Source organism: Mycobacterium sp., assembly GCF_008709575.1.
Classification (GTDB): domain Bacteria; phylum Actinomycetota; class Actinomycetes; order Mycobacteriales; family Mycobacteriaceae; genus Mycobacterium.
In genome coordinates this window covers 1-53,418 of the sequence record NZ_VYIK01000020.1, presented here as the reverse complement: position 1 = coordinate 53,418, position 53,418 = coordinate 1, and the positions used below count along the sequence as shown (strand labels likewise).

Here is a 53,418-nt window from a genome sequence, read left to right as displayed (position 1 = left end):
CTCGTCGAGCAGGTAGGCAACCCCTTCGCCGGTTTTGCCCGATACCCGCAGCACGTCGTCGGGCCCGCAGCCGACGATGTGGGCGATCTCGGCCGCGTAGCGGGCCGGATCGGCGGCGGGCAGGTCGATCTTGTTGAGCACCGGGATGATCGCCAAGTCGCGGTCCAGCGCCAGATACAGGTTGGCCAGCGTCTGCGCCTCGATGCCCTGGGCGGCGTCCACCAGCAGCACCGCGCCCTCGCAGGCCGCCAGCGCCCGCGACACCTCGTAGGTGAAGTCGACGTGGCCGGGGGTGTCGATCAAGTGCAGCACATAGTCGCCTCCGGCGTCGGGGCCGGCCGCGACCCGCCAGGGCAGCCGCACGTTTTGCGCCTTGATGGTGATGCCGCGCTCGCGTTCGATGTCCATGCGGTCCAGGTATTGCGCACGCATCGAGCGCTCGTCGACGACGCCGGTCAGCTGCAACATGCGGTCCGCCAGGGTGGACTTGCCGTGGTCGAGGTGGGCGATGATGCAGAAGTTGCGAATCTGCGCCGGCGCCGTGAAGGTGTGATCAGCGCTGATGGGAATCTCCTGGTCGACGGGGTTCAGGCGGCCGTGGCTCCAGGGTATCCGGACAGCCTCGCGGGGGTCCAAGTCCTATGCTGCGACCATGGCGTCGGCAGGCAAGTCGCAGCGGCAGACGTGGCAGCGGTTCGCCGCAAACCTGGTATCGCTGGCCGTCGGTGAGGTTCCGGCAGTCCTGCGCCGGCTGCACGACTCGGTCGCGGCCGAGCAGAGCATCGGGCCGGTGATCAAACAGGGCATCCGGCGCGGCATTGCGCAGGGTCTGCGGCTGGGCATCGACCTCATCGCCGGCAGCGCGCCGACACCGCCGACCACGATCACCCCCGGGCGGCCGGTGACCAACCGCAGCGTCCCCACCGCGTGTCGAGCCCGCACGCTGGTCTACGCCCCCGACCTCGACGGCCCGGCCGATTCCGGCGAGATCGTCTGGACATGGCTGGTCCACGACGACCCCACCCGCGGCGAGGACCGCCCGGTGCTGGTCGTGGGCCGCGACCAGGACACCTTGCTGGGGCTGGCGCTGTCGGACCGGCAACAGCCCGCCCCGGGCCAGCAGTGGGTCGGGATCGGCAGCGCCGGCTGGGCGCGGCTGGATCGGGTGCTCGACGTGCCCGAGGAGAGCATCCGCCGCGAGGGCGCGATCCTGGGGCGCGAGGCCTTCGACGTGGTGGCCGCGCGGCTGCGGGCCGACTACTCGTGGCGCTGAGCGGTCAGCCCTGACTGATGTAGGACTGCAGCTGGGCGTGCTCGGCTTCGAGCTCTTCCATCCGGGTCTTCACCACGTCGCCGATGCTGACGATCCCGACCAGTTTGCCGTCCTCGACGACCGGGATATGGCGCACCCGATGGTGGGTCATCAGCGCGCTGAGGCTGTCCACCGTGTCGTTCCTGGTGCACGTCGACACGACCGGGGTCATGATTTTCGACACCGGCCGCGACAACACCGAAGCGCCGTGTACGTGCAGTTGGCGCACGATGTCGCGCTCGGAGACGATGCCGACGACGCCCTCGGGCGCAACGACCACCATCGCGCCGATGTTGTGTGCGGCGAGCCCGGCCAGTAATTCGGTCACCGTCGCGTCCGGATTGATCGTTACCACCGCGGCACCCTTGTTCCGCAGTACATCAGCGATGCGCATCGAGCCCTCCAGCTCTGTCAGGCCTCACCGAGGCTTCAGGGCCATAGGTTACGCCAACGCGGGGGATGATGGGATCGCTGATGTGCACATCGGTCGGTCTCGATCCGCGCATACCATCCGGATCAGATACCGCGGGTAGACGGCAGGAGGTGGCTCGTTGTCCACGGCAACGTCGGGTTCCGCGCCGCCGGCCGCCTGGTACGACCCCGACCGGCTGCTCGCCGGTTACCGCGCCGCCTGGGCCCAGGAGGCACTGTTCGACCTGCGCAGCGGATCCGCGGGTGTGGTGGGGTACGACGAGTTCATCGACGCCGCCGGCAACATCCGGCCGGACTGGTCGGCGTTCGCCGAGGTGGTCGGCGAACGCGGGCGCGCGGGCCTGGATCGGCTGCGCGCGACGGTGCGCGCCCGGCTGGACAACGAGGGCATCACCTACATACCGATCGACCACCGCGACGGCGCAACCGGCGACGGCCACGGCCTTGCCGCGCCCGCACCCTGGCAGCTGGACGCACTGCCGCTGCTGGTCTCACCACAGGACTGGGCCACGCTGGAATCCGGTCTGGTACAACGCAGCCGGCTGCTCAACGAGGTGCTGGCCGACCTCTACGGTCCGCGGCACTCGGTCACCGGCGGGATCTTGCCGCCCGAGTTGTTGTTCGCCCACCCCGGGTATGTGCGCGCGGCCAGCGGGATCGAGATACCGGGCCGGCACCAACTCTTCCTGCACGGCTGCGACGTCAGCCGGGACAGGTCCGGGAACTTCCTGGTCAACGCGGACTGGACCCAGGCGCCGTCGGGAGCCGGATACGCGCTGGCCGACCGCCGGGTGCTCGCGCACGCGGCTCCCGACCTCTACCAGCGCGTCGGGCCGTGTCCCGTCTCGCCGTTCGCGCAGACCTTGCGGTTGGCGCTGATCAACGTGGCGCCCGAGGCCGCCGCGGATCCCGTGGTGGTGGTGCTGACCCCGGGCACCTACTCCGAGACCGCCTTCGACCAGGCCTATCTGGCGTCGGTGCTGGGGTTCCCGCTGGTGGAAAGCGCTGATTTGGTGGTCCGGGCCGGCCGGTTGTGGATGCGCTCGCTGGGCACGCTGAAGCAGGTCGACGTCGTGCTGCGACGGGTCGACGCCGACTACGCCGATCCGCTCGATCTGCGCTCCGATTCCCAGTTGGGGGTGGTCGGGCTGGTGGAGGTGCTCCGGCGCGGGGCGGTGACCGTGGTCAACACCCTCGGCAGCGGGATTCTGGAAAGCCCCGGACTGCTGCGGTTCCTGCCCGAACTGGCCCGGGAGCTGCTGGGGGAAACCCCGCAGCTGGCGACGGCCCCGCTGTACTGGGGCGGCATCGACGCCGAGCGCTCGCACCTGCTCGCCCGGCTGTCGTCGCTGCTGATCAAGTCGACGACCGGTGGCCGGACGATCGTCGGGCCGGAGCTGTCCTCGGGGCAACGCGAGGCTCTGGCGGCACGCATCGAGGCCGCCCCGTGGCAGTGGGTCGGTCAGGAACCGCCGCAGTTCTCGTCCGCGCCGAGCGACCACTACCCGGTCGGACTGGCGCCCGCCGGCGTCGGGATGCGGTTGTTCACGGTGTCACAACGCGGCGGCTACGCTCCGATGATCGGCGGCCTGGGGTACGTCTTAGCACCCGGAAGCGCGGCGTATACATTGAATACCGTTGCCGCCAAGGATATCTGGGTGCAACCGCAGATCCGGGCCCAGGCCGAGGTCACGGTGCCGCCGGTCGAGCCGCCCACGGTCAAGCCCAGCGGCACCCGCGGTGTCAGCTCGCCGCGGGTGTTGTCCGACCTGTTCTGGCTGGGACGCTACGCCGAACGTGCCGAGAACATGGCCCGATTGCTGACCGTCACCCGTGAGCGCTACCACGAATTCCGCAACCGTCCCGAGATGGCGGGCAGCGACTGCGTGCCCGTGCTGCTCGCCGCGCTGCGGCAGGTGACCGGCACCGCCGCCGAGGTTTCCGACGCCGAGCGGGTCGCTGCCGCGCCACGGATCCTGTGGTCGTTGACCGCCGACCCGCAATGCCCGGGGTCGCTGGCGCAGTCGGTGGAACGCCTCGGTGTGGCGGCCCGGGCGGTGCGCGACCAGATGTCGAGGGACACCTGGATGGTGCTCGGCGGTGTCGAGCGGGCCCTGGCGGAGTTGGCGAACGCACGCCCGGTCCCGCCCGGCGAACCGGCGGCCGACGACACCGCGCTCGGCGCCGCGCACGCCCTGACGCTGGCGGGCATGCTGGCGCTGTCCGGGGTGGCCGCCGAATCGATGGTGCGCGACGTCGACTGGACCATCGCCGACATCGGCAAACGGATCGAGCGGGCGATGTGGCTGACCGGATTGCTGCGCGCCACCCTGGGACAGGCCCGCAGCCCCGCCGCCGAGCAGGCGATCATCGAGTCCACCCTGGTGGCCTGCGAGTCGGCGGTGATCTACCTGCGGCGCAACGTGGGTACGGACAGCGTGGGCGCGGTGGCTGAGCTGGTGCTTTTCGAGCCCGAAAACCCGCGCTCGCTGGTGTACCAGTTCGAGCGGCTGCGCGCCGATGTGCAGACACTGCCCGAGGCTTCCGGCTCCGCGAAAGCCGAACGGTTGGTCGACGAGGTCGCCACCCGGCTGCGCCGTCTCGACCCGGCCGACCTCGACGTGGTGACCGCGGCGGGTGAGCGCGCCGAACTGACCGCGTTGCTCGACGGTTTGCACGAGGGACTGCGTGACTTGTCCGGCATCATCACCGCGACCCAGCTTGCGATGCCCGGCGCGATGCAGCCACTGTGGGGGCCTGACCGGCACCGGATGACGCCGTGACCGAATTGTCCCGCCGGCCGCGCGCTCGCTGCTATCACATCACCCACCGCACGGAATACCGCTACTCCGATGTCGTGACCAGTTCCTATGGCCGCGGGTTTCTCACGCCGCGCGACGGCGAGCGGCAGCGTTGCCTTTCCCACGAGTTGCGGATCGAGCCCGCACCCGCCGACTGCTCGATCAGCCGCGACATCTACGGCAACGTGAGTTCGTATTTCCACGTCACCGAACCGCATCGGCGGCTGACGATCGTCAGCGACGCCGTCGTCGAAGTGGACCCGCCGGCTGCGCAGTGCTACGAGTCCGGATCGGCGCAAGCCCCCTGGGAGGCGGCCCGCCCGTCCGGACCGGACGGCGCACTGGCCACCGAGTTCACCCTCGACCTGAATCCCCCCGAGATCACCGACGACGTGCGCGCGTACGCCGCACCCAGTTTCGCCCCGGCGCGCCCGCTGATCGAGGTGCTGCGCGACCTGGCCGGAAAAATCTACGCCGACTTCACCTACCGCTCCGGCTCGACGACCGTGTCCACGAAAGTCACCGAGGTGCTGGCGGCCCGCGAGGGAGTCTGCCAGGATTTCGCCCGCCTCGCGATCGCCTGCCTGCGCGCCAACGGCCTGGCGGCGCGCTACGTGTCGGGCTATCTGGCCACCGACCCGCCGCCGGGTAAGGACCGGCTGGCCGGTATCGACGCCACCCATGCCTGGGTGGAGGTGTGGACGCCGCAAAACCGTTGGCTCGGGCTGGATCCCACCAACAACCAGCTGGTCGACGAGCGCTACGTCGTCGTGGGCCGCGGTCGCGATTACGCCGATGTGCCGCCGCTGCGCGGCATCATCTACACCAACTCCGAGACCAGCGTCATCGACGTCGCCGTCGACGTGGCGCCCTGTGAAAGTGATGTGCTGCATGCGTGACTTCAGCTGTCCCAACTGCGGCCAGCGCCTGCGATTCGAGAACTCGGTATGTCTGTCCTGCGGTGCTGCACTGGGATTCTCCCTCGACGAGATGGCCCTGCTGGTGATCGCGGACGAGCCCGACCACGCCGGCGCGGTGGACGCCGACAAACACCAACTGTGTGCCAATCTTCATCTCGCCGAATGCAATTGGCTGGTCGATGCGGGCCAATCCGGCAGGTTGTGCGCATCCTGCTCGTTGACCCGACAGCGGCCCAACGACTCCGACGCCAAGGCATTGGCGGCCTTCGCCCGGGCCGAGCAAGCCAAGCGCAGGCTGATCGCGGAGTTGCACGAGCTGAGGTTACCGATCGTCGGCCGCGCCGAGGACCCCGAGCACGGGCTGGCGTTCGACCTGTTGTCGAGTGAGTTCGAGAAGGTCGTCACCGGGCACGATAGGGGCGTCATCACACTGGATCTGGCCGAAGGCGACGACGTGCACCGCGAGCAGCTGCGCGTCGCGATGCGCGAGCCCTACCGCACGCTGCTCGGGCACCTGCGGCACGAGATCGGACACTACTACTTCTACCGGCTGATCGGCCCGTCACCAGATCACCTGGCGCGCTTCGGCGAGCTGTTCGGCGACCCCGATGCCGACTACCAGCAGGCGCTGGACCGGCATTACCGCCACGGGGCGCCGGACGGGTGGGAGCAGCGCTTCGTGTCGTCGTATGCGTCCATGCACCCGGCCGAAGACTGGGCGGAGACATTCGCGCACTACTTGCACATCCGCGACGTGCTGGACACCGCGGCTGCGTGCGGTTTCGCGCCGGCCGCGGCGACGATCGAACGGCGGGTGCTGGGCCCCAGCGCTTTCTCCACGATCGTCGACATGTGGCTGCCGTTGTCCTGGTCGCTGAACATGGTGAACCGTTCGATGGGCCACGAGGACCTGTACCCGTTTGTGTTGCCGGTCGCCGTGCTGGAGAAGATGGGATTCGTCCACGCCGTCATCGACGAGGTGGCGTCGTCCTAGTCCTTAGCTGTCCTTAGCTCCGAGTCCGCCGTCACCGCAGCACGGTCCGCACCCGCCGCAGGTCGAGGATGCCCGGCGCGCCGACGTCGGTGGCCAGCCGGGCCTGTTTCTCCCGGATGTCGGCGACGTCGAGGGCGCCGGGGCTGAAGCCGATGGCCTCGAAACGGCGGCTGCGCCGCGCCTCGGCCTCGACGGCGTTGACGGGCGGCTCGTCATAGGCGCGCCCGCCGGGATGGGCGACATGGTAGGTGCAGCCGCCGCGGGAGACGGCGGTGGCGACGTCGGCCAGCTCGAACCGCAGCGGGCTGTCGACTCCGAGGGTGGGGTGCAGCGCGCTGGGGGGCTGCCAGGCCCGGAACCGCACCCCGCCGACCCGGATGTCGGGGTTGTCGGTGGCCAGCAGCGGCAGCGGGTAGCCGTTGCACAGCACCACGTGACGGTCAGGGTCGGCGCCGATGGTGCGGACCTGGATACGCTCCACCGACGAGTCGACATAGCGGGCGGTGCCGCCGGCGGTGGCCTGCTCGCCGAGGGTGTTCCACGGCTCGATCGCGCCGCGCAACTCGATCTCCACGCCGTCGAACACGGCGGTGCCGATACGGGGGAAGCGGAATTCGGTGAACGGGTCCAGCCAGCTGGTCGCAAAGTCGATGCCGTGTGCGCGCAGGTCGGCGGCCACCTCGGCGATGTCGTGGATCAAGAAGTGCGGCAACAGATAGCGGCCGTGCAGGTTAGCGCCGTGACGGATCAGCGGAGCGCGCAGCGGTTCGTCCCAAAACCAGGCCACCAGCGAGCGCACCAGCAGCGACTGCACCATCGCCATGTGCGGGTGCGGCGGCATCTCGAACCCGCGCAGTTCCAGCAGGCCCAGCCGGCCGCGGGTGCTGTCGGGGTTGTAGAGCTTGTCGATGCAGAACTCGGCGCGATGGGTGTTGCCGGTGATGTCGGTGAGCAGATGCCGCAGCGCGCGGTCGACCAGCCACGGCTCGGCCCGGTTGTCCCCGGGACGCACCCCCGCAGCGAGCCGGGCGATCTCGGCGAACGCGATCTCGAGTTCGTAGAGGGCCTCGGCACGGCCCTCGTCGACGCGCGGCGCCTGCGAGGTGGTCCCCACGAACCGCCCCGCGAACACGTAGGACAGCGCCGGGTGCCGCTGCCAGTAGGTCAGCAGCGAGACCAGCAGGTCCGGGCGGCGCAACAGCGGCGAGTCGGCGGGCGTGATACCACCCAGCGTGATGTGGTTGCCGCCGCCGGTGCCGCCGTGGGTGCCGTCGATGTCGAACGACTCGGTGGACAACCGGGCCAGCCTCGCCTGCTCGTAGAGCGTTTCCAGCTGCCGGCGCTGGTCGGCGAAGGTGGCGGTGGGCGCGATGTTGACCTCGATCACACCGGGGTCGGGGGTGATCGTCACCGACGTGCACCGCGGGTCCGGCGGCGGGCCGTAACCCTCGACCACCACCGGGCAGCCGAGGTGCCCGGCCGCCGTCTCGACCCGGGAGACCAGGTCGGCGAAGTGCTCGAGCGCCCCGGTGGGCGGGATGAAGATGTGCAGCAGCCCGCCGCGGACCTCGGCGACCATCGCGGTGGGCGGCGCGGTGTCGGGGTCCTCGATCACCGCCGCGTCCGACGTCGGGCCGGGCGATGGGCGGGGTCCCGTCGGGTCGACGTCGAGCACCGGGCGCGGCGGCCGCCAGCTGATCGCATCCAGCGGGAGCCGCAGACCCGCCGGCGAATCGCCGTCCACCAGCACGATGCGGCCTCGGCGCAACCGCCAGTTCGCGCTGGCCCAGCCGAGGTCGTCGTCGCGCCGGTGCAGCGGCAGCACGAACGCCGCCGGGCCGGTGACGGATTCGTCGAGCCGCCGCAGCAGCGCAGCGCGGCCGGCGGCGCTGTCGGGGCCTGCTTCGGGGCCTGCGTCGGGGCTCAAGTCGTCGGCAGCATCAACCGGATCACCGCTGGGCAGGCGCACTTTGGCCGCCAGCCGCGCCAGCGGGTCTTCGTAGGCCGGCCGCACCTGGCTCAGCGGCAGCCCGAGACCCTCGGCGATCCCGGCCAGCACCTGATAGGCCGCCTGGTCGTCGGCCGGCGTGGCCGGCTCGCTGCCCCAGGGGTCGGCCAGCAGCGTGTCGTCGCTCCACAGCGGCTGCCCGTCGGTGCGCCAGTAGATCGCAATCTGCCAGCGCGGCAGGGGCTCTCCGGGATACCACTTGCCCTGCTCGCGCTGAATGAGCCCGTGCGGCGCCCACACCGCCTTGAGCCGGGCGGCCAGATCCGATGCCCGCCGGCGCTTGTGCGGGCCGTCGGCGGCGGTCCGCCATTCCTCGTCGACGTGGTTGTCCACCGACACGAACGTCGGCTCGCCGCCGACGGTGAGCCGGACGTCGGCAGCGGCCAGCCGGTCGTCGACGTGCCGGCCGACCGCACAGATCGCTTTCCACGCCGCGTCGGTATAGGGCAGCGTGACGCGGGGGTCTTCGTGGATGCGGGTGACGGTGTTGGAGAAGTCCAGCACCGTGTGGCAGACCCCGGTGGCGCCGCTGATCGGTGCCGCGCTCGCGGGGTGCGGCGTGGCCGCCAGCGGGATGTGGCCCTCGCCGGCGAGCAGCCCCGACGTCGGGTCCAGCCCGATCCAGCCCGCACCCGGGATGTATGCCTCGGCCCAGGCGTGCAGGTCGGTGAAGTCCGCGTCGGGCCCGGACGGCCCGTCGAGGGCCTCGACGTCGGAGGCCAGCTGGACCAGGTAGCCGGAGACGAACCGGGCGGCCAGCCCCATCTCGCGCAGCACCGACACCAGCAGCCAGGCCGAGTCCCGGCACGAGGCGACACCGGTGCGCAGGGTGCAATCCGGGGTCTGCACTCCGGGCTCCAGGCGCACGGTGTAGCCGACCTCGGCGTTGATCGCGCGGTTGAGCGCAACCAGGAAGTCGATGGTGCGGGTGCCGTCGGGCACCGAGAAGTTGCGCACCCACGCCGCGACGAGCTCGCCGGGCCCGGAACCCTCGCCATTCTCGTCGACGGGCCGCAAGTACGGTTCGAGGTCGTCGGCCAGCGCTTTGGGGTAGCGGAACACGGGCGCAGCGCCGACGGTGCCACGAGGAACGCCGGGCCATGTCTCGGCCCAGTCCTCGATGAAGAAGTCGAACGGGTTGATCACCTTCAAGTCGGCGATGAGCCCGACGGTGATGCTCAGGTGACGCATGCGGTGCGCGAAGACCAGCCGGGCGACGAAGTTACCGAAGGCGTCCTGCTGCCAGTTGATGAAATGGTCGGCCGGCTCGACGCGCAGCGAGTAGGCCTCTATCGGCGTTCGCGTGTGCGGCGCCGGGCGCAGCCGCACGACGTGCGGATACACCTCGACCAGCCGGTCGAAGGTGTAGCTGGTGCGGTGCTCCAGCGCGACTTTGATGCCCATAAAACCTGATCACATCACACGAATCCGGCCGTCGCAGCGCGCGTGCTGCCCGGCATTAAGCCAGCCGGGTGATCTCGACGACCACGTCGAGTTCGGTCGACCCCTCCCCGGCGTAGATCCCCTTCAGCGGCGGCACATCGGCGTAGTCGCGACCGGTGCCGATGCTGACGTAGCGCTCGTTGATCGTGCTGTCGTTGGTGGGGTCGTAGTCCCACCAGGTGCCCGTCCAGGCCTGGATCCACGCGTGGCTCTGGCCGGCGACGGTTTTGCCGACCGCCGGATTGCGCTTGGGATGCAGGTATCCCGACACGTAGCGGGCTGGAATTCCCATGCTGCGCAACAGCATCAGTGACAGATGGGCGAAGTCTTGGCAGACTCCTTTGTTTTCACTCAACGCGTCCAGACCCGACGAATGCACACCGGTTGCGCCCCGAACGTACTCCAGTTCGCCGCGCACCCATTGCGCGGCCTCGACCACCGCCTCGGCGGGCTCATGCCGTCTGGCGATCCGCCTGCCCACCCCGGCGATGCGTCTGCTCAACGGGGTGTACGGTGTGGGGCTCAGCAGTTCGTAGAAGCGGTCGACCACCGCCTCTTCCTGCAGGTCGGCCCAGGTAACCTTGGCCGCCGGCGGTTCCGGCAGCTCCGTTTCGACCACCGACGAGGACGTCACCTCCAATTGGGTGTGCGGAGCGTGCAAGTCGAACGCCGTCACCGCGGTGCCCCAGTAGTCGACGTAGCGATAGGACCGGGTAGCCGGCACCGTTTCGACACGGCTGAGGATGACGTTGGACCGGGAATCCGATCTCGGCGTCAGCCGAGCTTCGTTGTAGGACGCCGTCACCGGTGATGTGTAGGCGTATCCGGTGGAATGCACGACACGCATGCGCCACATCAGGTCTTCCCCGGTTTGACCGCCGATGTGCCGTTGTGGCCCGCGCCCGACCATGCTACCCACGGTGCAACGTGGAAATACTGCATAGCCAGAGCTTCTCCGACATCGTGACAGGTTCTTTGCAAGCCGGCCAGGCGGATTTCCAAGGACTCCAGCAGTACGCCCGGCTGCAGGAATTCCAATTCGCTGCGGGCCTGACCCAACAGCCGCTGCGCTTCCGCGATAGCCCCCACCCGGCTGTGCGGGTGATGCTGCAGTTCATCGAGGTTGTGCTCGGCCAGCTTCAGGGAGTAGAAGATCGACCGCGGGAAAAGCCGGTCGAGCATGATGAACTCGACAACCCGATTGGCGTCCAGCACACCACGATACGTGCGCAAGTAGGTGTCGTGCGCCCCGACGGAGCGCAGCACGGTCACCCACGCCGGCGAGGAGGCGCTGTCGCCGACCCTCGACAACAGCAGCCGCACCGTCATATCGACCCGCTCGATCGCCCGGCCCAGCACCATGAAGCGGTAGCCGTCGTCCCGCGAGAGCGTCGAGTCCGCGAGACCGGCGAACATCGCCGCCCGGCCCTCGATGAAGGCCAGAAATTCATGCGGCCCGAAGCGTTTGGCCGCGCGTTCGCGTTCGGCCAGTGCGTTGTAGGTGGTGTTGAGGCACTCCCAGAGCTCGCTGGAGGTCACTTCCCGGGCCGATCTGGCGTTTTCCCGCGCGGCAGAAATCGCGTCGACGATGGAGCAGCCGCCCTGGGTCTCGCGGCTGAAGGCCACCAGCTCGGTCAACGACCAGACGTCCAGCTCGTGCTCGGGCGGCTCGATGCCCAGCACGTGCAGCAGCACCCGCGACGCATGGTCGGGGTCCACACTGGAGTCTTCGAGCAACTGGTGTACGCCGACGTCGAGGATGCGCGCGGTGTCGTCGGCGCGCTCGACGTAACGACCGATCCAGTACAGCGCCTCGGCGTTGCGGGCCAACATCAGCGCAGCCCCGCCTGTTGCTGTTCCTGCGGCTGCTGCCGTTGCGGCAACGAACAGGTGATCACCGGGTCGACGACGGGAATGGGTTGGGGCAGCGACCGCACGATCTTGGCCGCGCCCAGCTCCCGGCTGGCCACCGACGCGCGGGGCGCCAGCACCCAGGTGTCCTTGGAGCCGCCGCCCTGGCTGGAATTGACCACCCGCGATCCCTCGGCCAGCGCCACCCGGGTCAGACCGCCCGGCAACACCCAGATCTGCTCCCCGTCGTTGACCGCGAACGGCCGCAGGTCGACGTAGCGGGGCGCCAGCGTGTTGCCGACCCGGGTCGGCACGGTCGACAGTTCCATCATCGGTTGGGCTATCCAGCGTCGCGGATCCTCACGGATCTTGGTGCGCAGCGCGGCAAGCTCCTTGTCGGAGGCTTGCGGACCGAACACGATGCCGTACCCGCCGGAGCCTTCGACCGGCTTGATGACGAGCTCGCCGATCCGGTCGAGCACCTCGTCGCGTTCGTCGTCGAGCCAGCACCGCAACGTGTCCACGTTGGCCAGCAGCGGTTTCTCGCCGAGGTAGTACTCGATGATGGTCGGCACGTAGGTGTAGATGAGCTTGTCGTCGGCGACCCCGTTGCCGACCGCGCTGGAGATCACGACGTTGCCCGCGCGGGCCGCGTTGAGCAGGCCCGCCACCCCGAGCACCGAGTCCGCGCGAAACTGCAGCGGGTCGAGGAAGGCGTCGTCGATGCGCCGGTAGATCACGTCGACCTGACGCTCCCCCTCGGTGGTGCGCATGTAGACCTGGTTGTCCCGGCAGAACAGGTCGCGGCCCTCGACGAGCTCGACACCCATCTGGCGGGCCAACAGGGAATGCTCGAAATACGCCGAATTGGCCACCCCCGGGGTCAGGACCACCACCGTCGGGTCGGCCTCGTTGGCGGCCGCCGCGTTGCGCAGCGCCCGCAACAGGTGCGCCGCGTAGTCGTCGACGGCACGAACCCGGTGACTGGCGAACAGGTTCGGAAAGACCCGCGCCATGGTGCGCCGGTTCTCCATCACATACGAGACTCCCGAGGGAGAGCGCAGATTATCCTCCAGGACCCGGAAGTTGCCCCGCTCGTCGCGGATCACGTCGATGCCGGCGACGTGGATGCGCACGCCGTTGGGCGGGACGATGCCGACTGCCTGGCGGTGGAAATGTTCACAGGAGGTCACCAGCCGGCGCGGGATGACCGCGTCGCGCAGAATCTCCTGATCGCCGTAGATGTCGTCGAGGTAGCGCTCGAGGGCCCTGACCCGCTGCGTGATGCCCCGCTCCAACCGGCTCCACTCGGCGGCCGAGATCACCCGCGGCACCAGGTCGAGCGGAAACGGCCGTTCCTGGCCCGACAGTGAAAACGTGATCCCCTGGTCGACGAACGCACGGCCCAAGGCTTCCGCCCGGGCCGCGAGCTCGGAGGCATCCGACGGAGCGAGTTCGTCGTAGATGCCCTTGTACGGGCCGCGGACGTTGCCCTGCTCGTCGAACATCTCGTCGAAAGCCGCCGCGTAGGGACCCGACCTGTTGTAGCCGTCGAAGATGCGCTCAGGACGCACCGGCGAGCGTGCCTGCCGGCCGGTGTCGACAGAGGTTCGAGCGCCCACTGTCACATGTTGCCTCAGACGTCATTTCCGCAGGCCAGTCCCGTCCGCTTTGGGACAAAACGTAACCGACTGCTAACCTGAGAGGCCCCGGTGTCGGATGCCGAGATGCCTCGCGCCGACCGCGTGCGAAGACGCCCCCCACCGACCCCATCGACGAAGGAACTACCGCGTGGCCAACATCAAGTCCCAGCAGAAGCGCAACCGCACCAACGAACGACGGCGGCTGCGCAACAAGTCGGTGAAATCCTCGCTGCGCACGGCCATCCGCGCGTTTCGGCAGGCCACCGACGCCGGCGAGAAGGACCGGGCGGCCCAGCTGCTGGTGGCGACCACCCGCAAGTTGGACAAGGCGGCCAGCAAGGGCGTCATCCACAAGAATCAGGCCGCGAACAAAAAGTCGGCGCTGGCCCGCGCCTTCAACAAGCTCTGAATCAGCGACCGGCGTCGGCGACCAGCTCCGCGACCTTTCGTACCGCGGCTTCCAGCGCGTAATCGGCGTCGGCGGCGACCCCTTTGACGTCGGCGTTCAGCGCCGCCACCACCCTCATCGCCGTCGCCAGGCGGTCCGGTGACCACCGGCGGGCCTGTTTCTGCGCCTTCTGCACCCGCCAGGGCGGCATGCCCAGCTCGCCGGCGAGCCGGTACGGATCACCCGAGGACGGACCCACCCGGCCGATGGTGTGCACCGCCTCGGCCAGCGCATCGGCCAGCACCACGTGCGGCTCACCGCGCATCATCGCCCACCGCAGCGCCTCCACCGCGCCCTCGACATCACCGACCACCGCCTTGTCCGCGATCTCGAAACCCCGCACCTCCGCTTTGCCGCTGTGGTAGCGGCGCACCGCCGCGGCGTCGACGCGGCCACCGGTGTCGGCAACCAATTGCGAACACGCCGAGGCGAGTTCGCGCACATCGGAGCCGACCGCCTCGAGCAGCGCGGTGACTGTGTCGGCGTCGACCTCGACGTGCAACGACCGGAACTCGGCGCGGACGAACGCGGCACGCTCGGCGGTCTTGGTGATCCGCGCGCACGGATGCACCTGCGCCCCCAATTTCTGCAGCTGACCGGCCAGCGCCTTGGCCCGGCCGCCGCCGGAATGCACGACGACGAGCACGATGCCCGGCGGGATGTCCGCGGCGGTGGACGCGATCAGCTCGGCCGCTTCCCGGCCCGCCTCCCCGGCGGCGTCGAGGATGACGACCCGATCGTCGGCGAACAGCGACGGGCTCAGCAGTTCGGCCAGTTCGTGGGCGCTGATCTCGCCGGCCCGCAGCCGGTTGACGGGGACGTCATCGGCGTTGGCTGCCGTGTTGGGGGCCCCGGGGTCATGGCCGGCCCGCCGCCGCACCGAGGCCAGCACTGCGGCCACCGCCCGCTCGACCAGCAGTTCCTCGTCGCCGAGCACCAGGTGCAACGCATGGTCCACGGGTCGATCCTGTCACGGGGTGTGACCATCGTGGGTGGCCGGCGCGCCCGGCCCAGCGGCCGTGACGCTGGCGTCACGCTCGCCGCCCGTCGTGACACTGGCGTCACGCTCGCCGCGTGGGCCGCCACGCTCGGCTCAGACCAGCCGCAACAACGCCCAGGCCAGCAGGCCGAACCCGGCAACCGCTGTCGTCGTGCGAAACCACCGCCAGCGCCACAGGCTCACCACCAGCACCGCGACGGCGCCGACCAGCACCACACCGCCCAACCCGGACGGAACGGGAACGCTGGCCGCCGGCAGCGCGGCCGACCAGTGCGCGATGTGCAACACCCACCACAGTTCCGGGCCGGTGAAGCGGATCAACACGGAACCACCGGCCGGCCAGCACACGCACAGCGCTGCCGCCGCGCTGCCCAGCACGGTGATCGGCGCGATCAACGCCGCCACCGCCAGGTTGGCGACCGCGGCCACCAGGCTGACCCGGGCCGAGATGCCGGCGATGAGCGGGGCGGTCACCAGCTGCGCAGCGCCGGCCACAGACACCGCGTCGGCCAGCGATTTAGGCCACCCGGCCGACACCAGACGCCGCGACCACACCGGGGCGATGAGCACCAGCGCGGCGGTCGCCACCACCGACAGCGCGAAGCCGACGTCAACGGCCAGCTGCGGCGCGGCAACCATCAACGCCAGCACAGCGGCCGAAAGCGCCGGAAGAGCCTGACGCCGACGCGACGACAACACACCGGCCAGCGCGATAGCTCCCATCACCGCCGCTCTCAGCACGCTCGCCGTGGGTTGCACCACGATGACGAACACCCCCAGCGCGAGCGCCGCCAGCACCACCGCCGCCCGCGGCCCGATCAGCCGTGCCGAGAACAGCACCGCCCCGCACACAATGGTCACGTTCGCCCCGGAGACCGCCGTCAGGTGCGTCATCCCGGCAACCCGGAATTCCCGGCTGGTCATGGTCGTGACCGCGGAGGTGTCGCCGAGCACCAGTGCGGGCAACATCGCCGCCTGCTCGGCCGGCAACTCGCGGCGGGCCGCGGCGGCGAACCGGTCGCGGACGGCCTGCGCAGCCCGATACACCGGCGCCGCGCGGCCCACTGTCGGCTCCCCGATCGCATTGAGGGTCGCCACCGTCAGGTCGTGACGGGTAGGGCGGGTGATCCGGGCCCGGAACCGCACCGGCTGACCCACCATCACGTCCCCGAAATCCGATGCCCTGGCGAAGACAACCACCCGGCCGGATGCTTCGCGGCCATTGACCTGGTGCAGAGTCGCGCGGATCATGACTCGGCCCCGGCTCAGCGACAGTGCGCTTTCACTGGGCGTCACCGTCACCTGTGCGGCCGTGCCGTACGCCGCGGTGATCGGGTGGTGAGCGACCGCATTGCCGCGCACGGCGATCGCGAACCCGAAACCGGCAGCCACGACACCGACAGCGGCCAGTGCGGCGCTGACCGCCCGCACCCGCGGCCGGTGCCGCATGACCGTCGCCAACCCCGCGGTGGCAAGGCCGATCGCGGCGCCCGTCGCGGCGAGGACGTCGCCCACCGGCCAGACGATCCCGGCCGCCGTGACGAGCCAGCCGGTCAGCGCGGCGGGCACCAGCCGCAGATCGAGCCCCAGCGACACCGGCCGGCCGCCCGATGGATTGGGCACCGGGTTCAGACACGGACCAGCGCACGCAGCTTCTCCAAGCGCGCCGGTCCGATACCGTCCACCTCGGCAAGCTGGTCGACGCTGCTGAACTTGCCGTTGGCGTCGCGCCACGCCACGATCGCGGCCGCGGTCACCGGCCCAACACCGGGCAATGCGTCCAATTGCTGCACCGTCGCGGTGTTGAGGTCAATCGCCTCGCCGTGCTTTGCCGGGCTCGGCGGCGTGGTTTTGCCCGGCGCTGCCGCGGCCGCCGCGCCCGGGTTCACCGAGCTGCCCAAGACCGACGGCTGGCCTTTGGTGGGCGCGATCCCGACCACGATCTGTTCACCATCACTGACCTGACGGGCCATGTTCAAGCCGATCGTGTCCGCGCCGGCCAGTGCGCCGCCGGCCGCCTTCAGCGCGTCATCGATGCGGGCGCCCGGTGCCAGCGTCACCAGCCCGGGGGTGTGCACCAGGCCGACCACGCTGACCACCACCGGTTGCGCGGGACCCGCCGACGGGTCGGCGGTGGGCTTGTGGCTCGACGCCATCTCCACCGGGGGCAGCTTGGCCGACGCGACCGGTGCCGGATGGTCGCGGATCACGGTGAACACGGTGATCAGCACCGCGACAGCCGCGATCGCCGCCAGCGCGGTGGCGCCGGCGCGACCCGGGTCGGCGCGTACCGTGGTCCACCAGCCCGCTGCGCGCTGCGCCGATCCGTCGGGAAGCCAGCGTGGCAGCAGCGAGTTCTGGTCATTGGCGCCATCAGGATCGTGCTCTGAGCCGTCGGATGCGCCGTGGGATGCGCCGTCGGCCAAGTCGTCGGCCGGGTCGGTATCGGGTCGGGCGCCGAGTCGTCGGCGGAGCCGCTCGGCGGGCAGTTCTGTTCGCATGCGCCGACCGTAGGCGCACCGACCGCCGCAACACTGCCCACGCACCGCGTCCCGACCCCGCGCTGTGCATCAACTCCGGACTGTGCACAACGGCCGCGGGTCCCCTCACGCCGGGTCACCGAATCACCGATCGGTCGATACCGCTAACGTGGCAAGCCGGGACCCCCGGTTCATCCAACAGAGGAGACTGCTGTGCAACTGGCCCTCACCGCCGAGGAAGCCGCCTTTCGCGACGAACTGCGCAGCTTTTTCTCGACGAAGATTCCCGCAGATATCCGGGAGCGGACACGGCTGGGCCTGCCCCTGAGCCGCGACGACATGGTCACCAGCCACAAGATCCTGCACGAGCACGGCCTGGCAGTGCCCAACTGGCCGGTGGAGTGGGGAGGCAAGGACTGGACACCCGCGCAACACCAGATCTGGCTCGACGAGATGCAGTTGGCTTCGGTGCCGGAGCCGCTGAATTTCAACGCCAAGATGGTCGGCCCCGTGATCGCCGAATTCGGTTCTCAGGAAACCAAACAGCGCTTCCTGCCGCCCACGGCCAGCCTCGACATCTGGTGGTGCCAGGGATTCTCCGAACCCGAAGCCGGCTCGGACCTGGCGTCGCTGCGCACCACGGCGGTACGCGACGGCGACAGTTATGTCGTCAACGGCCAGAAGACCTGGACGACGCTGGGCCAGTACGCCGATTGGATCTTCTGTCTGGTGCGCACCGACCCGCAGGCACCGAAGAAACAAGCCGGGATCTCGTTTCTGCTGATCGACCTGGACACCCCAGGGATCACGATGCGCCCGATCAAGCTGATCGACGGCGGTCACGAGGTCAACGAGGTTTTCTTCTCCGATGTCCGGGTGCCCGCCGATCAGCTTGTCGGAGAAGAAAATCAGGGCTGGACTTATGCGAAGTTCCTGCTGGGCAACGAGCGCACCGGCATCGCCGGGGTGGGCCGAACCAAAGTCCGCCTTGCCGAGGTCAAGCAGCGGGCCGCCGACACCGGCTTGCTCGATGACCCACTCTTCGCGGCCCGCCTAGCCGAAGCCGAAAATGATCTACTGGCACTAGAACTCACGCAGATGCGGGTGGCGTCGGACTCGTCGGACGGCAAACCCAACCCGGCGTCATCGGTGCTCAAACTGCGCGGCAGCCAGCTTCAGCAGATCGCCACCGAACTGCTCGTCGAGGTGGCCGGCCCGGACGCCTTGCCGTTCGAAGCAGGCGAGGACATCGCCTCGCCGATCTGGGCGCAACGCAGCGCGCCGCGTTATCTGAACTTCCGCAAGACCTCGATCTACGGCGGCACCAACGAGGTGCAGCGCACCATCATCGCGTCGACGATATTGGGCTTGTAATGCGGAGAGGAGCGTAGACGCGGCCATGGACTTCCAGCTCAGCGACGAACAAACGCTGCTTCGCGACACCACCCGCAACCTGCTCTCGCGTAGTTACGACCTGGAGAGCCGCAACAAGACCGTCGGCACCGATCTGGGCTGGAGCCGCGACGTGTGGGGTCAACTCGCCGACGTCGGGATCCTGTCCCTCGGATTCGATCCGACCGAGGCGGGTCAAATCGAAATCATGCTGGTGCTCGAAGAGGTTGGACGCCGGCTGGCACCGGAACCGGTGGTGCAGGCAGCGCTCGGGCCGGGCGCGATCATCGCCGAATTGGGAACCGCCGCGCAAAAACAGCTGCTCGAGGAGGTCGCTGCGGGTCAGCGGCTGCTGGCGTTCGCGCACACCGAGCCCGGCATCCGTTCGGCCACTGATCTACCGAGCACGCGCGCTGAGCGGCACGGGAATTCGTGGTTGCTCAGCGGGCGCAAGAACCCGGTGCTCGCCGGCCACTGTGCCGACACCCTGGTGGTCAGCGCCGCGTTGCCCGCCGGCGGTGCCGGGCTGTTCTTAGTCCAGGCAGATGCCGTCACGCGACGTCCCTACCAAATGTTCGACGGTCACCGCGGTGCCCAAGTCGACCTGCACGACACGCCCGCCGAACCGCTCGGGGACGCGGTCGACGCCTCCAAAGCCATCCGCGACGCGGTCATCCGCCTCCAGTCGGCGTTGTGCGCGGAGGCCGTCGGCGCCATGGCCGAAGCGCTCCGGCTGACCGCCGATTACCTCAAGACCCGCAAGCAGTTCGGGGTGACGCTGAACAAATTTCAGACGCTGACCCAGCGCGCCGCTGACATGTACGTCTCGCTGGAGCTGGCCCGCAGCATGAACCTCTACGCGGCGATGTCGATCGCCGACGGCTCCTGCGACCCGGTGATCGCGGCGCGGGCCAAGCTCCAGGTCGGCCGGTCAGGTCGGCACATCGCCCAGGAGGCGATCCAGCTGCACGGCGGTATCGGGATGACCGCCGAGTACCCGGTCGGCCACTACGCGGCCCGGCTTACCGCCATCGAGCACACGCTCGGGTCATCGCAGGACCAGCTGCGCGTTCTGGTCGAGCACCTCGCCGACCACGAGGTCGTCACGCTGTAGGGGTAATCAGGCGCACGGCCGGCGCGGCGGCCGCTGGTCACCACCGGCTGGGGAGCAGACGCAGAAGAGGGAGCCGCATGAGCACCACCACTGACCGACCGCTGCGCGTGATTCAGTGGACCACCGGCAACGTCGGACGACGGTCGCTGCACGCTATCATCGGGCGACCCGACATGGAGCTGGTCGGTGTGTATGCCCATGGCGCGGACAAGGTCGGCGTCGACGCTGCCGAACTGTGCGGGTGGCAGGAGCCGACCGGGGTGAGGGCCACCAACGACATCGAGGCGCTGCTCGCCCTGAAACCCGACGCCTGCTGCTACAACCCGTTGTGGCCCAACATCGATGAGCTGGTCCGGCTTCTGGAAGCCGGCGTCAACGTGTGCTCCAGCGCAGCATGGATCACCGGCGGCAAGCAGACACCGCAGGATCGCCAACGGATCGCAGACGCCTGCCGGCGGGGCGGGTCGACGATGTTCGGAAGCGGCGCGCACCCGGGCATGACGAATCTGGTCGGCATGGTCCTGTCCGCCGCCTGCGAGCGTGTCGACGAGATTCGGATCACCGAGTCGGTCGACTGTTCGACCTACGCATCGGCGGATACCCAGACCGCGATGGGGTTCGCGCAAGACCCCCACACACCGGGACTGGCCGACAGTGTGCGCCGCGAAAGCGCAGTCTTCGCCGAGGCGGCGGCGATGATGGCCGACGCGATCGGGGCACCGCTGGACACGATGACCTTCGACGTCGAGTTCACCGCGGCCACCGCCGACACCGACCTGGGCTTCATGACGATCCCGGCCGGAACCGTTGGCGGCGTCTACGGCTATCACCGTGGGTGGACGGGTGCGAAGAACGTCGTCAGCGTCGGTTTCAACTGGATCATGGGTGACCACGTCACACCGCCCAAACCGCTGGAACACGGCCATGTCATCCAGGTGTTCGGCCTGCCCAACATGCGTACGGTGATCCATTGTCTGCCGCCGCGGGATTGGGCCGAACCGGGTTTCATGGGCCTGGGCATGATTTACACCGCGATGCCGGTCACCAACGCGCTGCCCGCGGTTGTGGCGGCCAACCCCGGGATCGTGACCCTGGCGGATCTGCCGCCGATCACCGGCCGGGTGGCTATCTAGCGGCGATCGCAAGCCCGGTGAAGCCGGGCGCAGCGGGTCGCCGCCATCTGGCCCCGCGGCGATCGCAAGCCGACCCGTGTGACCCCACGGAACGCTGCCGTGCCCTACGGCTAGGATTATTAGCCGAGCGAAGGTTCCGCCGGCTTGCGGACGATCGATCGACGCACGACAGGAGGGGCGGCCATGCTAAGCACACTTGTCCGAGCGGCCAAGCGTGCCTGGATACCCCTGGTCCTGGTCATAGTGCTGGCAGTGTCGGGTCTGATCGTGTCGCGGCTGCACCGGATATTCGGTTCGCAGGACCTCAACGCCAACGCCAACGCGGGAATCCAGATCGTGCAGTTCAACCCGAAGGTCGTGGTCTACGAGGTACTCGGACCGCCGGGAACCAGCGCCGACATCAACTACTGGGATGCCGACGCCAACACCCATCAGGTCAACGCCGCCGCGCTGCCGTGGTCCTACACGTTCAGCACGACCCTGCCCGCGGTCAGCGCCAACATCATGGTGCAGGGCGATGCTGACCAAATCCGTTGCCGCATCACCGTGGACGGCGTCGTGCGCGACGAAAAGAATGCCGACGGTCACAACGCTCAGACGTTCTGCCTGGTGAAATCCGCGTGACCCACATGAGGAGCGAACTCATGCACCAACCAGTCATCCCGCGGATCATCCGCCGGTTCGCAGTGCCGGTCATCCTCGGATGGGTTGCCTTGACCGTCGTGGTGACCACCACGGTGCCGCGGTTGGAAGTCGTCGGTGAACAACATTCCGCGCCGATGGCTCCCGAAGAGGCCCCATCGGTAAAAGCCATGCGGCTGTTGGGCAAAAACTTCCGCCAGTTCGATTCCAACAGCACAGTCATGGTTGTCCTGGAAAGCCAGCAGCCCCTGGGCGATGAAGCGCACCGCTACTACGACAACCTGATGCGTCAACTGTCGCAGGACCCCGACCATGTCGAGCACATTCAGAACTTCTGGGGAGATCCGCTCACCGCAGCCGGGGTGCAAAGCGCCGACGCCAAAAGCGCTTACGTGATGATCAACCTTGCCGGCGAGCTCGGCACGACCAAGGCGGACGAATCCGTCCACGCAGTCCGTGAGGTGATAGAGCGCACACCCCCGCCGCCGGGAGTGCAGGCCCACGTCACGGGCCAAGCGGCTCTCGCCGCCGACATCCACGTGATCGCCGATAACAGCCTGGCCAAGATCACGACGTTCACCCTCGTTGCGATCGCCGTCATGCTGTTTTTGGTGTACCGCTCCATCGCCACCACGTTGGTGCAGCTGTTCATGACCGGGATTTCTTTACAGGCCTCCAAAGGTGTGGTCGCGGTCTTGGGCTACCACGACGTGTTCGGGCTGACCACGTTCGCCGCCAACATCTTGACCATGCTGGCGATCGCGGCGGGCACCGATTACGGGATCTTCCTCATCGGCCGCTACCAGGAAGCACGCCGGGCAGGCGAGGATCGCGAAACGGCCTACTACACAACGTTTCGTGGAGTCGCCCCAGTAGTCGTCGGTTCCGGCCTGACCATAGCCGGGGCCACCGCCTGCCTGGTCTTCGCCCGGTTGCCCTGGTTTTACACCATGGGCGCCCCGGTCGGGATCGGAATGCTGGTGGTAGTCGCCGCCGGGGTCACGCTGGGGCCCGCACTGTTGGTGGTCGGCTCGCGATTCGGTTTGTTCGAACCCAAAGGCAAAGGCGCGGGCCGACTGTGGCGGCGGGTCGGTATCGCGGTCGTGCGCTGGCCCGTGCCGATCCTGGCCGCCAGCACCGCGGTCGTGCTGGTGGGCATGCTGGCCCTGCCGGGCTACACCACCAGCTACAACGACAGCAACTACCTACCCGGCAGCGCCCCCGCCAATCTCGGTTATGCGGCGGCCTTCCGGCATTTCGCCCAGGCCAGGCTGAATCCTGATCTGTTGTTGATCGTCGCCCAGCACGATATGCGCAATCCGGCCGACATGCTGGTTTTGGACAAGGTGGCCAGAAACGTCATTCGCACGGTCGGCATTGCGATGGTCCAAGACATCACCAGACCATTGGGCATCCCGCTGCAACACAGCTCGCTGGCGTTCGCCAACAGCTTGCAGCCGCAGATGCTGATGCAGAACATGCAATTCCTCAAGGACCGAACCGCCGACATGCTGAAATTGGCCGACGAAATGCAGGTCCAGATCGACCTCTTGGAGCGCATGTACAAAGTCCAACAAGACCTGGCCGACTCCATCACCGACAGCGCCAAGGTGGCCGAACAAACCGCGGTGATTACCGACGAAATACGCGACCATGTGGCGGATTTCGACGACTTCTGGCGACCGCTCCGCAGCTATTTCTATTGGGAGAAACACTGTTTCGATATTCCTATCTGCTGGTCGCTGCGGTCGATCTGGGACACGCTGGATGGCTTCGACAAGCTCGCCGAGAACTTCCACTACCTGGCTACCGATCTGACCAGAAGCGCTGATGCGACGCGAGAGATGCTCACGTTGATCCCGCCGATGATCAGTGCCATGAAAACCAGCAAAGGGCTGACGCTGACCATGCACAGCACCTTCCAGGCTTTGATCAACCAGATGGAAGCCATGAGCGACACCGCAATCGTGCAGGGCCAGAGCTTCGACACCGCGCACAACGACGACTTGTTCTACCTTCCGCCGGAAGCCTTCGGTAACCCCGAGTTCATACGCGGTCTGAAGTTGTTCTTGTCACCGGACGGCAAGTCGGCGCAATTCATCATCACCAGCCAATCCGATCCGATGACTCCGGAAGGCATCTCGCGGGTCGCCCCGGTGCGCACAGCCGCGCAGGAAGCTCTCAAACAGTCCTCCCTGTCGGATGCCAAGGTGTACCTCGGCGGTACCGCCGCAACCTTCAAAGACATGCACGACGGCGCAAAAGACGACCTCTTGATCGCCGTGGTGTCCGCGCTGACCCTGATCTTCATGATCATGCTGCTGCTGACCCGCAGCCTGGTCGCCGCGATAGTAATCGTCGCCACCGCCGCCAGCTCGATCGCCGCCTCGTTCGGACTCTCGGTGCTGATCTGGCAAGATTTGTTCGGCATCAAAATCCAGTGGCTGGTGATGCTGCTGTCGGTCATCATCCTGTTGGCCGTCGGATCCGACTACAACCTGCTGCTCGTCTCGCGTTTCAAAGAGGAACTGCATGCCGGGCTCAAGACGGGCACGATCCGGTCGATGGCGGGCACCGGCGGGGTAGTCACCGCCGCCGGTTTAGTCTTCGCCTTCACCATGGCCGCCATGCTCGGCAGTGACCTGCAGGTCATCGGACAAATGGGCTCCACGATCTGTATCGGTCTTTTGATGGATACCCTGGTCGTGCGCACGTTGCTCATGCCCTCGATCGCCACGCTGCTGGGACGCTGGTTCTGGTGGCCCCAGGTAGTGCATCCGCGCGGCTCCGACAACGTGCGTCCGCGCCGTAAGCCCGTCGGCGACGACACCGCCCCCATGGCGGTGCTGGCCGGGAAGCCGAGCGATTAGGCCGCACCCAATTCGACACCCAGCTCGATGCAGACCGCGAGCGCTCCGGCGCCGACGTGCAACGCCAAGACCGGGCCCAGCTCGGTCACCAACGCTGGGGCACACGCCGGCAGCCGCTCGGCCAGCACCCCGGCGACTCTGGCGGCGCCGTCGGGATCAGCCACATGGTGCACCGCAAGCGCTGCGGATCGGTCCGCGGGTTGGGCATTGACGATCTCGCAGACCCCATCGATCATCGCCGCCACTGCCTTGCCGGCGGTTCGAACCCGTTGCGCCAGAACAAGCTTGCCTTCCTCGGTGCGCAACAGCGGCTTGAGCGCCAGCGCGGTGCCCAGCCAGGCCGCGGCCCCGCTGATCCGGCCGCTGCGGCGCAGGTTGTCCAGCCGGTGCGCCACGACGAACCCGTGATTGCGGCGCACCGACGCCGCCGCGGCCCGCGCCACGGTGTCCAGGTCGGCGCCGCCGGCCGCGCTCCGGGCCGCGGCCAACGCGACGAAGCCGGTATTCATCGCGACCGACTGCGAGTCGATCACCCGCACCGTCGGACCGATGTCGGCGGCGGCGGCCCGAGCGGCGCCCACGGTCCCCGACAGCGCCGCCGAAAGGTGAACGGCCACTACCCCATCGCCGCCGCTGTCGGCCAGGGCCCGCCGATAGGCCTCGGACAGTTCGGCCGGGGTGGCCCCGGCGGTGGTCGCGTCGTCGCGCGCATGCAGATCGTCGGGTACCGCGTCGACGCCGTCGCGCAGGTCGAGGTCGCCGAGCAGGATGTGCAGGGGAACCTGGCGGATCGCCCACCTGTCGCGCAGCTCTTCCGGCAAGCGCGACGACGAGTCGGTGACCACCACGACAGCCACGATTTCAGCGCCGTTTCTCGCTGTGGGACACGCCGGCGCGCGCCAGCGCCTCGAGCATCGCCTCGGCAACGGCCCGGTGCGCCGCGAAGTCCCAGTGGATACCGTCGGGATTGCCGCTTCCGCTCAGGATGTGCTCGCTGACCGCAGCTTTCAGGTCGACCACCGGGATGTCGTGGCGCTGCGCCCACCGCGCGATCGCCGCGGCGGTTCGGGCCCGGCCGCGGTGAGCTTTGCCGTAACTCTCAGCACTGTGCACCGGCGGCAGCGACGCCACGATCGGGATGCCGGGACGATTGAAATCGATTGCAAAGCGCGATTTTTCGAGATAGTCGACGGTGAGGTGCGGCGGCAATGCGGCCCTGGCCACCGGCGAGAGCCTCGGCTGCAACCACCCGTAGCCGGCACGGACCCGCCGCCGCAGCCGCGGCGGCCGCACATAGCGGATGAGCTCGCGCAGCGCGGTCGGCAACGGCGAGGGCAGCGAATCCATGCCGCCGGTCGCGAAGATCACCGCCCCCGCGCGGGCCAGCGCCGCCCAGGCCCGCGGATCCTCGGTGACCGCCCACCACACGTCGCGGCAGGTCCAGCCGATACGGCCGATCAGTTCGACATCCCAACCCAGATGTGCGCCGACGATATTGGGCCAAATACGAGGATCGTCGGCGGGCAGGCCGCCCCGCGGGCCGTAGTAGGCCAGCGAGTCGGCGAAAATCAGCAGGACGGGACGGGACTCACCCGACATCGCCGGCGACCTGTGCCGAGGCATTCCACACATCGAGACGCCACCTGATGCGGTCCACGTCGGCGTCGCCACCGTCGTCACACTGCCCGGACAGCTGTGTCCAACTGGCGTTGCCCATCCCGCCCAGCGCGGACCAATGCTCCACCGGCAGCCGCAGCAACGCGGCGGTCAACGCGGCGATCAACCCGCCGTGGGCGACCAGCACCACCGGACGCCCATCGGATGCGTCCCACTCCGGCTCGCCCGCCACCAATTCGGCGACCACCGGCAGGGCGCGGGCAGCCACGTCGACCCGGCTCTCCCCGCCGTGCGGCGCCCAGGTGGCGTCCGCGCGCCACGCCAGCCGGGCGCCCGGGGCGCTGCTGTCGACCTGTTCATGGGTCATGCCCTGCCAGTCACCGAGATGGGTCTCGCGCAGCCGCTTGTCCACGCGCGGCTGCAATCCGCTGCGCTCGCCCAGCACGACGGCGGTGTCATAGGCCCGCCGCAGATCCGACGACACGATCAGCAGCGGCTGGCGTTTGGCCAGCACCTCGGCCGCGGCCACCGCTTGGGCGCGGCCCAGCTCGCTCAGCTCGGTGTCCAGTTGACCCTGCATCCGGCTGCCCAGATTGAAATCGGTCTGGCCGTGGCGCAGCATGACCAGCCGGCGCGTCGTCACGAGATGCCTTCCAGATCCACCGCCACCACCGGGCAGTCCCGCCACAGTCGGTCCAAGGCATAGAAGTCGCGTTCGGCCTGGTGCTGGATGTGCACGACGATGTCGACGTAGTCCAGCAGCGTCCAGCGGCCTTCCCGGGCACCCTCGCGGCGGGCCGGACGGTATCCCGCCCGGCGCATTTTCTCCTCGACGGCGTCGACGATGGCGTTGACCTGGCGCTCGTTGGAGGCAGAGGCGATCACGAAACAGTCGGTGATGACCAGCTGCCCGGACACGTCGATGACGACGACATCGGCAGCGAGTTTGGCCGCGGCGGCGCCGGCGGCGACCGTCGCCATGTCGATGGCCTCCGGGCTGGCCGTCATGCCCCGTCCCGTGGCGTGCGGTAGAGCCGCCGCTTGGACACGTACTGCAGCACACCGTCGGGCATCAGGTACCACAGCGGCCGGCCCTCGGCGGCGCGGCGGCGGCAGTCGGTCGACGAGATCGCCAGCGCGGGGACCTCGACGAGAGCCAACGCATCCGCGGGCAATCCATCGAGGGCCCCGGCGAGGTGTTCGCGGCCCAGGTCGTAGCCCGGCCGGCTCACCCCGACGAAGCGGGCCTGCGCGAACAGCTCCTCCCAGTCCTGCCAGGACAAGATGGCGGCCAACGCGTCGGCCCCGGTGATGAAGTAGAGCTCAGCGTCGGGATTGAGCGCGCGCAGGTCACGCAACGTATCCTTGGTGTAGGTGGGTCCGCCGCGATCGATGTCGACCCGGCTCACCGAGAAGCAGGGATTGGCTGCGGTCGCGATCACTGTCATCAAATACCGGTCTTCGCTGGCGCTGACCTGTCGCTCCTTCTGCCAGGGCTGGCCGGTCGGCACGAACACCACCTCGTCGAGGCCGAAGCGGTAGGCCACCTCGCTGGCAGCGACCAGATGGCCGTTGTGGATGGGGTCGAACGTCCCACCCATCACTCCCAGCCTGCGGCGCTTTTGCACGATCTGCCAGCTTACTGGAGCAGCCGCCACGCCCACGTGACGCTGGGCGCGCTCAGACCGGCAGCAGGCGGTCGATCACCGCGGCCAGCTGCTTGGCCGACCGGCATTCGTGCATGGTGATCACCTCCTGATACCGCACCGCTGCCGAATCGCCGCTGCCCCACAGATGCCGGGGCTCGGGGTTGAGCCAATGCGCGTGCCGGCTGGCGGCCACCAGATGGGCCAGCACTGTGCTGGCCGGGTCGCGGTAGTTGGTGCGGCCGTCGCCGAGCACCAGCAACGAGCTGCGCGGCGAGAGCGCGTTGTGGAACCGCTCGGTGAACGAGACGAACGCGTTGCCGTAATCGGAATGGCCGTCGCGGGTGTAGACGCCGGCTTCGCGGGTGATCCGCTGGATCGCCACGGCCAGGTCGGCCTCGGGTCCGAACAGATGCGTCACCTCGTCGGTGGTGTCGATGAACGCGAAGACCCGGACGCGGGAAAACTGCTGACGCAGAGCGTGTACCAGCAGCAGGGTGAAGTGGCTGAACCCGGCGACGGATCCGGACACGTCGCAGAGGACCACCAGCTCGGGTCGGGCCGGCCGGGGTTTGCGCAGCACCAGGTCGGTCGGTACCCCGCCGGTCGACATCGATGTGCGCAGAGTCTTGCGCAGATCGATCGCGCCGGCGCGGGCCCGGCGACGGCGAGCGGCCAGCCGGGTGGCCAATGTGCGGGCCAGCGGCGCCACCACGCGGCGCATCTGGCGCAGCTGGTCGGACGAGGCGCGCAGGAACTCGACGTTCTCGGCCAGCTGGGGGATACCGTACATCTGGACGTGGTCACGGCCGAGCTGCTCAGCGGTGCGTCGCTTGGTCTCGGCGTCGACCAGTCTGCGCAGCTGGGTGATCCGCTGCGCGGCAAGTGCTTTGGCGATCTGCTGCTGGGTAGGTGTGGGTTCGTCGCCGTACGGGGCGAGCAGGCCCGCCAACAGCCGGCCCTCCAAGTCGTCCAGCGCCATCGCCTTGAGCGCCTGATAAGACGAGTACGACGGGCCACGGCTGGATTGATATTTGCCGTAAGCCTCAACGATTTTGGCGATCATGGCCACCAGCTGCTCGTCCAGGTCGGCGAGGCCGGGGTTTTCGGTCAGCAGATCGACCAGCATCTGCCGCATCGCTTCGATATCCTCGGGATCCAGCGTCCGGTCGGCTTCTGCCGCTTCTCCGGCGGCGACCGCCGCCCGGGTACCCAACGCCGCCGGCCACCACAGGTCGAACAATGCGTTGTAGGTCTCCCGGTGATCCGAGCGGCGCAGCACGGCGCAGGCGAGGCCCTCACGCAACACCTCCCGGTCGGCGAGGCTCAGCGTCGCCATCACCCGTCCGGCGTCCACCGTCTCCGACGGTCCCACCGAAATGCCCTGGCCGCGAAGGGCTTCGACGAAGCCCACCAAATGCCCCGGCAGGCCGTGGGGGGCCAGCGGCTGAGCGGGGCGTACTCGGCGAGGGGTCATTCGAATGCGCGTCAGTTCAGCCGGAGCTCTGCCCCGGCACGTTGCTGGTCGGATTGGTGTTTGAGCACGACACCCAGCGTGGCGGCGATGGTCGCGTCGTCGATGGTGTCCAGGCCGAGCGCCAACAGGGTCCGTCCCCAGTCGATGGTCTCGGCCACCGACGGCACCTTCTTGAGCTGCATCCCGCGCAGCACACCGATTATGCGCACCAGCTCGTCGGCGAGGTGCGCCGGAAGTTCGGGGACCCGCGACAACAAGATCCGGCGTTCCAACTCGGGCCCGGGAAAATCGATGTGTAAGAACAAGCACCGTCGTTTGAGCGCCTCGGACAGCTCACGGGTGGCGTTGGAGGTCAGCACGACGAACGGCGCCCGGGTGGCGGTGATGGTGCCCAGCTCCGGCACGGTCACCGCGAAGTCGGACAGCACCTCCAGCAGAAGGCCCTCGATCTCGATATCGGCCTTGTCGGTTTCGTCGACCAGAAGCACCGTCGGACCGGTGCGCCGGATCGCGGTCAACAGCGGCCGGGACAGCAGAAATTCCTCACTGAACACATCGTCTTTGGTGCTGTCCCAGTCGCTTCCGTCCCCGGAACCGGCCTGGATGCGCAGGATCTGCTTGGCGTGGTTCCACTCGTAGAGCGCGCGGGCCTCGTCGACGCCCTCATAACACTGCAGGCGGACCAGCTCCGATCCGGTGGCCTGCGCGACCGCCCGGGCCAGTTCGGTCTTGCCGACCCCGGCCGGCCCTTCGACCAGCAACGGCTTACCCAGCCGGTCAGCCAAAAACACCGCGGTCATGGTCGCGGTGTCGGGCAGGTAGCCGGTCTCGGCCAACCGACGACCGACGTCGTCGATGTCGGTGAACAGCGGGATGGGCCGGGCGGGCACACTCACCATGGGAATCTCCTCATCGTCAGGCCGGACGGGTGTGGCCGTCGCCCCAGACGATCCACTTGGTCGAGGTCAGCTCCGCCAGCCCCATCGGGCCCCGGGCGTGCAGCTTCTGGGTGGAGATGCCGATCTCGGCGCCGAAACCGAACTGTTCGCCGTCGGTAAACGCCGTCGACGCGTTCACCATCACCGCGGCCGCGTCGACGCCCTCGGTGAAACGCTGCGCGGCAGCAAGATTGGTCGTCACGATGGCTTCGGTGTGGCCGGTGCCGTACTCGTTGATGTGGGCGATCGCAGCGTCGACGCCGTCGACCACCGCCACCGCGATGTCCATCGAGAGGAACTCGCGGCGCAGCTCGTCGTCGGAGGCGTCGGTGTGTACGCTCACCCCGGCGTCGCGCAGGGCCGCCAGCAGCCGCGGCATCGCCGCACCGGCGATCGCCGCGTCGACCAGCAGCGTTTCGGCGGCGTTGCACACGCTGGGCCGACGGGTTTTGGAGTTCAGCAGCACGCGTTCGGCGACGTCGAGATCGGCGTCCCGGTCGACGTAGACGTGGCAGTTGCCGACCCCGGTTTCGATCGTGGGCACCTGCGCGTCGCGAACCACCGCGTCGATCAGGCCGGCTCCCCCGCGCGGGATCACCACGTCGACCAGCCCCCGGGCCTGGATCAGATGGGTCACGGTGGCGCGATCGGAACTGTCGAGCAGCTGGACCGCGTCGGCCGGCAGCCCGGCGGTGCCGAGCGCGCCGCGCAGCACCGCCACCAGCGCCTGGTTGGATTTGGCCGCCGAGGAGCTGCCGCGCAGCAGGGCCGCGTTGCCGGATTTCAGCGCCAGGCCGAACGCGTCGACGGTGACGTTGGGCCGGCCTTCATAGACCATGCCGACCACGCCCAGCGGGACCCGCTGCTGGCGCAGTTGCAGCCCGTTGGGCCGCGCGTAGCCGCGCAGCACCTCCCCGACGGGGTCGGGCAGGTCGGCGACCTGGCGCAGACCGGCGGCGATGGCATCGATGCGCTGCGGGTTGAGCGCGAGCCGGTCCAGCATGGCTGGTGGGGTGTCGACGGCGCGGGCCGCGGCGAGATCGTCGGTGTTGGCCGCCAAAATCACCTCGGCGCCGGCGATGACCGCGTCCGCCGCGGCGTGCAGCGCGTGATTCTTGACCGCCGTCGGCGTCGACGCCAGGATGCGCGCGGCGACCCGGGCGCGCCGCGCGGCGTCGTGAACCTCGTGACGCAGGTCAGCGCGCAGCGGTGCTTGCAGACTCATCAACCCAGGGTATCGGGCCGCGGATCGCCGGCTGCGCTGGCCCGGTCGCCCGAGATTGCGCACCGGCGCCCGCGCCTACCGGTGGTGGCGCTCGGCGGATCCCTGGGTTTCGGCCCGCGATATTCCGCTGCGCCGCTCGTCGATAATGCGGCCGAGGTCGTGGAGCAGCAGCGGTTTGCGCATGACGAGACGTTCGAGTTGGTCACGGTCGATGAGCACGGCCGTCACTTCGGCGAGCGCGAAGGCGCCGGCGAGATTGGGTTGCCTGGTCAGTGCGGTCAAACCCAAAAACGACCCCGCACCCAGCGTGGCTACCGAGATCGGCGAGCCGTCCTGGGCTGTCGCGGTCAACTGAACGCTGCCCTCGACCAGAAAGGTCATCGTCGTCGGCACGTCGTCGGCGTGTTCGAGGACTTCACCGGCGCCGTAGCGGACGAGTCTGGCATGCGGAACCAGGGACTGCTGTTCGGGGAGACTGAGCCGCAGGGCCGGCGCGACCACCGTTCGAATGGCCTTCTCCACTCGCGCGGGCGTGGAGAAGTCATCGGCGACGCCGTCGAGGTGAAACCCCTCCCGCCGCGAGGCATACCAAATCCAGCGCAGGAACGTCGCCTGGGCGGCGCCGTCGTCGGCGGGCGACGACAGTCCGATGGTCGTGCGGTACTGGGCGCCGCCGAGCGCAATCGAGGTGGCTGTGCCCTCGGGGCCCAGTTGCGGAAGCGCCCGGGCGGTCCGCGACAGCATCGCACACACCTGGTCGGGGGGGTCGGCGGCCGAAAACGTGGTCGTGATCGCCAGCTTGTGCGCACCGGGCGGGCGGCTCAGATTGGTGAACGAGGTAGTGGCCAGCACCGAGTTCGGGGTGATCTGCAGTCCGTGGCCGGTGTCGATATGCACAGCGCGCCAATTCGCTTCGACGACAAGGCCCTGCGCTGCAGGGGTCTTCAGCCAGTCGCCGATGCGGAACGGCTGCTCGAACAACATGAACAGGCCCGAGACGATCTGGCCGACGGAGTTCTGCAGCATCAGGCCGATGACCACCGACGTCACCCCGAGCGCGGTGAACACGCTGCCGATGCGCGCGCCCCAGATGTAGGACAAGATCATCGCCAGGCCCACGCCGATCAGCAGGAGACGGGCGACGTCTAAGAAGATGGCGGGGACGCGTTTGCGCCAGGAGCTCTCCGGCGCGCCCTGGAAGATGGTGGCGTTGAGCCCGGACAGCAACAGCACCAACATCACGAAGCTGCACGCCGTCGCCAGCAACCGGACCGCGTTGTCCTGCAGCGGGACCTGGGCCACCTTGACGATGAGCAGCAACAGCGCGCCCAGTGGCAACAGATAGTTGCGGATCAGCCCCACCGGCCTGGCCAGGAGGCTTCGCCGGCGCATCAGTGCGTGCTGGCTCTCGGTGAGAATGATCAGCACGACCGGCAATCCGACCGCAATGCCGACGGCCCAGTAAAACCACGACTCGAACAACGTCATTGCCGCTCCGCCAACCGCCAGACGGGCTGCTCGGTTGCGCCGACCGTGATCGTACCGGCCGGTGTGAACTGCCGGATGTCGCGCATCACATCGTAAACCTCGGCGGTGACGTAAATTCCGGGCTGCGGAGCGCCGCCGTGCATCTGGTAGGCCAGGTTGACCGCTGCGCCCCACATGTCGTAGGTGACGCTGGTGCGGCCGACCAGTCCGCTGACGACCTTGCCGGTGGTGATGCCGGCTCGCAGGCCGAGGCTGTGGCCGGTCTGGCTGTTGAACCGATCGACGATGTGCTGCATTTCCAGCGCGAAATCGACGGTTCGTTGCACGCTGTCCAGCCGCGGAGTCGTCACCCCGCAGCTGGCGAGGTAACTGTTGTGCAAGGTGCGAACCCGCTCGACGCCGTGCGTGTCGGCCGCCGAGTCGAATTGCCCGATCAAGTCGTCGACGATACCGACCAACTCGTCACCGGACAGATCCTCTGACATGGCGTCGAACCCGACGATGTCGGCGAAGATGACGCTGGCGTCTTGATGCTCCTCGGCGATGACCTGCTCGCCGTCCCGATAGCGCTGCACGACCGGCTCCGGCATCAGCGACAGCAACAGGCGGTCGTTTTCTCTGCGCTGCTCGTTGAGCAGCTCGTCTTTGATCTGCAGAGTCCGGCTCATCTCATTGAAAGCCGCTGTCAGATCACCGATTTCGTCGCGCGACGTCACCGGGATGTTCACGTTGTACTCGCCGCCGCTGATCCGTCGGGTGCCGGCCTCCAGCCGGCGGATCGGCCCCACGAAGAGCCGCGCCAGCACCATCGACGCCACGCAGATAGCGAAAATTATCCCGGTCGCTGCGAGGACGATTGTTTTGGTGAATGACGTCGCCCGCGCCAACGCCTCGGAGTTGTCTCTGGTGGCCAGGATCGACCAGTGCAGATCTGAATTCGGCACGTTCAGCGGAGCATAGGCCTCCAGTTGACGATTACCCAGATAGCCGGTGGCGCTGGTCACTCCGGTCTGACCGCGTTGAGCGGCGGCCAGGCCTGCGCTCGCGACGGGCTGCACGAGAATAGTGGTGTCCAGTCGGAGCGCTTTGGCCACCACATCGGGTGGTGTTCCGGCGGCCACCGCTGCGCGCTGGTATGCCCCGGCGTCTTGTAAAAACAACCGCGAGTCCGACCGCATCAGATTATCGGGACCGGCGAGGTAGGTCTCGGTGGTGCGACCCATCCCGGCGGCTTTCCACTGCTTGTCGGCGGTCATGATCCGATTGATCTGCCAGGTGGGCAGCGGCAGGGCCAAAACACCCTCGATTTTTGCGTCGGTGCCCACCGGGGAGACCAACCAGGCGGTGGGCTCATCGAGATGCGGCTGGTAAGGCTGGAAGTCGGTGATCCAGACGAAGTCGACAGAGTTGGCTGCCAGCGCCTTTTGGTAGGCGTCTCGAAGATTGGACCCGCGATAGGGGCCGGTCAGGATATTGGCGCCCAGGTCGGGTCCTTTGCCCTCGCTGTAGACGACGTTGCCGTTCTTGTCCAGCAACAACGCGTCGGCATACTCGAAGCGGGTGACGATCTCGCGGAAGTGGCCGTCGAAACGCGCGTTGGCGGCCGCCCAGGCGTTGCCCGCGCCCGCGTCATCAGCCGGCGCAGGGTCATGGCCTTCCGGGAGCGGTGCGGTGTAGTGAGCCTGGAGGTACCTCTGTGCGTTCGACGCCGGCAGCAACAGGTCCACGGCCGGTTTGTCGCCGGTGATGCGCTCGATCGGCGCGGCGACTTTCTCGTTGTAGTAACTGACCACGGCCCGCTGCTGGGCAGGGCTGATCGGCGCGTTGGCCAGCTGGTCGAAGCCGGCGCTGAACGCGGCCACCGCTTGCACCGCGGTGTCGCCACGGCTGTAGATGACCAGCGCATTCGTCAAGTCCGTGAACAGCGACTCCATCGCCCGCTTCTGAGACGCGCGCAGCTCGACCAGGCGGTCGATCGCCGAGGTGCGCAGTGCGCCATGTCCGGCCCGGTATCCGACGACGCCGATCACCGCCACCGACACGACGCTGCACCCCAGCAGCATCAGCAGCAGTTTGGACTGGATGCTCACCCGCGAAAACCGCCGAATCCGACCCCGTTGGGGAGGAGAGGTTGTGCCGCCCGCCCGCTGGTCGGTGAGCTTGCCCGGGTCCAATCGGCTTCCTTTCGCCGCCGCGCCGCACACGGCGCAGGCCACGCAGCACACCAGCCCGCGGCAGTGGATAAATTGAGACACATCGTACTGTGCCGCCTGCGCCGCATTGTGCGGCATTGTGGCGGCATTGTGGCGGCATTGTGGCGGCATTGTGGCGGCATTGTGCGACTACCCGCGACTCCCTAACGTCGGCGCCATGACGACACGGGTCTGCGTGGTGGGCAGCGTGAACCTGGACACGGTGTTGGCCGTCGAGGCGTTGCCGCGCCCGGGTGAGACCGTGCTGGCGATGTCGGTCGCCTCGACGCCCGGCGGAAAAGGCGCCAATCAGGCGGTGGCTGCCGCGCGGTCGGGCGCCCGGGTGCAGTTCGTCGGGGCGGTAGGTGACGACGCGCCGGCCGAGCAGCTGCGCGCCTATCTGACTTCGAACGCCGTGGGCACCGACGGTCTGGTGACCCTCACCGGTCCCAGCGGATCCGCCGTCGTGACAGTGGATTCCGACGGCGAAAACATGATTGTCGTCGCGCCGGGCGTGGGCGCGCAGCTGACCTTGGACTCGGCGCGCCTGCGCGGGATCGTCGCCGATTGCGAGGTGTTGTTGCTGCAGTTGGAGATTCCGGTGGCCACGGCGGTGTCGGCCGCCCGGGAGGCCCGCTCGGCCGGGGCGGTCGTCATGGTCAACGCCTCGCCGGCCGGCCGCGCCGTGCCGGAGCTGGCCGAGCTGACCGAGGTGCTGGTCGTCAACGAAACCGAATCCGAACAGTGGACCTGGCCGGTCCCGCACCGGGTGATCACCCGGGGCGCTGCGGGTGCGACCTACATCGGCGCCGGCCGGCAGTGCACGATTGCGGCACCGGCGGTGGAGGTGGTCGACACCGCCGGGGCCGGTGACGTGTTCGCCGGTGTGCTGGCCGCCGGTTGGATCTCCGGCCGCCGGGACGCCCTGCGGCGGGCGTGCGCGGCCGGGGCGCTGGCGACGCTGGTGCCCGGAGCCGGCGACTGCGCGCCGGTGAGCGCGGCCATCGACAAGATGCTGGCCAACCTCGAAGGAGGCTCGTGATGCCGACAGCCCCGCGTCCGCCCGAGGGCGATTGGTTGGGGACTCAATTCCTCACGTTCACCCGGAAGGGCCCGTTCGCGATCCTCACGCTGGACCGTCCGCAGGCACGCAACGCAATGACCCCGGCGATGTACTTCGGGATCCGCTACGCGATCGCGCGGGTCGACGCGGACCCCGACCTGGCCGGGCTGCTGATCACCGGAACCGGCGACGTGTTCACACCGGGCGGCGACCTCGGCGGCGGGCGCAGCGGGTCGCCAGGCGATCCCGGTGACAACTGGATGCCGTGGGGCTCGGCCCTGTCGATGGACATCACCCCGTTCGACGCGCTGCGCACATCGGCCAAGCCGGTGGTGTCGGCGGTCAACGGGCTGTGCCAGGGCGGCGGACTGCAGATCGTGCTGTGCAGCGACGTCGCAGTGGTCAGCGACCGCGCGACGTTTCGGGTTCCGGAGTTGTACCGCGGCATCGCCGACACGTACTACAGCCAGATGCTGGCCCGCATCATCGGGCCCGTCCGCACCCGCGACCTGATGTTCACCGGCCGGACCTTGACCGCCGCCGAGGCCGTCGAGTGGGGCATGGTCGCGCGGATGGTGGCCCACGACGACCTGATGGACATGGCGCGCGACGTGCTGGCGCAGTGTTGCCGCACCGCACCCGGAGCCCGGCGCGTCGTGAAGGCCAGCCTGGACAACTACCTGGGTCTTTACGACCGGATCGGCATGGCGGCCAGCATCGAGGGACCCGAGGCCGTCGAGGGCTTTGTCGCGTTCCGGGAAAGACGTTGTCCTGGCTGGGTACATCCCCAGTTACGGGTGGACGGTCGGCTGTGATGTGCGCCGGCGTCGCCGGTAGGCTGTGCACCGCAAGCGGTTCTGCGTACTCGAAGGAATGCCGATGACCGAGTCGACCGGCGCGCTGCCGGCCGCGCTGCAGCGGGCGCTGGAGTTGCTCACCGATCCGCCGGCCCACCCGGACGCCGGCAAGGGCTACCTGGACCTGCTGGGCAGCGCCGGGGACGCCGCAGTACCGAAGAACACCGGACCGCTGCAGGCGATCTTCCTCTCGCGGGCCGGCGCGACGCTCTACGACTACAACCAGGCCGTGTTGCGCCGGGTGTTCACCACGTGGCTCAATCCCACCGACTGGCTGGCCATCCCGCCCGGCGGAGTCGCACTGGACGTCGGCTGCGGCCCCGGCAGCGTCACCGCCGCCCTGGGCCGGGCCGTCGGCCCCGACGGGCTGGCGCTGGGCGTCGACATCTCCGAGACGATGCTGGCCCGCGCGGTGCGCGCCGCCCCGGGACCGCAGGTCGGTTTCCTGCGGGCCGACGCGCAGCGGCTCCCGCTGCGGGACGCGACGGTGGACGCGGTGGCCTGTGTCGCCGTGCTGCAACTGGTCCCCGACCCGGCTGCGGCGCTGGCGGAGATGGCGCGCGTGTTGCGGCCCGGCGGGCGGCTGGCTGTCATGGTGCCCGTCGCCGCGCGTCGCGCGTGGTGGTCGCGGGCGTTACCGCAAAGCTGGGGCCACGTGTTCGGCGAGGACGAAATCCCCGATGTTCTCAGACATCACGGCCTCAGTGTGCACACCAGGAGTTTCGGCACGTTCCAGTCGGTGCGCGCCGAGCGCGGGTGACGCTGTCAGTCCTCGGGGACCTCGCGGTCGATCTCCTCGAGCCAGGCCCGCGCCGACATGTCCGAGGGTGCGCGCCAGTCCCCGCGCGGCGACAACGAACCCCCGTAGGATACCTTGGGCCCGTTGGGCAATGCCGAACGCTTGAACTGGCTGAACGCATAGAACCGCTGCACGAATACCCCCAACCAGTGCCGGATCTCGCTCAGCGAATACGACGGCCGCTTGTCCTGGGGAAATCCGGGCGGCCAGACACCGCGGTCGGGGTCGCTCCAGGCATGCCAGGCCAAAAACGCGATCTTGGACGGCCGAAACCCGAAGCGCAGCACGTGGAACAGTGAAAAATCTTGCAGCGCATATGGTCCGACCATGGCTTCGCTGCGCTGCAACTCCTCTTCTGCACCGGTGGGCACCAGTTCCGGGGTGATCTCGGTGTCGAGCACCGACTGCAGCGTCGCACACACCTCGTCGTCGAACTGCCCGGACGCAATGACCCAGCGAATCAAATGCTGTATCAGCGTCTTGGGCACGCCGCTGTTGATGTTGTAATGCGACATCTGATCGCCCACACCGTAGGTCGACCAGCCCAGTGCCAGCTCGGACAGATCGCCGGTACCCAGCACGATGCCACCGCGCTGGTTGGCCAGCCGGAACAGGTAGTCGGTGCGCAGACCCGCCTGAACGTTCTCGAAAGTAACGTCGTAGAGGTTTTCCCCGCGGGCGAACGGGTGGCCGAGATTGGCGAGCATCATCTCGGCGCTCTCGCGGATATCGATTTCGGAAAGGGTGACTCCCAGTGCCCGCGACAACCTGACCGCGTTGTTCTTAGTGCGTTCGCTGGTCGCGAATCCGGGCAGCGTGAACGCCAGAATGTCACTGCGCGGCCGATTTTCCCGATCCATCGCCCGTGCGGCGACGATCAGCGCATGCGTCGAGTCCAGTCCGCCGGATACCCCGATGACCACCTTGGGATAGTTCAGCGCGCGCAGCCGCTGTTCAAGGCCGGCAACTTGGATGTTGTAAGCCTCGTAGCAATCCTGTTGCAGCCGAGCCGGATCGGCGGGTACGAACGGGAACCGCTCGACATCGCGCAGCAACCCGATGTCGCCGCTGGGCGGATCCAACAGGAATTCCACCCGCCGGAAGGGCTGCGTGAGCTCGCGGTGGTGACGGCGGTTGTCGTCGAAGGTGCCCATTCGCAGTCGTTCTGAACGCAACAGGTCGAGGTCGACGTCGGCGACGCAGCGACGCTCACCGCGGGGAAACCGCTCGGACTCCGCCAGCAGCCGCCCGTTTTCCCAGATCATCGTCTGGCCGTCCCAGGCCAGGTCGGTGGTCGACTCCCCTTGCCCGGCCGCGGCGTAGACGTAGGCGGCCAGACACCGCGACGACGCCGAGCGGGCCAGCAGGCGGCGATCGTCGGCGCGCCCGATCGTGATCGGGCTACCGGACAGGTTGGCCAGCACCGTCGCGCCCGCCAGGGCCGCCTGCGCGCTGGGCGGTATCGGTACAAACATGTCCTCGCAGATCTCGACGTGCAGCACGAAACCCGGCACGTCGGATGCGGCGAACAGCAGATCGGGGCCGAACGGTGCCGCGATGTCGCCGATGCGGATCGTGCCGTGCTCGTCGTCGCCCGCCGCCAGCTGACGGTGCTCGTAAAACTCCCGGTAGGTCGGAAGATAGGACTTGGGAACCACTCCCAGCACCGCCCCGCGGTGCATGACCACGGCGGTGTTGTAGATGCGGTGCCGGTGACGCAGCGGAGCCCCGACCACCAACACCGGCAGCAGGTCGGCGGACGCCACCACGACGGCGAGCAGCGCCTCCGCGACGGCGTCCAGCAGCACGTCCTGCAGCAGGATGTCCTCGATCGAGTAGCCCGACAATGTCAGTTCGGGGAACACCGCCAGCGCCACGCCGTCGTCGTGACACTCCCGGGCCAGCCGCAGCACCGCATCGGCATTGCCGGCCGGGTCGGCGAGCGCCGTGTGATGCGTGCATGCGGCGACGCGGACGAAGCCCTGGCTGTAGGCGTTGTAGAAGTCCATCCTCTGCTCATTGTCGCCTGGCCCGTGTCCACGAGCGACACCGACCGCCTGATCTCACCTGCGAGCGTGCGCAGACTACGCTGCCGTATCGGCGTGTCGGTCGGCGACACGCACGCTCGCGGGCCGGCGGGGCCCCGCGCGTGGCGGATGCCCTCGGATACGCTCGGGAGGTGACGCCACCCGGATTTCGTAGGCTGGCCGCTACGCTGGCCGGGCGGCGCATCGCCGTGTTGACCGGCGCCGGGATCTCCACCGACTCGGGCATTCCCGACTATCGCGGGCCCGACTCGCCGCCGAGCAATCCGATGACGATTCGCCAATTCACCGGCGATCCGGCGTTTCGGCAGCGCTATTGGGCCCGCAACCACCTCGGTTGGCGACGCATGGCCGACACCCGGCCCAATGCCGGGCATCGGGCGCTGGCCAGGCTGGAACGGGCCGGGCTGGTGATCGGTGTTATCACCCAGAACGTCGACCTGCTGCACACCAAGGCCGGCAGCGCCACCGTGATCGACCTGCACGGCACCTACGCTCAGGTGATCTGCCTGGACTGCGGGCTGACCATGTCGCGGGCCGCGCTGGCCGACCGGCTGGAGGCACTCAACCCGGGATTCATCGAGCGGGCCGAGGCCGCCGGCGAACTCGCGGTGGCTCCCGACGCCGACGCCGTCGTCGCCGACACCGCCGCGTTCCGCTACCTGGACTGCCCCTGCTGCGCAGGCATGCTCAAGCCCGACATCGTCTATTTCGGCGAGAGTGTGCCCAAAGACCGTCTCGACCAGGCATACTCACTGGTCGACGAGGCGGAGGCGTTGCTGGTCGCGGGTTCGTCGCTGGCGGTGTTCTCCGGGTACCGGTTCGTGCGCCACGCCGCCGCACGCGGCATTCCGGTCGCTATCGTCAACCGCGGGCCGACGCGCGGCGACGACCTGGCCACGGTCAAGGTCGACGGCGGTTGCTCGCAGCTGCTGACCCTGCTGGCCGACGAACTCTGCGACACCGCACAGCCGGTCAGAGGGTGACCAAGTCGTCGGCGTGCACCGCGGGCCGGCGCAGTTCGGCAGGCAACTCCGCGCTCGACCGGCCCAGCATCGTGGCCAGTTCAGCCGCATCGTAGGCGACCACGCCGCGGGCCACGACCGACGCATCCGGACCGCACAGGTCAACGACGTCGCCGCCGTGAAACCCGCCCGACACCGCAGTGATGCCCGCAGCCAGTAGAGAGCGGCGCTGGCCCACCACGGCCCGCACCGCGCCCTCGTCCAGGGTCAGCGAGCCCGCGGATTCCGCGGCGTACCGCACCCAGAACCGGCGCGCCGACATCCTTTCGGGCCGGGCAGCGAACACCGTACCCACCGAGGCATCGGCCAACGCGGTCGCGGCGTCGCCGGCCGCGGCCAGCAACACCGGCACCCCGGCATCAGCGGCCAGCAGGGCCGCGGACACCTTGGACGCCATGCCGCCGGTGCCCAGGTGGCTGCCCGGCCCGGCCACCACCCCGTCGAGGTCGGCACGCCCACCCACTTCGGGGATGAACCTGGCCCGCCCCTTGCGCGGGTCGGAATCATAGAGCCCGTCGATGTCGGAGAGCAGCACCAGCGCCTCGGCGCCGACCAGGTGTGCCACCAACGCCGAGAGCCGGTCGTTGTCGCCGAAGCGGATCTCGTTGGTGGCCACCGTGTCGTTCTCGTTGACGATCGCCACCGCGTGCAGTGCCCGCAGCCGGTCGAGGGTGCGCTGGGCGTTGGTGTGCTGCACGCGCATCGAAATGTCGTGGGCGGAGAGCAACACCTGCCCGACTGTGCGTCGATAGCGGCCGAACGCCGCACTCCAGGAGTTCACCAGGGCAACCTGCCCGACACTGGCCGCTGCCTGTTTGGTCGCGAGATCAGTTGGCCGCCGCGATAATCCCAGCGGCTCGAGCCCGGCGGCGATGGCTCCAGACGATACGATCACCACGTCGGAGCCCGCCTTCATCCTGGCCTCGATCGCCTCGGCGAGGTCGGCCAGCCGCGCGGCGTCGAACATCCCGGTCGGGGTGGTCAACGCCGTGCTGCCGACTTTGACCACGAGACTGCGTGCAGTGCGGATCGCTTTCCGGTGAGCGCTGGTCATCAGCCCTCACCGTGCTCGCGGCGTCGCCGGCGGGCAGCCTTGCGTTCGGCGGCACTGATACGCTCCGGGCGATCCAGCCGGGCGTCGGTACCGCGACGTGACAGTGGATGGTCGACTCCGGACGGCGTTTGGGGCTCCCAGTCGAACGTGACGTCGCCGATCGCGACCGCGCACCCCGGTTGCGCGCCCAGCCGAAGCAACTCGTCTTCGACACCCAGCCGCGCCAGCCGATCGCCGAGGTAGCCGACCGCCTCGTCGTTGTCGAAGTTGGTCTGCGCGATCCAGCGTTCCGGGCGCTCGCCGCGCACCACGAACCCACCCTCGCCGTCCGGCTCCACCGTGAAACCGGACTCGTCGACCGGAATCGGCCGGATCACCGGACGTCGCGGCACCGGCGCGGGTCGGGCGGCATGGTAGTCGGCGATCATGTCGGCCAACGCGAACACCAACGGCTGCAAGCCGATATGCGCGACTGTCGACACGCAGAACACGGGCCAGCCGCGCCCGGCGACGTCCGCGCGAACGAACTCGGCCAGCTCGCGGGCCTCGGGAACGTCGATCTTGTTGAGAACCACCGCCCGCGGCCGCTCGGCGAGATCGCCCAGCATCGCATCCCCTTGCAAGGTGGGCGTGTAGGCGGCCAATTCGGCTTCCAGCGCCTCGATGTCGGAGACGGGGTCGCGCCCCGGCTCGGCGGTAGCGCAGTCGACGACGTGGACCAACACCGCGCACCGCTCGATGTGGCGCAGAAAGTCCAGGCCCAGTCCGCGGCCCCGCGACGCGCCCGGAATCAGACCCGGCACGTCGGCGACGGTGAAGGTGCGCTCGCCGGCCGCCACCACTCCCAGATGGGGCACCAGCGTGGTGAACGGGTAGTCGGCAATCTTGGGCTTGGCCGCTGAAATCGCCGACACCAGCGAGGACTTGCCGGCCGAGGGAAAGCCGACCAGACCGACGTCGGCGACCGTCTTGAGTTCCAGGGTGAGCTCACGGACCTGTCCCTGCTCGCCGAGCAGCGCGAAACCGGGGGCTTTGCGGGCCCGCGACGCCAGCGCCGCGTTCCCCAGTCCCCCGCGGCCGCCGACGGCGGCCTCGAATCGGGTGCCCGCGCCCACCAGGTCAGCCAGTATCCGGCCCCGCTCGTCGAGGACGACGGTACCGTCGGGAACCTTGACCTCCAGGTCGGCGCCGGCGGCGCCGTTGCGGTTGCCGCCCATGCCCGGCCTGCCCGACGCCGCGACGATGTGCGGGCGGAAGTGGAAGTCGAGCAGCGTGTGGACCTGCGGGTCGACGACCAGCACGACACTGCCGCCGCGGCCGCCGTTGCCGCCGTCGGGACCGCCGAGCGGCTTGAATTTCTCGCGATGAACCGACGCGCAGCCGTTACCGCCGGAGCCGGCCCGCACGTGGATCACGACGCGATCGACAAACCGAGGCATCGGAGGTCCTCTTACTCCAGTGTGTCGCTGTTGCGAGATGTGCCCCGAATTCTCGCAGCAGTTTCACTCTTGCTGCGCTCAGTCGGCAGTCTGCCCGGCCGGGACGACGTTGACGGTCTTGCGCCCCCGCTTGGCGGCGAACTGCACGGACCCGGCCGCCTTGGCGAACAACGTGTCGTCGCCGCCGCGGCCGACGTTGAGGCCGGGGTGGAAGTGCGTGCCGCGCTGGCGGACCAGGATCTCTCCGGCCTTGACGATCTGTCCGCCGAACCGCTTCACGCCCAGCCGCTGGGCATTGGAGTCGCGGCCGTTACGGGAGCTGGAAGCGCCCTTCTTGTGAGCCATTGTCGTGTCGCCTTTGCTACTTGATGCCCGTCACCTTCAGGACCGTCAGCCGCTGACGGTGTCCCTGGCGCTTGTGGTAACCGGTCTTGTTCTTGAACTTGTGGATTCGGATCTTGGGTCCCTTGGTGTGCTCGAGAACCTCGCCGGTCACCGCAACCTTGCCCAGCGACTGGGCGTCGGTGGTGACGTTGGCGCCGTCGACGACCAGCGCGACGGGCAGCGACACCTCGGCGCCCGGCTCGACGTCGAGCTTCTCGACCTTGACGACGTCCCCGACCGCGACCTTGTACTGCTTGCCTCCGGTCTTGACGATTGCGTAGGTCGCCATCGTTACGTCTACCTCGTTTTCTTCGGTTCCTTCGGGCGTGCGGCATCGCGGCGGAGCGCACGGTGGTTCGGGAGGGCCGAGCACGGGCCCGGATCAGCGCGGGCGTGCCGGGCGACAACTGGTCCAGGGTACGTGACCAGCGGCTACGCGGTCAAACCGGGCCATCAGTCCGCACGGATCGGCGGACCCGCCGGTCGCGCCGCGGTACGACGCGGCCGCGGCCGCTCCGGGATCACCGACGCCGCGGGGACACCCTCGGGTGCGGGGGAGTCTTTGGGTGCGTGGGATTCGTCGGCATCATCGGGCTCGTCGGGCTCGTCGGGCTCGACGTCAAGATCGTCGTCGAGGTCCAGGTCCCCGTCGTCGAGGTCCGCTTCGTCGCCGAGGTCCTCCTCATCGTCGAGGTCGTCGTCGTTGTCGACGTCGTTGTCGACCTCATCGGCGTCCTCGAAGTCGTCGTCCAGGTCCTCCGCGGTGGCATCGGAGCCAACGTGCACTTCGAAGCGCTCGCCGGTAGCGCCGAAATCCTGCGTTGCGACCGCCGCTTGCGGGTCTGCCGTGCTCTCATCGTCGCCGGGGCGGCCGTTGGCGGCGGCCATCGCCTTGAACATCGGATGCTCGCCCGGCGCGTGCGCGGGCAACTTCATGACCAGCGACTCGTCGTCGCGGCTCTTCTTCGAGCGCCGGTTTCGCCGGCTTTCGGACTTACGCCCGTTGGACGATGCCGAGTCGACGGGGTCGGCGTGCAGCATGACACCACGACCGCTGCAGTGCGGGCAGGTCGTCGAGAACGCCTCGAGCAGCCCCGTGCCCAACCGCTTGCGGGTGAGCTGGACCAGCCCCAACGAGGTTACTTCGGACACCTGGTGACGCGTGCGGTCGCGGGCCAGCGCTTCGGTGAGCCGGCGCAGCACCAGATCACGATTGGACTCCAGCACCATGTCGATGAAGTCGATGACGACGATCCCGCCGATGTCGCGCAACCGCAGCTGGCGCACGATCTCCTCGGCCGCTTCCAGGTTGTTCTTGGTGACGGTCTGCTCGAGGTTGCCGCCCGATCCAGTGAACTTCCCGGTATTGACGTCGATCACCGTCATCGCCTCGGTGCGGTCGATGACCAGGGTGCCGCCGGAGGGCAGCCAGACCTTGCGGTCCATCGCTTTGGCCAGCTGCTCGTCGATGCGGTGCACCGCGAAAACGTCCGGTCCGCCGTTGGCGTCGGCCTCGTATTTGGTGAGCTTGGAAACAAGCTCGGGAGCAACCGAATTCACGTAAGCGGTGATCGTTTCCCACGCTTGGTCGCCGGAGACGATCAGCTGGGAGAAGTCCTCGTTGAACAGGTCCCGGATGACCTTGACCAGCACGTCGGGTTCTTCGTAGAGAGCGACCGCGGCACCGGCGGCTTTCTCTTTGATCTCGGCGGCTTGCGCCTCGATCTGCGCCCACCGGTTCTGCAGCCGGTTCACATCGGCGCGGATGTCCTCCTCTTTGACGCCCTCGGACGCGGTGCGGACGATCACCCCGGCATCGGGCGGCACGACCTCGCGCAGGATCTCCTTGAGCCGCTGGCGTTCGGTGTCGGGCAGCTTGCGGCTGATCCCGGTCGACGACGCGCCCGGCACGTACACCAGGTAGCGACCGGCCAGCGACACCTGGGTGGTCAGCCGGGCACCCTTGTGCCCGACCGGGTCCTTGCTGACCTGCACGACCACGTAGTCGCCGGGTTGAAGTGCCTGCTCGATCTTGCGGTTGGCGCCACCCAGCCCGGCGGCCTCCCAGTTCACTTCACCGGCGTAGAGCACGCCATTGCGGCCGCGACCGATGTCGACGAACGCCGCCTCCATCGACGGCAGGACGTTTTGCACGATGCCCAGGTAAATGTTGCCCACCAGCGATGCGGAGGTCGCCGACGTGACGAAATGCTCCACCACGATGCCGTCTTCGAGCACGGCGATCTGGGTGTAACGGTCGCCTTGGTGTGGGGGCTCGGTGCGGATCTTGTCGCGCACGACCATGACCCGCTCGACTGACTCGCGGCGGGCCAGGAACTCGGCCTCGGTCAGCACCGGCGGGCGCCGTCGGCCGGCGTCGCGTCCGTCGCGGCGCCGCTGCCGCTTGGCTTCCAACCGTGTCGAGCCGTCGATCCCCTGGATCTCGGCGTTGCCCGGGTCGCCTTCGGCGGTGTCGGACTTCTCGACGGTGCGCGGTGTCCGCTCGTGCACCACGGTGTTGGGCGGATCGTCGGGTGAGGGGACGTCGTCCGCGTCGTCGCCGGAGCCGGCCTTACGGCGACGGCGGCGACGACGGCGCCGGCTGACGGTCTCCGGCGATCCGCCGTCGCCGGTGTCGCTGTCGTCGGAATCACCCGAGGCGACGTCCTCGGCGTCGACCGGATCGAGCTGATCGGCCTCGTCGCCGCCGTCGCCGGGTTGACTCGACCCGCTCTGGTCACCACGCCCGCGGCCGCGGCCGCGCCGGCCCCGGCGCCGACGCCGTCCGGCCGGGCGGTCGAACTGCTCGCCGAGCTCGGCCTCGTCGTCGATGTCGTCGTCAATGCCGTCGTCAATACCGTCGTCAATGTCGCCGTCGTCAATGTCGTCGTCGGTGTCGACCGGCTTCGGCGCGACGAACAGCGGCATGTATTGGGGCCGGTCGACAGAGGTCTCCAGCATCAGCCGGGACTCGGGTTCGGCTGCGTCGGCGGCGGCAGGGACCTCGGCGAGCACCGGGGCGTCATCACCCGGCGCATCGGCCAGCAGGTCGCGCACCCGCGCCGCGTCGGAGCGATCCACACTGGAGTGCGCGCTGCGGATCCTGCCGTCGAGTTCGGCCAGCGCATCGAGGACCCGCCTGCTGGTCGTGCCCAGCGCGCGAGCCAGCGAATGGACCCTCAGCCGGTCGGGCAGGTCCTCGTGCTGGGACTGGTTATCTGGACGATCTGAAGATTTCCCACCGTCTATCACTATTCTCCTCAAGCCCCCGGGCGCGTCGTGTTGATGCGGCCACGCGAGGGCTTCGCTATGTGCCCGGGTCGCTTCTCCCGGGCTTGTCATGGTCTCGCCCCGAGGGACCCGGATCGAACCCACTCGGTGCAGGGTCTGAATGATGGCCGGACAATCTGCGCCGCATCGCGGTAGTCGCGCTTGTCTTAAGTCTTCATTCGGGCGTCGGACGCCGGTCCGGCGACGTTCACCTACTAGCCAGTATCCCATAACGGCGCCACAGCGGTACCCTCCCGCTGCCGGCGAGGACCGGACCCGTCGTGCCGGCGCGTCTCAGCCGCGGGAGAACCACAGCGCGATCTCCCGCTCGGCCGATTCGGCCGAGTCGGACCCATGGACCAGGTTGAACTGGGTCTCCAGTCCGAAGTCGCCGCGGATGCTGCCCGGCGCGGCTGCCCCGACCGGGTCGGTACCACCGGCGAGCTGCCGCACGGCTGCCACCGCTCGCGGTCCCTCCACGACCGCGGCCACCACCGGCCCCGAGGTGATGAATCGCAGCAAGGAAGCGAAAAACGGCTTATCGGCATGCTCGGCGTAGTGGCTGCGGGCCAGCTCGTCGCCGACGTTGCGCAGCTCCAGCGCCGCGAAGCTGAGTCCTTTGCGTTCGACGCGGCGCAGGATCTCACCGACCAGACGGCGCTGCACGCCGTCGGGCTTGATCAACAGCAAGGTCCGCTCGGTCTGCACGCGCCGCTCCTCCTCATCGCTTCGCTCTGCATCGTCGCCGGCGGTCAGCGTACCGGCCCGTCAGTCCGGCGGCTGCTGCTGGCCCGGCAACAGGCCACGGCGTTGCCGGCGCGTGACTTCGGCGCGCAGATAGGCGATCAGCGCCCAGACCCCGGCGAACAACACCCCGATGAAGCCGATCCCCGGATACAGCAGGAACCCCGCGATCGGCGCCAGCTGTACCGCCAGGTCCACCCAGATGGCCCACGACCGACCCTGCAGCCCGGCAAGCAACACCAGCACCGCGGCCAACCCGATCAGATATCCCAGCGCGGTCGCCGTCAGCCCACCGCCGACCGCGCCGACCACCGGCAGCGCCAGCAGCACCACGATCGCCTCCAGGATCAAGGTGCCGGCCATCACGCCACGCAAACTGCGCCACGGGTCAGGCGCCGGAGGCCGCTCCGTCATGCCGGATCGCGCCCGAACACGGTGCGAGCGGCCCCGGCGGTGACGACCGAACCGGTGACGACGATCCCGGCGCCGGCCAACGCCGTGACGCTCCCCTCGGCCTGCCCTTCCGCGCCGGCGTCGCCGACCAGCGCGGTTGCGGTGTCGATAGCCTCGCGGAGGTTGTCGGCGGTGAGCACCCGATCGGGCCCGAACCGCTGCTCGGCCGCCGCCGCCAGCGACGCGACGTCGAGGGCTCGCGGCGAGCCGTTATGGGTGACCACGATCCGATCGAGCACCGGCTCCAGCGCGTCGAGGATGCCACCGACGTCCTTGTCGGACAGCACACTGACCACCCCGACCAGCCGGTGGAACGCGAACTCCTCGGCCAGCGTCCGCGCCAGTGCGCGGGCCCCGGCCGGATTGTGGGCAGCGTCGATGAAAACGGCCGGGGCACTGCGCATGCGCTCCAACCGGCCGGGGCTGCTGACCGCGGCGAAGCCGGCGCGCACCGCGTCGACGTCGAGCTGACGCCGGGCGCCGGCACCGAAGAACGCCTCGACCGCCGCCAGCGCCAGCACCGCGTTATGGGCCTGGTGCTCACCGTGCAGCGGCAGGTAAATGTCGTGGTAAATCCCGCCCAGGCCGCGCAGCTGCAGCATCTGCCCGCCGACGGCGACCTGACGATCCAACACTGCGAACTCCGAATCTTCCCGGGCCACCGCCGCATCGGCGCGCACGGCTTGCGCCAGCAGCACCTCCATGGCCTCAGGCTCCTGGCGGGCGATGACGGCCACGGTATCCACCGGGCCCGCGGCCTTGGTGATGATGCCGGCCTTCTCGCCGGCGATCCCGACGATGTCGGCGCCGAGGTACTCGACGTGGTCGATGCCGATCGGGGTGATGACGGCGACCGGCGCGTTGACCACGTTGGTGGCGTCCCACCGGCCACCTAGACCCACCTCGATCACGCCGACATCGATCGGCGCGTCGGCGAACGCCGCGAACGCCATCCCGGTGAGGACTTCGAACTTGCTCATTGCCGGGCCGCCCACCGACTGCGACTGCGCGTCGACCAGCTGCACGAACGGCTCGATTTCCCGGTAGGTCGCCACGTAGGCCGCCGGGCTGATCGGCTTGCCGTCGATGGCGATCCGCTCGACCGCCGACTGCAGGTGCGGGCTGGTGGTGCGGCCGGTGCGCCGGTGGAACGCGGTGAGCAGCGCGTCGACCATCCGTGCCACCGAGGTTTTGCCGTTGGTGCCGGCGATGTGAATCGACGGGTAGGCACGCTGCGGTGAGCCCAGCATATCCAGCAGCGCGGTGATGCGGTCCAGGCTCGGCTCGATGCGGGTTTCGGGCCAGCGCTGATCGAGGAGATGCTCCACTTGTAACAGCGCCGCGATCTCGTCGGGCGTGGGAGCCGGGTCCGCTGCGTTCACATCGCGGCCAGGCGACTGGTGATGCGGTCCACTTCCTCGCGAGCGACCCGCTGGCGGCGGCGGATTTTCTCGACCTCCTCCGCGGGTGCCTTGGCCAGGAAGCCGGCATTGTCGAGTTTGGCCGTGGTACGCGCCAATTCCTTGTGCGCACCCGCCAAGTCCTTCTCCAGGCGGCGCCGTTCCGCGACGACGTCGACGCTGCCCGAGGTGTCCAGTTCGACGGCGACGATCCCGCTGTCGAGCCGCACCTCCACTGCCGCCGACGGGCTGAAATCGGCCCCCGGCGCGGTCAGCCAGGCCAGCGACGTCACCGCAGCGACCTGGCTGTTCAAATCGGCCTCGGCGATGCCGATCAGTCGGGCGGGAACCTTCTGCCGATCGGCCAGACCCTGGTCGCTGCGGAACCGCCTGATCTCGGTCACCAGCTTTTGCATATCGGTGACCCGTCGCCGGACAGCCTGGTCGAGGACGATTCCGGACGACGTCGGCCAATCGGCGATCACCAGCGACTCGCGCCGGGTCAAGGCCCGCCACAACACCTCGGTGATGAACGGGATCACCGGATGCAGCAAGCGCAGCAAGGTGTCGAGCACCGCGGCCAACACCGCCGTGGTGTGCGAAAGCCCTTCGCCCAGCTGGGTCTTGGACACTTCGACATACCAGTCGCAGAATTCGTCCCAGGTGAAGTGATAGAGGGCCTCGCAGGCCCGGCTGAACTCGTAGCCATCGAACGACGAATCGACCTCGGCGCGAACCTCTTCCAGTCGTCCCAGAATCCACCGGTCGGCATCGGTGAGCTCGTGTAGCGGCGGCAGCGGCGCCGGCGCCGCACCGTTGAGCAACGCGTACCGGGTGGCGTTGAACAGTTTAGTGGTGAAGTTGCGCGACGCCCGGACATGATCCTCCCCGATGGACAGGTCACCGCCGGGGCTGGCGCCACGGGCCAGGGTGAACCTCAGCGCGTCGGCCCCGAACTTCTCCACCCAGTCCAGCGGGTCGACTCCATTGCCACGCGACTTGCTCATCTTGCGGCCGAATTCGTCGCGGATCAGCCCGTGCAAGAACACGTCTTTGAACGGAACCTGCGGCCCGCGCCGACCATCCAGGGTGATGGCGTCGTCGTCTCCGACGAAGGTACCGAACATCATCATCCGGGCCACCCAGAAGAACAAAATGTCGTATCCGGTAACCAAAACGCTGGTGGGATAGAACTTCTCCAGCTCTGGTGTGTGATCAGGCCAGCCGAGGGTGGAAAAAGGCCACAGCGCCGAGGAAAACCAGGTGTCCAACACGTCGGGATCCTGTTCCCAGCCTTCAGGCGGGATCTCGTCCGGCCCGACACAGACGGTCTCGCCATTGGGGCCGTGCCAGATCGGTATGCGGTGTCCCCACCACAGTTGCCGGGATATGCACCAATCGTGCATGTCGTCGACCCAGCCGTACCAGCGGGCCGCAAGACTGGCCGGGTGAATCACCGTGTGCCCGTTTCGAACCGCGTCTCCCGCGGCTTTGGCCAGTGATTCCACCCTGACCCACCATTGCAACGACAGCCGGGGTTCGATCGGCTCCCCGGTACGCTCGGAATGACCGACGCTGTGCAGGTAGGGTCGCTTCTCCTCGACAATGCGGCCCTGGGCGGCCAGCGCCTCGCGCACTGCAACGCGGGCCTCGAAACGATCCAGGCCGTCGAATTGTGTTCCGGTTCCGGTGATCCTGCCCTTGGTGTCCATGATCGTCAGCATCGGCAATTGATGACGCAAGCCGATCTCGAAGTCGTTGGGATCGTGTGCAGGGGTGACTTTGACTGCGCCGGTTCCGAATTCAGGGTCGACATGCTCGTCCGCGACGACGATAAGGTCGCGGTCGACAAACGGGTGCGGCAATGTTGTGCCGACCAGGTCGCGGTAACGCTCGTCGTCGGGATGCACCGCGATCGCGGTATCGCCGAGCATCGTCTCGACCCGGGTGGTGGCAACCACGATGTGCGGCCCCGAATCGTCGAGCGCGCCGTAGCGGAAGGACACCAATTCGCCTTCGACGTCTTCGTATCTGACCTCCAGGTCCGAGATCGCCGTCTGCAACTCGGGCGACCAGTTGACCAGCCGCTCGGCCCGGTAGATCAATCCGGCGTCGTAGAGCCTTTTGAACATGGTGCGCACCGCCCGTGACAGGCCCTCGTCCATGGTGAACCGGTCGCGGGTCCAGTCGACTCCGTCGCCGAGTCGGCGCATCTGGGTGCCGATAGCGCCACCGGATGCGCGCTTCCACTCCCAGACCTTCTCGACGAAGCGTTCGCGGCCGCTTTCTTCTTTGGTCTGGCCATCGGCGGCGAGCTGCTTTTCCACCACGATCTGGGTGGCGATCCCGGCATGGTCGGTCCCCGGCAGCCACAACACTTCGTAACCCTGCATCCGCTTGCGTCGCGTCAGCGCGTCCATCAGCGTGTGATCCAGCGCATGGCCCATGTGCAGGCTGCCGGTGACATTGGGCGGCGGCAGCACGATCGAGTACCCGGGTTTGGGGCTGGCCGGATCGGCGGTGAAGTAACCGGCATCCACCCAACACTGGTAGACCGCGCTCTCGACCGCGCCCGGCTCCCAGGTTTTGGGCAACGACTCAACAGCAGGCCTGGCGGTCACCGGACAATTCTAGGAAGTCCCGGAGCTCGCGACGCACAGCGCCCTGATCGCGGCCCGCTTACCTCTTTCCGCCGAACAGTCCACCGAGAATATCCCCGGCCTTGCTGCCCAGCGCATTGCCCAATACGCTGCCCAGCGATTTGTTGCCACTGCCCGACATCTGGTTCACGATGCTGCCGAGTACGTCGTTGAGTGCTCCTGCGGGGGCCTGTTTTTGCTGGCCCAGCTGCTTACCGAGATAAGCCAGCACGATCGGTGCGACGAGCGGCAGCAGCTTCTCGAGCAGTTCGCCGTTGCCGCCCGCCCCGCCGGACAATGCGTTGGCGACCTGGCCGGCGTCGTTGCCGCCGAAGATCTTCGCGATCGCCTCCCGGCCGGCATCGGTGTCGAGCTGGTCCACGTCGACACCGGTGTCCAGCAACCCTGCGGCCGCGTGATCACCGGCGACGGACTCGATCGCCGAGGCCTGCTCGGGATGTCGGGCATTGTGCTGCAGACCGGTCAGCAAGACCGGCACCAGCAGCCCCAGTGCGCTGTTCACCTGGCCTTCGTCGACGCCGAGCTTGGCTGCGATGTCGCCGGCGGGAATTTGAGCGAGAAGATCATCAAGGCTCGGCATGGAGCTGTCCACCTTAGGTTGTCGGGACGGTGTGGATCGATCGGTAACGACACTATGGCTGCCAGCCTAGTCCTCAAATAAGCGTGTCGGCGTCAGCGGGTCGCAGGATTGATTTCGATGTTGTTTTTCAGGTCCGCGGTAGGGCGGTTTTTGGCGGTCGACCGGTGCCATCGGGTGCGTGAGCGGTCCTGGATTGGCCGGATTACCGCTTCTGCGTGAGTTTGTCGGTTGTAGGGGCACGCGAGGGGGCGTGCAGAGGGGGAATTGTCGTGTGCGGGCGTGGGTGGGGCCCGGAGGTCAGTAGCGGGTGCGGGTTTCAGCCGAAGCGAGTGCGTTCAATGGTGTTGTAGGCGCTGAAGAATCGGCCCAGGCTGGGGTGGTAGCCGATGATCCGGACGGTGATAGTGCGGGCACGGCGGATGATCATGGCGGGGATGAGGATGACCTGGGTATAAAAGCGGCGAAACTCCATGGCGATCCAGTCGCGGCGGTCTTCCTTGCGGTGCAGCATCATCGCGAACCAAGACTTGATGTTCCAGGCCAGGGCGGCGATGACCATGTAGGCCCAGTTGGACACCA

Annotated in this window: 44 protein-coding genes and 1 pseudogene; 14 read left to right on the top strand and 31 right to left on the bottom strand. The window is 68.3% G+C overall.

Going from position 1 to position 53,418, the window contains the following annotated elements; genetic code table 11:
• Window positions 1-636: GTP-binding protein (locus tag F6Q13_RS06600; protein WP_293054160.1), on the bottom strand; the 636-nt coding region annotated here is incomplete at its 3' end.
• Window positions 637-652: 16 nt separating this feature from the next.
• Here F6Q13_RS06600 and F6Q13_RS06595 point away from each other — a divergent pair.
• The gene (locus tag F6Q13_RS06595; RefSeq protein WP_293054157.1) at window positions 653-1,273 is read left to right on the top strand and encodes a type II toxin-antitoxin system PemK/MazF family toxin; all 621 of its coding nucleotides are present in this window, start codon (window positions 653-655) and stop codon (window positions 1,271-1,273) included.
• 4 nt (window positions 1,274-1,277) lie between these two features.
• Here the strand turns inward: F6Q13_RS06595 and F6Q13_RS06590 are convergent, their stop codons facing one another.
• Window positions 1,278-1,706, bottom strand: a complete 429-nt coding sequence (locus tag F6Q13_RS06590; protein ID WP_293054154.1) for a CBS domain-containing protein — start codon at window positions 1,704-1,706, stop codon at window positions 1,278-1,280.
• Window positions 1,707-1,863: 157 nt separating this feature from the next.
• Here F6Q13_RS06590 and F6Q13_RS06585 point away from each other — a divergent pair, with 157 nt between their 5' ends.
• From F6Q13_RS06585 to F6Q13_RS06575, 3 genes are read left to right on the top strand one after another with little or no spacing between them, the layout of a single operon-like run.
• The gene (locus F6Q13_RS06585) at window positions 1,864-4,527 is read left to right on the top strand and encodes a circularly permuted type 2 ATP-grasp protein (protein ID WP_293054151.1); all 2,664 of its coding nucleotides are present in this window, start codon (window positions 1,864-1,866) and stop codon (window positions 4,525-4,527) included.
• On the top strand, window positions 4,524-5,444 hold the full coding sequence (locus tag F6Q13_RS06580; RefSeq protein ID WP_293054148.1) for a transglutaminase family protein: 921 nt from the start codon (window positions 4,524-4,526) through the stop codon (window positions 5,442-5,444). The genes F6Q13_RS06585 and F6Q13_RS06580 overlap by 4 nt, the downstream gene beginning before the upstream one ends.
• The gene (locus tag F6Q13_RS06575) at window positions 5,437-6,459 is read left to right on the top strand and encodes a putative zinc-binding metallopeptidase (protein ID WP_293054145.1); all 1,023 of its coding nucleotides are present in this window, start codon (window positions 5,437-5,439) and stop codon (window positions 6,457-6,459) included. The genes F6Q13_RS06580 and F6Q13_RS06575 overlap by 8 nt, the downstream gene beginning before the upstream one ends.
• Window positions 6,460-6,490: 31 nt before the next feature.
• On the opposite strand, the gene F6Q13_RS06570 is transcribed toward F6Q13_RS06575, so the two are convergent.
• The 4 genes from F6Q13_RS06570 to F6Q13_RS06555 are packed head-to-tail and all read right to left on the bottom strand — an operon-like array spanning window position 6,491 to window position 13,389.
• Entirely contained in the window at window positions 6,491-9,871 is a 3,381-nt protein-coding gene (locus tag F6Q13_RS06570) for a transglutaminase family protein (RefSeq protein WP_293054142.1), read from the bottom strand.
• A 55-nt stretch (window positions 9,872-9,926) separates the two neighbouring features.
• Window positions 9,927-10,766 carry a transglutaminase family protein gene (locus F6Q13_RS06565; RefSeq protein ID WP_293054139.1) on the bottom strand — a complete coding sequence of 280 codons (840 nt, stop codon included), beginning with the start codon at window positions 10,764-10,766 and terminating at the stop codon, window positions 9,927-9,929.
• Window positions 10,766-11,743: an alpha-E domain-containing protein gene (locus tag F6Q13_RS06560; protein ID WP_293054136.1), complete on the bottom strand. Its 978-nt coding sequence runs from the start codon at window positions 11,741-11,743 to the stop codon at window positions 10,766-10,768. Before F6Q13_RS06560 ends, F6Q13_RS06565 begins: the two co-directional genes overlap by 1 nt.
• Window positions 11,743-13,389, bottom strand: a complete 1,647-nt coding sequence (locus F6Q13_RS06555; RefSeq protein ID WP_293054133.1) for a circularly permuted type 2 ATP-grasp protein — start codon at window positions 13,387-13,389, stop codon at window positions 11,743-11,745. Before F6Q13_RS06555 ends, F6Q13_RS06560 begins: the two co-directional genes overlap by 1 nt.
• A 163-nt stretch (window positions 13,390-13,552) precedes the next feature.
• On the opposite strand from F6Q13_RS06555, the gene rpsT reads away from it, so the two are divergent.
• Window positions 13,553-13,813, top strand: a complete 261-nt coding sequence (gene rpsT / locus F6Q13_RS06550; RefSeq protein ID WP_293054130.1) for a 30S ribosomal protein S20 — start codon at window positions 13,553-13,555, stop codon at window positions 13,811-13,813.
• A 1-nt stretch (window position 13,814) separates the two neighbouring features.
• On the opposite strand, the gene holA is transcribed toward rpsT, so the two are convergent.
• From holA to F6Q13_RS06535, 3 genes are all read right to left on the bottom strand, one after another.
• Entirely contained in the window at window positions 13,815-14,798 is a 984-nt protein-coding gene (holA, locus tag F6Q13_RS06545; protein WP_293054174.1) for a DNA polymerase III subunit delta, read from the bottom strand.
• 147 nt (window positions 14,799-14,945) lie between these two features.
• The gene (locus F6Q13_RS06540) at window positions 14,946-16,430 is read right to left on the bottom strand and encodes a ComEC/Rec2 family competence protein (protein ID WP_293054171.1); all 1,485 of its coding nucleotides are present in this window, start codon (window positions 16,428-16,430) and stop codon (window positions 14,946-14,948) included.
• 50 nt (window positions 16,431-16,480) lie between these two features.
• The gene (locus F6Q13_RS06535; protein WP_293054128.1) at window positions 16,481-17,353 is read right to left on the bottom strand and encodes a ComEA family DNA-binding protein; all 873 of its coding nucleotides are present in this window, start codon (window positions 17,351-17,353) and stop codon (window positions 16,481-16,483) included.
• Between the two features lie 192 nt (window positions 17,354-17,545).
• Between F6Q13_RS06535 and F6Q13_RS06530 the strand changes: the two genes are divergently transcribed.
• From F6Q13_RS06530 to F6Q13_RS06510, 5 genes are all read left to right on the top strand, one after another.
• A complete protein-coding gene (locus F6Q13_RS06530) occupies window positions 17,546-18,706 on the top strand; it encodes an acyl-CoA dehydrogenase family protein (protein WP_293054125.1) in 1,161 nt (386 codons plus the stop codon).
• 25 nt (window positions 18,707-18,731) lie between these two features.
• The gene (locus tag F6Q13_RS06525) at window positions 18,732-19,838 is read left to right on the top strand and encodes an acyl-CoA dehydrogenase family protein (protein ID WP_293054123.1); all 1,107 of its coding nucleotides are present in this window, start codon (window positions 18,732-18,734) and stop codon (window positions 19,836-19,838) included.
• A gap of 77 nt (window positions 19,839-19,915) precedes the next feature.
• Window positions 19,916-20,971: a dihydrodipicolinate reductase gene (locus tag F6Q13_RS06520; protein WP_293054121.1), complete on the top strand. Its 1,056-nt coding sequence runs from the start codon at window positions 19,916-19,918 to the stop codon at window positions 20,969-20,971.
• Between the two features lie 183 nt (window positions 20,972-21,154).
• A complete protein-coding gene (locus tag F6Q13_RS06515; protein ID WP_293054118.1) occupies window positions 21,155-21,595 on the top strand; it encodes an MmpS family transport accessory protein in 441 nt (146 codons plus the stop codon).
• Between the two features lie 5 nt (window positions 21,596-21,600).
• Window positions 21,601-24,483, top strand: coding sequence for an RND family transporter (locus tag F6Q13_RS06510; protein WP_293054168.1), 2,883 nt, complete (start codon window positions 21,601-21,603; stop codon window positions 24,481-24,483).
• Here the strand turns inward: F6Q13_RS06510 and F6Q13_RS06505 are convergent.
• From F6Q13_RS06505 to F6Q13_RS06460, 10 genes are all read right to left on the bottom strand, one after another.
• Entirely contained in the window at window positions 24,480-25,340 is an 861-nt protein-coding gene (locus F6Q13_RS06505) for a DegV family protein (RefSeq protein WP_293054114.1), read from the bottom strand. The two genes, F6Q13_RS06510 and F6Q13_RS06505, sit on opposite strands and share 4 nt — an antisense overlap.
• 4 nt (window positions 25,341-25,344) lie before the next feature.
• Complete coding sequence (gene octT / locus F6Q13_RS06500; protein ID WP_293054112.1) at window positions 25,345-26,082, bottom strand: diglucosylglycerate octanoyltransferase; 738 nt, start codon at window positions 26,080-26,082, stop codon at window positions 25,345-25,347.
• Window positions 26,072-26,743, bottom strand: a complete 672-nt coding sequence (gene gpgP, locus F6Q13_RS06495) for a glucosyl-3-phosphoglycerate phosphatase (RefSeq protein WP_293054109.1) — start codon at window positions 26,741-26,743, stop codon at window positions 26,072-26,074. The genes octT and gpgP overlap by 11 nt, the downstream gene beginning before the upstream one ends.
• Window positions 26,740-27,108: a ribosome silencing factor gene (rsfS, locus tag F6Q13_RS06490; protein ID WP_293054106.1), complete on the bottom strand. Its 369-nt coding sequence runs from the start codon at window positions 27,106-27,108 to the stop codon at window positions 26,740-26,742. The genes gpgP and rsfS overlap by 4 nt, the downstream gene beginning before the upstream one ends.
• The gene (gene nadD / locus F6Q13_RS06485; RefSeq protein ID WP_293054103.1) at window positions 27,105-27,728 is read right to left on the bottom strand and encodes a nicotinate-nucleotide adenylyltransferase; all 624 of its coding nucleotides are present in this window, start codon (window positions 27,726-27,728) and stop codon (window positions 27,105-27,107) included. The genes rsfS and nadD overlap by 4 nt, the downstream gene beginning before the upstream one ends.
• A gap of 52 nt (window positions 27,729-27,780) precedes the next feature.
• Window positions 27,781-29,223, bottom strand: a complete 1,443-nt coding sequence (locus F6Q13_RS06480; protein ID WP_293054100.1) for a VWA domain-containing protein — start codon at window positions 29,221-29,223, stop codon at window positions 27,781-27,783.
• A gap of 11 nt (window positions 29,224-29,234) precedes the next feature.
• The gene (locus tag F6Q13_RS06475) at window positions 29,235-30,119 is read right to left on the bottom strand and encodes a MoxR family ATPase (RefSeq protein ID WP_293054166.1); all 885 of its coding nucleotides are present in this window, start codon (window positions 30,117-30,119) and stop codon (window positions 29,235-29,237) included.
• Window positions 30,120-30,138: 19 nt separating this feature from the next.
• On the bottom strand, window positions 30,139-31,386 hold the full coding sequence (locus F6Q13_RS06470; RefSeq protein WP_293054097.1) for a glutamate-5-semialdehyde dehydrogenase: 1,248 nt from the start codon (window positions 31,384-31,386) through the stop codon (window positions 30,139-30,141).
• A 75-nt stretch (window positions 31,387-31,461) separates the two neighbouring features.
• Window positions 31,462-32,874, bottom strand: a complete 1,413-nt coding sequence (locus tag F6Q13_RS06465) for a mechanosensitive ion channel family protein (protein WP_293054094.1) — start codon at window positions 32,872-32,874, stop codon at window positions 31,462-31,464.
• On the bottom strand, window positions 32,871-34,937 hold the full coding sequence (locus F6Q13_RS06460) for an adenylate/guanylate cyclase domain-containing protein (RefSeq protein ID WP_293054163.1): 2,067 nt from the start codon (window positions 34,935-34,937) through the stop codon (window positions 32,871-32,873). Before F6Q13_RS06460 ends, F6Q13_RS06465 begins: the two co-directional genes overlap by 4 nt.
• Window positions 34,938-35,244: 307 nt before the next feature.
• Here F6Q13_RS06460 and F6Q13_RS06455 point away from each other — a divergent pair, with 307 nt between their 5' ends.
• The 3 genes from F6Q13_RS06455 to F6Q13_RS06445 all read left to right on the top strand — a co-directional run bounded on the left by F6Q13_RS06455 (window position 35,245) and on the right by F6Q13_RS06445 (window position 37,746).
• The gene (locus F6Q13_RS06455) at window positions 35,245-36,108 is read left to right on the top strand and encodes a ribokinase (RefSeq protein ID WP_293054092.1); all 864 of its coding nucleotides are present in this window, start codon (window positions 35,245-35,247) and stop codon (window positions 36,106-36,108) included.
• The gene (locus F6Q13_RS06450) at window positions 36,108-36,944 is read left to right on the top strand and encodes an enoyl-CoA hydratase/isomerase family protein (protein ID WP_293054089.1); all 837 of its coding nucleotides are present in this window, start codon (window positions 36,108-36,110) and stop codon (window positions 36,942-36,944) included. Before F6Q13_RS06455 ends, F6Q13_RS06450 begins: the two co-directional genes overlap by 1 nt.
• Before the next feature lie 64 nt (window positions 36,945-37,008).
• Window positions 37,009-37,746, top strand: coding sequence for a methyltransferase domain-containing protein (locus F6Q13_RS06445; protein ID WP_293054086.1), 738 nt, complete (start codon window positions 37,009-37,011; stop codon window positions 37,744-37,746).
• Between the two features lie 5 nt (window positions 37,747-37,751).
• On the opposite strand, the gene F6Q13_RS06440 is transcribed toward F6Q13_RS06445, so the two are convergent.
• Entirely contained in the window at window positions 37,752-39,794 is a 2,043-nt protein-coding gene (locus F6Q13_RS06440) for an NAD(+) synthase (protein WP_293054083.1), read from the bottom strand.
• Window positions 39,795-39,964: 170 nt separating this feature from the next.
• On the opposite strand from F6Q13_RS06440, the gene F6Q13_RS06435 reads away from it, so the two are divergent.
• A complete protein-coding gene (locus F6Q13_RS06435; protein WP_293054080.1) occupies window positions 39,965-40,816 on the top strand; it encodes an NAD-dependent protein deacetylase in 852 nt (283 codons plus the stop codon).
• Here the strand turns inward: F6Q13_RS06435 and proB are convergent.
• From proB to F6Q13_RS06380, 11 genes and pseudogenes are all read right to left on the bottom strand, one after another.
• Window positions 40,806-41,909, bottom strand: a complete 1,104-nt coding sequence (gene proB / locus F6Q13_RS06430; protein ID WP_293054077.1) for a glutamate 5-kinase — start codon at window positions 41,907-41,909, stop codon at window positions 40,806-40,808. The two genes, F6Q13_RS06435 and proB, sit on opposite strands and share 11 nt — an antisense overlap.
• Window positions 41,909-43,348 carry a GTPase ObgE gene (obgE, locus tag F6Q13_RS06425; RefSeq protein WP_293054074.1) on the bottom strand — a complete coding sequence of 480 codons (1,440 nt, stop codon included), beginning with the start codon at window positions 43,346-43,348 and terminating at the stop codon, window positions 41,909-41,911. Before obgE ends, proB begins: the two co-directional genes overlap by 1 nt.
• A 78-nt stretch (window positions 43,349-43,426) precedes the next feature.
• Window positions 43,427-43,693, bottom strand: coding sequence for a 50S ribosomal protein L27 (gene rpmA / locus F6Q13_RS06420; protein ID WP_293054071.1), 267 nt, complete (start codon window positions 43,691-43,693; stop codon window positions 43,427-43,429).
• Between the two features lie 16 nt (window positions 43,694-43,709).
• Window positions 43,710-44,021, bottom strand: coding sequence for a 50S ribosomal protein L21 (rplU, locus tag F6Q13_RS06415; protein ID WP_293054068.1), 312 nt, complete (start codon window positions 44,019-44,021; stop codon window positions 43,710-43,712).
• 164 nt (window positions 44,022-44,185) lie between these two features.
• Window positions 44,186-46,984 carry an Rne/Rng family ribonuclease gene (locus F6Q13_RS06410; RefSeq protein WP_293054065.1) on the bottom strand — a complete coding sequence of 933 codons (2,799 nt, stop codon included), beginning with the start codon at window positions 46,982-46,984 and terminating at the stop codon, window positions 44,186-44,188.
• 312 nt (window positions 46,985-47,296) lie between these two features.
• Complete coding sequence (gene ndk, locus F6Q13_RS06405; protein WP_293054062.1) at window positions 47,297-47,710, bottom strand: nucleoside-diphosphate kinase; 414 nt, start codon at window positions 47,708-47,710, stop codon at window positions 47,297-47,299.
• 60 nt (window positions 47,711-47,770) lie between these two features.
• Window positions 47,771-48,160 (bottom strand): DUF4233 domain-containing protein, encoded by a 390-nt coding sequence (locus F6Q13_RS06400; protein WP_293054059.1) that lies wholly within the window; start codon window positions 48,158-48,160, stop codon window positions 47,771-47,773.
• Complete coding sequence (locus F6Q13_RS06395; RefSeq protein WP_293054056.1) at window positions 48,157-49,581, bottom strand: folylpolyglutamate synthase/dihydrofolate synthase family protein; 1,425 nt, start codon at window positions 49,579-49,581, stop codon at window positions 48,157-48,159. The genes F6Q13_RS06400 and F6Q13_RS06395 overlap by 4 nt, the downstream gene beginning before the upstream one ends.
• Window positions 49,578-52,220, bottom strand: a complete 2,643-nt coding sequence (locus tag F6Q13_RS06390) for a valine--tRNA ligase (RefSeq protein WP_293054053.1) — start codon at window positions 52,218-52,220, stop codon at window positions 49,578-49,580. Before F6Q13_RS06390 ends, F6Q13_RS06395 begins: the two co-directional genes overlap by 4 nt.
• Window positions 52,221-52,278: 58 nt before the next feature.
• The gene (locus F6Q13_RS06385; RefSeq protein ID WP_293054050.1) at window positions 52,279-52,839 is read right to left on the bottom strand and encodes a DUF937 domain-containing protein; all 561 of its coding nucleotides are present in this window, start codon (window positions 52,837-52,839) and stop codon (window positions 52,279-52,281) included.
• Between the two features lie 316 nt (window positions 52,840-53,155).
• Window positions 53,156-53,418 (bottom strand): annotated as a pseudogene (locus tag F6Q13_RS06380) (IS1380 family transposase); the annotation flags it as partial.

Coding starts and splice junctions, on each gene's coding strand:
- F6Q13_RS06595 (WP_293054157.1), top strand. CDS start 653: ATGGCGTCGGCAGGCAAGTCGCAGCGGCAGACGTGGCAGCGGTTCGCC.
- F6Q13_RS06590 (WP_293054154.1), bottom strand. CDS start 1,706: ATGCGCATCGCTGATGTACTGCGGAACAAGGGTGCCGCGGTGGTAACG.
- F6Q13_RS06575 (WP_293054145.1), top strand. CDS start 5,437: ATGCGTGACTTCAGCTGTCCCAACTGCGGCCAGCGCCTGCGATTCGAG.
- F6Q13_RS06570 (WP_293054142.1), bottom strand. CDS start 9,871: ATGGGCATCAAAGTCGCGCTGGAGCACCGCACCAGCTACACCTTCGAC.
- F6Q13_RS06565 (WP_293054139.1), bottom strand. CDS start 10,766: ATGTGGCGCATGCGTGTCGTGCATTCCACCGGATACGCCTACACATCA.
- F6Q13_RS06560 (WP_293054136.1), bottom strand. CDS start 11,743: ATGTTGGCCCGCAACGCCGAGGCGCTGTACTGGATCGGTCGTTACGTC.
- F6Q13_RS06535 (WP_293054128.1), bottom strand. CDS start 17,353: ATGCGAACAGAACTGCCCGCCGAGCGGCTCCGCCGACGACTCGGCGCC.
- F6Q13_RS06525 (WP_293054123.1), top strand. CDS start 18,732: ATGGACTTCCAGCTCAGCGACGAACAAACGCTGCTTCGCGACACCACC.
- F6Q13_RS06520 (WP_293054121.1), top strand. CDS start 19,916: ATGAGCACCACCACTGACCGACCGCTGCGCGTGATTCAGTGGACCACC.
- F6Q13_RS06515 (WP_293054118.1), top strand. CDS start 21,155: ATGCTAAGCACACTTGTCCGAGCGGCCAAGCGTGCCTGGATACCCCTG.
- F6Q13_RS06510 (WP_293054168.1), top strand. CDS start 21,601: ATGAGGAGCGAACTCATGCACCAACCAGTCATCCCGCGGATCATCCGC.
- octT (WP_293054112.1), bottom strand. CDS start 26,082: ATGTCGGGTGAGTCCCGTCCCGTCCTGCTGATTTTCGCCGACTCGCTG.
- rsfS (WP_293054106.1), bottom strand. CDS start 27,108: ATGACGGCCAGCCCGGAGGCCATCGACATGGCGACGGTCGCCGCCGGC.
- F6Q13_RS06480 (WP_293054100.1), bottom strand. CDS start 29,223: ATGACCCCTCGCCGAGTACGCCCCGCTCAGCCGCTGGCCCCCCACGGC.
- F6Q13_RS06470 (WP_293054097.1), bottom strand. CDS start 31,386: ATGAGTCTGCAAGCACCGCTGCGCGCTGACCTGCGTCACGAGGTTCAC.
- F6Q13_RS06465 (WP_293054094.1), bottom strand. CDS start 32,874: ATGACGTTGTTCGAGTCGTGGTTTTACTGGGCCGTCGGCATTGCGGTC.
- F6Q13_RS06460 (WP_293054163.1), bottom strand. CDS start 34,937: ATGCTGCTGGGGTGCAGCGTCGTGTCGGTGGCGGTGATCGGCGTCGTC.
- F6Q13_RS06455 (WP_293054092.1), top strand. CDS start 35,245: ATGACGACACGGGTCTGCGTGGTGGGCAGCGTGAACCTGGACACGGTG.
- F6Q13_RS06450 (WP_293054089.1), top strand. CDS start 36,108: ATGCCGACAGCCCCGCGTCCGCCCGAGGGCGATTGGTTGGGGACTCAA.
- F6Q13_RS06445 (WP_293054086.1), top strand. CDS start 37,009: ATGACCGAGTCGACCGGCGCGCTGCCGGCCGCGCTGCAGCGGGCGCTG.
- F6Q13_RS06440 (WP_293054083.1), bottom strand. CDS start 39,794: ATGGACTTCTACAACGCCTACAGCCAGGGCTTCGTCCGCGTCGCCGCA.
- proB (WP_293054077.1), bottom strand. CDS start 41,909: ATGACCAGCGCTCACCGGAAAGCGATCCGCACTGCACGCAGTCTCGTG.
- obgE (WP_293054074.1), bottom strand. CDS start 43,348: ATGCCTCGGTTTGTCGATCGCGTCGTGATCCACGTGCGGGCCGGCTCC.
- rpmA (WP_293054071.1), bottom strand. CDS start 43,693: ATGGCTCACAAGAAGGGCGCTTCCAGCTCCCGTAACGGCCGCGACTCC.
- rplU (WP_293054068.1), bottom strand. CDS start 44,021: ATGGCGACCTACGCAATCGTCAAGACCGGAGGCAAGCAGTACAAGGTC.
- F6Q13_RS06400 (WP_293054059.1), bottom strand. CDS start 48,160: ATGACGGAGCGGCCTCCGGCGCCTGACCCGTGGCGCAGTTTGCGTGGC.
- F6Q13_RS06385 (WP_293054050.1), bottom strand. CDS start 52,839: ATGCCGAGCCTTGATGATCTTCTCGCTCAAATTCCCGCCGGCGACATC.